The sequence below is a fragment of the Undibacterium sp. Dicai25W genome (assembly GCF_049340505.1).
Lineage (GTDB): Bacteria > Pseudomonadota > Gammaproteobacteria > Burkholderiales > Burkholderiaceae_D > Undibacterium > Undibacterium jejuense.
In genome coordinates this window covers 115,344-173,014 of the sequence record NZ_JBMPOQ010000006.1, presented here as the reverse complement: position 1 = coordinate 173,014, position 57,671 = coordinate 115,344, and the positions used below count along the sequence as shown (strand labels likewise).

50 protein-coding genes (1 of these 50 only partly in view) are annotated in these 57,671 nt (G+C 46.3%); 26 read left to right on the top strand and 24 right to left on the bottom strand.

Annotated elements, in window-relative coordinates; translation table 11 throughout:
• From ACO0KY_RS09490 to ACO0KY_RS09445, 10 genes are all read right to left on the bottom strand, one after another.
• On the bottom strand, nucleotides 1-332 hold the 5' portion of the coding sequence (locus ACO0KY_RS09490) for a PspC domain-containing protein (RefSeq protein WP_186910715.1). It extends 37 nt beyond the left edge of the window; 332 of the gene's 369 nt are visible here — the first part of the coding sequence; its start codon is at nucleotides 330-332; its stop codon lies off the left edge, out of view.
• 22 nt (nucleotides 333-354) lie between these two features.
• Nucleotides 355-1,608 carry a 2-oxoglutarate dehydrogenase complex dihydrolipoyllysine-residue succinyltransferase gene (gene odhB, locus ACO0KY_RS09485; RefSeq protein WP_422989075.1) on the bottom strand — a complete coding sequence of 418 codons (1,254 nt, stop codon included), beginning with the start codon at nucleotides 1,606-1,608 and terminating at the stop codon, nucleotides 355-357.
• Between the two features lie 62 nt (nucleotides 1,609-1,670).
• Nucleotides 1,671-4,526 (bottom strand): 2-oxoglutarate dehydrogenase E1 component, encoded by a 2,856-nt coding sequence (locus tag ACO0KY_RS09480; RefSeq protein WP_423045541.1) that lies wholly within the window; start codon nucleotides 4,524-4,526, stop codon nucleotides 1,671-1,673.
• Between the two features lie 318 nt (nucleotides 4,527-4,844).
• On the bottom strand, nucleotides 4,845-6,149 hold the full coding sequence (gltA, locus tag ACO0KY_RS09475; protein ID WP_186910712.1) for a citrate synthase: 1,305 nt from the start codon (nucleotides 6,147-6,149) through the stop codon (nucleotides 4,845-4,847).
• Between the two features lie 63 nt (nucleotides 6,150-6,212).
• Nucleotides 6,213-6,494, bottom strand: a complete 282-nt coding sequence (locus ACO0KY_RS09470; protein ID WP_186910711.1) for a succinate dehydrogenase assembly factor 2 — start codon at nucleotides 6,492-6,494, stop codon at nucleotides 6,213-6,215.
• Nucleotides 6,495-6,597: 103 nt separating this feature from the next.
• Nucleotides 6,598-7,308 carry a succinate dehydrogenase iron-sulfur subunit gene (locus ACO0KY_RS09465; protein WP_186910710.1) on the bottom strand — a complete coding sequence of 237 codons (711 nt, stop codon included), beginning with the start codon at nucleotides 7,306-7,308 and terminating at the stop codon, nucleotides 6,598-6,600.
• A 77-nt stretch (nucleotides 7,309-7,385) separates the two neighbouring features.
• Complete coding sequence (gene sdhA / locus ACO0KY_RS09460) at nucleotides 7,386-9,161, bottom strand: succinate dehydrogenase flavoprotein subunit (protein WP_186910709.1); 1,776 nt, start codon at nucleotides 9,159-9,161, stop codon at nucleotides 7,386-7,388.
• Between the two features lie 2 nt (nucleotides 9,162-9,163).
• Nucleotides 9,164-9,532, bottom strand: coding sequence for a succinate dehydrogenase, hydrophobic membrane anchor protein (gene sdhD / locus ACO0KY_RS09455; RefSeq protein ID WP_186910708.1), 369 nt, complete (start codon nucleotides 9,530-9,532; stop codon nucleotides 9,164-9,166).
• A complete protein-coding gene (gene sdhC / locus ACO0KY_RS09450) occupies nucleotides 9,533-9,940 on the bottom strand; it encodes a succinate dehydrogenase, cytochrome b556 subunit (protein ID WP_186910707.1) in 408 nt (135 codons plus the stop codon).
• A gap of 232 nt (nucleotides 9,941-10,172) precedes the next feature.
• Nucleotides 10,173-10,976: a GntR family transcriptional regulator gene (locus ACO0KY_RS09445; RefSeq protein WP_423045537.1), complete on the bottom strand. Its 804-nt coding sequence runs from the start codon at nucleotides 10,974-10,976 to the stop codon at nucleotides 10,173-10,175.
• A 369-nt stretch (nucleotides 10,977-11,345) separates the two neighbouring features.
• Between ACO0KY_RS09445 and ACO0KY_RS09440 the strand changes: the two genes are divergently transcribed.
• The 5 genes from ACO0KY_RS09440 (at nucleotide 11,346) to ACO0KY_RS09420 (ending at nucleotide 17,773) form a co-directional block, all read left to right on the top strand.
• Nucleotides 11,346-12,335, top strand: coding sequence for a malate dehydrogenase (locus ACO0KY_RS09440; RefSeq protein WP_186910705.1), 990 nt, complete (start codon nucleotides 11,346-11,348; stop codon nucleotides 12,333-12,335).
• A 66-nt stretch (nucleotides 12,336-12,401) separates the two neighbouring features.
• A complete protein-coding gene (locus ACO0KY_RS09435) occupies nucleotides 12,402-13,388 on the top strand; it encodes an HpcH/HpaI aldolase/citrate lyase family protein (RefSeq protein ID WP_423045534.1) in 987 nt (328 codons plus the stop codon).
• Complete coding sequence (locus ACO0KY_RS09430; protein ID WP_423045532.1) at nucleotides 13,385-13,888, top strand: hypothetical protein; 504 nt, start codon at nucleotides 13,385-13,387, stop codon at nucleotides 13,886-13,888. The genes ACO0KY_RS09435 and ACO0KY_RS09430 overlap by 4 nt, the downstream gene beginning before the upstream one ends.
• Before the next feature lie 125 nt (nucleotides 13,889-14,013).
• Nucleotides 14,014-16,749: an aconitate hydratase AcnA gene (gene acnA, locus ACO0KY_RS09425; protein ID WP_423045530.1), complete on the top strand. Its 2,736-nt coding sequence runs from the start codon at nucleotides 14,014-14,016 to the stop codon at nucleotides 16,747-16,749.
• 268 nt (nucleotides 16,750-17,017) lie between these two features.
• The gene (locus tag ACO0KY_RS09420; RefSeq protein WP_423045528.1) at nucleotides 17,018-17,773 is read left to right on the top strand and encodes a substrate-binding periplasmic protein; all 756 of its coding nucleotides are present in this window, start codon (nucleotides 17,018-17,020) and stop codon (nucleotides 17,771-17,773) included.
• A 31-nt stretch (nucleotides 17,774-17,804) separates the two neighbouring features.
• On the opposite strand, the gene ACO0KY_RS09415 is transcribed toward ACO0KY_RS09420, so the two are convergent.
• Nucleotides 17,805-18,983 (bottom strand): cystathionine beta-lyase, encoded by a 1,179-nt coding sequence (locus ACO0KY_RS09415; protein WP_423045526.1) that lies wholly within the window; start codon nucleotides 18,981-18,983, stop codon nucleotides 17,805-17,807.
• A 289-nt stretch (nucleotides 18,984-19,272) separates the two neighbouring features.
• Here ACO0KY_RS09415 and ACO0KY_RS09410 point away from each other — a divergent pair, with 289 nt between their 5' ends.
• Entirely contained in the window at nucleotides 19,273-20,160 is an 888-nt protein-coding gene (locus ACO0KY_RS09410) for an amino acid ABC transporter substrate-binding protein (protein WP_423045524.1), read from the top strand.
• Nucleotides 20,161-20,201: 41 nt separating this feature from the next.
• Here the strand turns inward: ACO0KY_RS09410 and ACO0KY_RS09405 are convergent, their stop codons facing one another.
• Entirely contained in the window at nucleotides 20,202-22,337 is a 2,136-nt protein-coding gene (locus ACO0KY_RS09405) for a DUF5710 domain-containing protein (protein WP_423045522.1), read from the bottom strand.
• A 445-nt stretch (nucleotides 22,338-22,782) separates the two neighbouring features.
• Here ACO0KY_RS09405 and ACO0KY_RS09400 point away from each other — a divergent pair, with 445 nt between their 5' ends.
• The 5 genes from ACO0KY_RS09400 to ACO0KY_RS09380 are packed head-to-tail and all read left to right on the top strand — an operon-like array spanning nucleotide 22,783 to nucleotide 29,505.
• Entirely contained in the window at nucleotides 22,783-23,976 is a 1,194-nt protein-coding gene (locus ACO0KY_RS09400; RefSeq protein WP_423045520.1) for an efflux RND transporter periplasmic adaptor subunit, read from the top strand.
• Entirely contained in the window at nucleotides 23,969-27,061 is a 3,093-nt protein-coding gene (locus ACO0KY_RS09395) for an efflux RND transporter permease subunit (protein ID WP_423045518.1), read from the top strand. The genes ACO0KY_RS09400 and ACO0KY_RS09395 overlap by 8 nt, the downstream gene beginning before the upstream one ends.
• A 29-nt stretch (nucleotides 27,062-27,090) precedes the next feature.
• Entirely contained in the window at nucleotides 27,091-28,605 is a 1,515-nt protein-coding gene (locus tag ACO0KY_RS09390) for an efflux transporter outer membrane subunit (protein ID WP_423045516.1), read from the top strand.
• Nucleotides 28,606-28,629: 24 nt separating this feature from the next.
• Complete coding sequence (locus tag ACO0KY_RS09385) at nucleotides 28,630-29,019, top strand: RidA family protein (RefSeq protein ID WP_423045514.1); 390 nt, start codon at nucleotides 28,630-28,632, stop codon at nucleotides 29,017-29,019.
• Nucleotides 29,020-29,505 carry an acyl-CoA thioesterase gene (locus ACO0KY_RS09380; RefSeq protein WP_423045512.1) on the top strand — a complete coding sequence of 162 codons (486 nt, stop codon included), beginning with the start codon at nucleotides 29,020-29,022 and terminating at the stop codon, nucleotides 29,503-29,505.
• A gap of 54 nt (nucleotides 29,506-29,559) precedes the next feature.
• Here the strand turns inward: ACO0KY_RS09380 and ACO0KY_RS09375 are convergent, their stop codons facing one another.
• Nucleotides 29,560-29,910: a DUF3147 family protein gene (locus ACO0KY_RS09375; RefSeq protein WP_423045510.1), complete on the bottom strand. Its 351-nt coding sequence runs from the start codon at nucleotides 29,908-29,910 to the stop codon at nucleotides 29,560-29,562.
• Nucleotides 29,911-30,313: 403 nt separating this feature from the next.
• Between ACO0KY_RS09375 and ACO0KY_RS09370 the strand changes: the two genes are divergently transcribed.
• Both ACO0KY_RS09370 and ACO0KY_RS09365 read left to right on the top strand, forming a co-directional pair.
• Complete coding sequence (locus ACO0KY_RS09370; protein WP_423045508.1) at nucleotides 30,314-30,814, top strand: arsenate reductase ArsC; 501 nt, start codon at nucleotides 30,314-30,316, stop codon at nucleotides 30,812-30,814.
• Nucleotides 30,815-30,922: 108 nt separating this feature from the next.
• Nucleotides 30,923-31,609, top strand: coding sequence for a VIT1/CCC1 transporter family protein (locus ACO0KY_RS09365; RefSeq protein WP_423045506.1), 687 nt, complete (start codon nucleotides 30,923-30,925; stop codon nucleotides 31,607-31,609).
• 5 nt (nucleotides 31,610-31,614) lie between these two features.
• Here ACO0KY_RS09365 and ACO0KY_RS09360 read toward each other — a convergent pair whose 3' ends face one another.
• Complete coding sequence (locus tag ACO0KY_RS09360) at nucleotides 31,615-33,540, bottom strand: PAS domain S-box protein (RefSeq protein ID WP_423045504.1); 1,926 nt, start codon at nucleotides 33,538-33,540, stop codon at nucleotides 31,615-31,617.
• Nucleotides 33,541-33,558: 18 nt separating this feature from the next.
• Entirely contained in the window at nucleotides 33,559-34,869 is a 1,311-nt protein-coding gene (locus ACO0KY_RS09355; RefSeq protein ID WP_423045502.1) for an HD-GYP domain-containing protein, read from the bottom strand.
• A 169-nt stretch (nucleotides 34,870-35,038) separates the two neighbouring features.
• On the opposite strand from ACO0KY_RS09355, the gene ACO0KY_RS09350 reads away from it, so the two are divergent.
• A complete protein-coding gene (locus tag ACO0KY_RS09350; protein WP_423045500.1) occupies nucleotides 35,039-35,662 on the top strand; it encodes an ABC transporter ATP-binding protein in 624 nt (207 codons plus the stop codon).
• Between the two features lie 100 nt (nucleotides 35,663-35,762).
• On the opposite strand, the gene ACO0KY_RS09345 is transcribed toward ACO0KY_RS09350, so the two are convergent.
• Both ACO0KY_RS09345 and ACO0KY_RS09340 read right to left on the bottom strand, forming a co-directional pair.
• On the bottom strand, nucleotides 35,763-37,064 hold the full coding sequence (locus tag ACO0KY_RS09345) for an MFS transporter (protein ID WP_423045498.1): 1,302 nt from the start codon (nucleotides 37,062-37,064) through the stop codon (nucleotides 35,763-35,765).
• A gap of 209 nt (nucleotides 37,065-37,273) precedes the next feature.
• The gene (locus ACO0KY_RS09340; protein WP_423045496.1) at nucleotides 37,274-37,573 is read right to left on the bottom strand and encodes a hypothetical protein; all 300 of its coding nucleotides are present in this window, start codon (nucleotides 37,571-37,573) and stop codon (nucleotides 37,274-37,276) included.
• 175 nt (nucleotides 37,574-37,748) lie between these two features.
• Between ACO0KY_RS09340 and ACO0KY_RS09335 the strand changes: the two genes are divergently transcribed.
• Nucleotides 37,749-37,952 (top strand): hypothetical protein, encoded by a 204-nt coding sequence (locus ACO0KY_RS09335; RefSeq protein WP_423045494.1) that lies wholly within the window; start codon nucleotides 37,749-37,751, stop codon nucleotides 37,950-37,952.
• Between the two features lie 202 nt (nucleotides 37,953-38,154).
• A complete protein-coding gene (locus ACO0KY_RS09330) occupies nucleotides 38,155-39,267 on the top strand; it encodes an NADH:flavin oxidoreductase/NADH oxidase (RefSeq protein WP_423045492.1) in 1,113 nt (370 codons plus the stop codon).
• Nucleotides 39,268-39,565: 298 nt separating this feature from the next.
• Here the strand turns inward: ACO0KY_RS09330 and ACO0KY_RS09325 are convergent, their stop codons facing one another.
• From ACO0KY_RS09325 to ACO0KY_RS09310, 4 genes are all read right to left on the bottom strand, one after another.
• Nucleotides 39,566-40,516 carry an SPFH domain-containing protein gene (locus tag ACO0KY_RS09325; RefSeq protein WP_186910683.1) on the bottom strand — a complete coding sequence of 317 codons (951 nt, stop codon included), beginning with the start codon at nucleotides 40,514-40,516 and terminating at the stop codon, nucleotides 39,566-39,568.
• Between the two features lie 66 nt (nucleotides 40,517-40,582).
• Entirely contained in the window at nucleotides 40,583-41,023 is a 441-nt protein-coding gene (locus tag ACO0KY_RS09320) for an NfeD family protein (protein WP_186910682.1), read from the bottom strand.
• Between the two features lie 283 nt (nucleotides 41,024-41,306).
• The gene (locus ACO0KY_RS09315) at nucleotides 41,307-42,008 is read right to left on the bottom strand and encodes a hypothetical protein (RefSeq protein ID WP_423045489.1); all 702 of its coding nucleotides are present in this window, start codon (nucleotides 42,006-42,008) and stop codon (nucleotides 41,307-41,309) included.
• Nucleotides 42,009-42,174: 166 nt separating this feature from the next.
• Nucleotides 42,175-43,128 carry an alpha/beta fold hydrolase gene (locus ACO0KY_RS09310; protein ID WP_423045487.1) on the bottom strand — a complete coding sequence of 318 codons (954 nt, stop codon included), beginning with the start codon at nucleotides 43,126-43,128 and terminating at the stop codon, nucleotides 42,175-42,177.
• A gap of 155 nt (nucleotides 43,129-43,283) precedes the next feature.
• Between ACO0KY_RS09310 and ACO0KY_RS09305 the strand changes: the two genes are divergently transcribed.
• From ACO0KY_RS09305 to ACO0KY_RS09275, 7 genes are all read left to right on the top strand, one after another.
• Nucleotides 43,284-43,733 (top strand): ribonuclease HI family protein, encoded by a 450-nt coding sequence (locus ACO0KY_RS09305; RefSeq protein ID WP_423045485.1) that lies wholly within the window; start codon nucleotides 43,284-43,286, stop codon nucleotides 43,731-43,733.
• Nucleotides 43,734-43,954: 221 nt separating this feature from the next.
• Nucleotides 43,955-46,171 (top strand): YgiQ family radical SAM protein, encoded by a 2,217-nt coding sequence (locus tag ACO0KY_RS09300; protein WP_423045655.1) that lies wholly within the window; start codon nucleotides 43,955-43,957, stop codon nucleotides 46,169-46,171.
• A gap of 160 nt (nucleotides 46,172-46,331) precedes the next feature.
• Nucleotides 46,332-46,622 (top strand): hypothetical protein, encoded by a 291-nt coding sequence (locus ACO0KY_RS09295; protein WP_186910677.1) that lies wholly within the window; start codon nucleotides 46,332-46,334, stop codon nucleotides 46,620-46,622.
• 126 nt (nucleotides 46,623-46,748) lie between these two features.
• Nucleotides 46,749-47,853, top strand: a protein-coding gene (gene prfB, locus ACO0KY_RS09290) for a peptide chain release factor 2 (protein ID WP_186910676.1) whose coding sequence is annotated in 2 segments (ribosomal slippage) — nucleotides 46,749-46,829 and nucleotides 46,831-47,853 — 1,104 coding nt in all. Because the reading frame shifts where the segments join, the coding sequence is not laid out codon by codon here.
• A gap of 127 nt (nucleotides 47,854-47,980) precedes the next feature.
• A complete protein-coding gene (gene lysS / locus ACO0KY_RS09285; RefSeq protein WP_423045482.1) occupies nucleotides 47,981-49,519 on the top strand; it encodes a lysine--tRNA ligase in 1,539 nt (512 codons plus the stop codon).
• Between the two features lie 262 nt (nucleotides 49,520-49,781).
• Nucleotides 49,782-51,563 (top strand): ABC transporter ATP-binding protein, encoded by a 1,782-nt coding sequence (locus ACO0KY_RS09280; RefSeq protein ID WP_423045480.1) that lies wholly within the window; start codon nucleotides 49,782-49,784, stop codon nucleotides 51,561-51,563.
• A 56-nt stretch (nucleotides 51,564-51,619) separates the two neighbouring features.
• Nucleotides 51,620-52,090, top strand: a complete 471-nt coding sequence (locus ACO0KY_RS09275; protein WP_423045478.1) for a cupin domain-containing protein — start codon at nucleotides 51,620-51,622, stop codon at nucleotides 52,088-52,090.
• Nucleotides 52,091-52,109: 19 nt separating this feature from the next.
• On the opposite strand, the gene ACO0KY_RS09270 is transcribed toward ACO0KY_RS09275, so the two are convergent.
• Entirely contained in the window at nucleotides 52,110-53,102 is a 993-nt protein-coding gene (locus ACO0KY_RS09270) for an NAD(P)/FAD-dependent oxidoreductase (protein ID WP_423045476.1), read from the bottom strand.
• Between the two features lie 84 nt (nucleotides 53,103-53,186).
• Nucleotides 53,187-53,636 carry a CBS domain-containing protein gene (locus tag ACO0KY_RS09265; RefSeq protein ID WP_422989148.1) on the bottom strand — a complete coding sequence of 150 codons (450 nt, stop codon included), beginning with the start codon at nucleotides 53,634-53,636 and terminating at the stop codon, nucleotides 53,187-53,189.
• A 163-nt stretch (nucleotides 53,637-53,799) separates the two neighbouring features.
• Between ACO0KY_RS09265 and ACO0KY_RS09260 the strand changes: the two genes are divergently transcribed.
• Genes ACO0KY_RS09260 through ACO0KY_RS09250 form a run of 3 tightly spaced genes read left to right on the top strand, consistent with a single transcriptional unit; the run spans nucleotide 53,800 to nucleotide 56,546 of the window.
• Nucleotides 53,800-55,110 carry an O-acetylhomoserine aminocarboxypropyltransferase gene (locus tag ACO0KY_RS09260; RefSeq protein ID WP_423045474.1) on the top strand — a complete coding sequence of 437 codons (1,311 nt, stop codon included), beginning with the start codon at nucleotides 53,800-53,802 and terminating at the stop codon, nucleotides 55,108-55,110.
• A 1-nt stretch (nucleotide 55,111) separates the two neighbouring features.
• A complete protein-coding gene (locus ACO0KY_RS09255; RefSeq protein WP_423045472.1) occupies nucleotides 55,112-55,918 on the top strand; it encodes an alpha/beta fold hydrolase in 807 nt (268 codons plus the stop codon).
• 4 nt (nucleotides 55,919-55,922) lie between these two features.
• On the top strand, nucleotides 55,923-56,546 hold the full coding sequence (locus ACO0KY_RS09250) for a LysE family translocator (RefSeq protein ID WP_422989154.1): 624 nt from the start codon (nucleotides 55,923-55,925) through the stop codon (nucleotides 56,544-56,546).
• A gap of 55 nt (nucleotides 56,547-56,601) precedes the next feature.
• On the opposite strand, the gene ACO0KY_RS09245 is transcribed toward ACO0KY_RS09250, so the two are convergent.
• Nucleotides 56,602-57,663 carry a sulfotransferase family protein gene (locus tag ACO0KY_RS09245; RefSeq protein WP_423045470.1) on the bottom strand — a complete coding sequence of 354 codons (1,062 nt, stop codon included), beginning with the start codon at nucleotides 57,661-57,663 and terminating at the stop codon, nucleotides 56,602-56,604.
• Nucleotides 57,664-57,671: the final 8 nt, after the last annotated feature.

The following is a 57,671-nucleotide window of genomic DNA, read 5'->3' as shown; positions in this document are numbered from 1 at the left end:
TAAGCAAGAACACCTGAGCCTACAAACATCGCGAAGAAAACAAAAATCAAACGCCAGATCCAGGAATCAAGACCCGTGAATTTCCCCAGACCGCCACAAATACCACCTAACCATTTATCGCTCGTAGAACGCCGAAAACGATTCAATTGATTCAGCGCATCATCTGCGCCAGAGAAAGAAGCAGATTTAAAAGAAGATTCGGATTGATTGGAAGAAGTGCCCGACCCTACTTTCTCGAGCAGCTTCGCCTTGGCTTGCGCAAACTCTGCATCAGACAGAGCGCCTGACTGATGCAGTTCGTGCAAACGTTGAATTTCGTCAGCGATATTCACGTTGATAGCCGTTGTTCAATGATTACAGATCTAACAACAGACGTGAAGGATCTTCCAACGCATCTTTCATCGCAACCAGAGCTAACACAGCCTCGCGGCCATCAATGATACGGTGATCGTAAGACATTGCCAGGTAGTTCATTGGACGAATAACGATCTGACCATTTTCAACTACTGCGCGATCTTTGGTTGCGTGTACGCCAAGAATTGCTGATTGTGGTGGGTTGATGATCGGTGTCGACAACATAGAACCGAAAGTACCGCCGTTAGAGATAGAGAATGTACCACCGGACAAATCGTCCAGAGTCAATTTACCGTCTTTCGCTTTAGCACCGAATTCGCCGATTTTCTTTTCGATATCTGCGATAGACATTTGATCCGCGTTGCGCAAAATAGGCACGACCAGACCACGTGGCGAACCAACAGCGATACCGATATCAAAGTAACCGTGGTAGACGATGTCATTACCATCAACTGATGCATTAACGATTGGGTATTTCTTCAATGCAGCAACGGCAGCCTTAACGAAGAAAGACATGAAGCCCAGTTTAACGCCATGCTCTTTCTCAAATTTATCTTTGTACTTGTTGCGCAATTCCATGACTGGCGCCATGTTGACTTCATTAAATGTCGTCAAGATCGCGTTAGTAGACTGAGATTGAACCAGACGTTCGGCGATACGTGCACGCAAACGGCTCATAGGAACACGTTCTTCAGGACGATCACCGAGGCTCGCCAAGGTTGGTGCTGCCACTTGTTGTAATGCTGGTTTAGACGCGACTGGCGCTGCCAATGGTGCCACGACCGGCGCTGCTTTACCAGCAACTGCTGCCAGTGCATCGCCCTTAGTAACACGGCCATCTTTGCCAGAACCATCTACCTGACCAGCGGACAAACCGTTCTCAGCCAAAATTTTGGCAGCGGCTGGCATGGCAATGCCAGCGGAAGATTTTGCATCAGCCACTGCTGGTGCTGCTGTGGCTGCAACAGCTACTGGTGCAGCAGAAACTTCCATTGGGCTTACTTTCGCGCTGGCATCCGTGTCGATGATGGCGATGATTTCACCAGCCACGACGGTGCTTCCATCGCCTTTAATAATTTGTGTGATCACACCAGCTTCAGGTGCTGGCAATTCCAGCACAACTTTGTCTGTTTCGACGTCGATCATATTTTCGTCACGAGTGACAGATTGACCAACTTTTTTATGCCAGGCCAACAAGGTCGCTTCTGCAACGGACTCAGATAACTGAGGAACTTTTACTTCGATAATTGCCATTTTTTACTCTCCGATTCGGGTAGCCAAATGCTGCATCAGTTTCTGATGCAGCATCGCGTCATTTATTTAGTGAGGACAAAGCCTTTGAGTTTGGAAAATGCAGTTTCCAACAATGCTTTTTGTTGTGCATAGTGCTTGTCGTAGTAACCGACAGCTGGTGACGCACTTGCTGGACGACCTGCGTAAGCCAATTTCTGGCCTTCTTCCAGGCTTTCAAAAATATTGTGCTGGATCTGGAACCATGGACCCTGATTTTGCGGCTCATCTTGCGCCCAAACCAATTCAACCATGTTAGGGAATTTTTTCAGCTCCGCAATAAAGCTCTTATGTGGGAATGGGTACAACTGTTCCACACGGATAATCGCTGTATCGGACTGAGCACGTTCTTTACGTGCATTCACTAAATCGTAGTAGACCTTACCGGAGCAAGCAATAACACGTTTCACTTTCTTCGCGTCGATTTTCTCATCAACTTCACCGATCACTGTGTGGAAGCTGCCTTTAGACAATTCCGACAATGGTGAGCCAGCATCTTTATTACGCAGCAAAGATTTTGGTGTCATGATGACCAAAGGCTTACGGAACTGACGAATCATCTGACGACGCAACAGATGGAAAATCTGCGACGCAGTTGTCGGCTGAACCACTTGCATATTGTTGTCTGCACACAATTGCAGGAAGCGTTCTGGACGAGCGGATGAGTGCTCTGGACCTTGACCTTCATAGCCGTGCGGCAACATCATTACCAGACCAGAAGCGCGACCCCACTTCACTTCGCCGGAGCTGATGAATTGGTCGATAACCACTTGCGCACCGTTAGCGAAATCGCCGAACTGAGCTTCCCAGATTGTCAGTGTGTTTGGTTCTGCTGTTGAGTAACCGTATTCAAAACCCAATACCGCTTCTTCAGACAAAACAGAGTCAATCACCGTGAACGGTGCTTGGTTGTCGGAGATGTTTTGCAGAGGAATATAAGTACCAGAATCCCAACGTTCGCGGTTTTGATCATGCAATACTGCGTGACGGTGAACGAAAGTACCACGACCAGCATCTTGACCGGTCAGACGAATTGCATAGCCTGAAGAAACCAGAGATGCATAGGCCAGATGTTCGCCCATACCCCAGTCCAGATTCATTTCACCACGGCCCATGGTTGCGCGGTCACCCAGAACTTTTTCGACCAGGCTATGTGGCTTAAATCCGGCAGGCACTGTGGTAATACGTTCAGCCAGACGCTTCAATTCTGTCGCTGGAACTGCGGTATCTGCTGCATCAGTCCATTTACGGTTGAGGAAAGGAATCCAATCAACAGCGTATTTGTTTTTGAAATTAGAGATAACCGGATCGTGTGTATGCTTACCTGCATCCATCGCATCACGGAACTCTTTCACCATTGCATCGCCGCCATCGACTGGGATCGTACCTTGTGCAGACAACTTGTCTGCATACATCTTACGAGTACCAGGATGTTGCGCAATTTTTTTGTACATCAACGGTTGCGTCAATGCTGGCGTATCTTGCTCGTTGTGACCCAATTTACGGTAGCAAATGATGTCAACGACGACGTCTTTCTTGAATTCCATACGGTAGTCAAGCGCGATCTGCGTCGCCAAAACAACCGCTTCTGGATCATCTGCATTGACGTGCAGCACTGGCGCTTCGATCATCTTCACAACGTCGGAGCAATACAAAGTGGAACGTGAATCGCGTGGATCAGAGGTAGTGAATCCAATCTGATTATTGATCACGATATGCATCGTACCGCCAGTACCGTAACCGCGGGTTTGCGCCAAGTTCAGCGTTTCCATGACCACGCCTTGGCCTGCAAACGCGGCATCACCGTGTACCAAAATAGGTAATACTTGAGAGCCATCCTTGTCGCCACGACGATCCATACGGGCTTTAACGGAGCCTTCAACCACTGGATTCACAATTTCCAGATGAGATGGGTTAAATGCGAGTGACAAATGAACTGGGCCGCCAGGAGTCGATACGTCAGAAGAGAAACCTTGGTGGTATTTAACGTCACCTGCTGGCAAATCATCGCCGTGTTTGCCTTCAAACTCAGCAAACAAATCTTGCGGCATTTTGCCCAGGGTATTGACCAACACGTTCAAGCGGCCACGATGGGCCATACCGATTACGATTTCTTGCACGCCGCGCTCACCAGCACGTTGGATAGTCTCATCCATCGAAGCGATAAAGCTTTCGCCACCTTCGAGTGAGAAACGCTTCTGACCCACGTAACGTGTATGCAGATAACGCTCCAAGCCTTCCGCCGCTGTCAAGCGGTCAAGAATGTGCTTTTTCTTTTCTGGTGTGAAGTTTGGTGTAGAACGGATAGATTCGAGCTTTTGTTGCAACCAACGCTTCTCAGTAGGATCGCTGATGTACATGAACTCTGCACCGATAGAACGGCAATAGGTATCACGCAAAGAATTGACTAAATCGCGCAGAGAGGCGGTTTCCGCACCAAAATAAGTGTTACTGATATTAAATTGAATATCCATATCAGCATCAGTAAAGCCGTAGAAACTTGGCTCCAACTCTGGCAAGCTCGGGCGTTCCTGGCGTTGCAATGGATCCAAATTGGCCCAATGGCTACCGAGGAAGCGATATGCGGCGATTAACTGCTGAGCAGCGACTCGCTTACGACCCATTTCCGCATCAGCAGTGGCGCTGACTGTACGGATTGGACCTTGTTTTGCGCGTTCAGCAAACGAAGCGATCACTGGTGCATGAGCGACGTCTGGCTTAGAAGAACCATCGACTGCTGGCACATGCTGCATCGCGTCGAAATAGGCGCGCCAGTTTTCAGGTACGGAACCAGGATTATTGAGGTAGGCTTCGTAAAGTTCTTCTACGTACGGCGCATTGCCGCCGAACAAGTACGAGTTAGCGTTATATTGTTGCATCATCTTGCTCACCTTTCTTCGCGTTTCGCGAGATTAGCGGGTTAATCTAACCTTCCGCGACACGGCCTGACCGGTTAGCGGATTGCACATCAAGTTGTGGGGAAGGGCTTGTTTCAAACTATTCTCGCATCAGAATCAAAACACACATCAGAAACAATATACTTTTTGAATCTAAAACGAAAAAACATCTAAAATTTACTATCGAGCCGAAGCATAGCATATTTACTGAAGAAAAAAAAAGCGAGTCGCAATGACTCGCCTTTTTTCAATGCTGCAGTGCGCACATAAATTCCAGCATATACAACGGCTGCAGCATTATTTTTAACGCTTGTCGATAGCAACAACGTCACGTTTCGCTGCGCCAACGAACAATTGACGTGGACGGCCAATTTTTTGCTCAGGATCAGAAATCATTTCTTTCCATTGAGCAATCCAACCCACTGTACGCGCCAGCGCGAAAATGCCAGTGAACAAGGAAGTTGGAATACCCAGAGCACGTTGTACGATACCAGAGTAGAAATCAACGTTCGGATACAGCTTGCGGCTAACGAAGTATTCGTCTTCCAGAGCGATTTTTTCCAGAGCCATTGCCAACTTGAACAATGGATCATCTTGCAAACCGAGTTCTTGCAGAACTTCGTAGCAAGTTTCACGCATCAATTTAGCGCGTGGATCGTAGTTTTTGTAAACGCGGTGACCAAAGCCCATCAGCTTCACACCAGAGTTTTTGTCTTTTACTTGAGCGATAAACTCAGGAATGTTATCAACACTACCAATTTCTTCCAACATGCTCAATGCAGCTTCGTTTGCACCACCGTGCGCAGGACCCCACAAACATGCAATACCAGCAGCGATACACGCGAACGGATTGGCACCTGAAGAACCAGCCAGACGAACAGTTGATGTAGACGCATTTTGCTCGTGATCGGCGTGCAAAATCAAAATACGATCCAAAGCACGTACCAATACTTCATTCACTTTGTACTCTTCGCATGGCGTAGAGAACATCATGTGCATGAAGTTTGCACTGTAGGACAAGTCGTTACGTGGGTACACGAAAGGCTGACCAATGGAATATTTGTATGCCATCGCAACCAGCGTAGGCATTTTAGCGATCAGGCGAATTGCTGACACTTCGCGGTGATGCGGATCGTTAATGTCCAGAGAATCGTGGTAGAACGAAGACAACGCACCTACAGTACCAACCAGCACAGACATCGGATGTGCATCACGACGGAATCCACGGAAGAAGAATTGCATCTGCTCATGAACCATTGTGTGTTTAGTCACGGTGGAAACAAATTCAGCTTTTTCAGTTGCATTTGGCAATTCGCCATTCAACAACAAGTAACATGTTTCGAGAAAGTCGCCGCCATTCACAGCCAATTGCTCGATAGGATAACCACGATACAGCAACTCGCCTTTATCGCCATCAATGTAAGTAATTGAAGAATTACATGCCGCGGTCGACATAAAACCCGGATCGTAAGTGAACATGCCAGTCGCACCGTACAATTTACGAATATCAATCACATCAGGACCGATAGATCCCTTGTAAATTGGCATCTCTAAGGATTGGGAACCATCAGAGAATGAGAGGGTTGCTTTTATTTCAGAATTAGTCATGGCTCTTCCTTCAGATAAGAGGTGAGTCGTTAATCAAAAAAACACAAAAAAAAACGTTTATTGTCAGGCTACGCGCAGACGGGTAAGCAAAGCGTGCACATGAGGTAAATCCACCTCCCCCTCAGGCTCTTTCTTTGCCATAATCAAATCCATCAGGATATTGTCAGACAACTCCATCAGGCGACTAAAAGCATCCACTTCTTCGTCAGTCAGGATCTCTTCATTGGCATCCAGAAACCGCGTTAATATCAGATCATTTTCCAACAAGCCGCGACGCGCGCGCCAGCGCAAACGAGCACGCTTGACCGGATCACTTTGATGAGACTCTTCTACCAGCTTAGACATATTACTTTCTCTTTTAATGCTTTCTATTTCATGCAGCTCTTCAACACCGACGAAGAACTGCATGAAATAGAAACGGTGCTTACCAGTACCGTTTCTATTTTAATTACACTGCGCGGCGAACCATGAGTTCTTTGATTTTGCCGATTGCACGGGTTGGATTCAAACCCTTCGGACATACATCAACGCAATTCATGATGGTATGGCAGCGGAACAAGCGATATGGATCTTCCAGGTTATCCAAACGTGCGCCAGTTGCCTGATCGCGAGAATCGGCAATAAAACGATACGCTTGCAACAAACCCGCAGGGCCGACGAACTTGTCTGGATTCCACCAGAATGATGGGCATGATGTAGAGCAGCAAGCGCACAAAATACACTCATACAAACCATCCAACTCTTCTCGTTCCGCAGGGGATTGCAGGCGCTCTTTTTCCGGAGGAATGGAATCATTCATCAGGTATGGCTTGATCGAGTCATATTGCTTAAAGAACTGCGTCATATCGACGATCAGATCACGAATGACTGGCAAACCAGGCAAAGGACGCAATACGATAGGTTCTGTCAACTCATTTAAATTCGTTGTACATGCAAGACCATTTTTACCATTGATGTTCATCGCATCTGAGCCGCAAACACCTTCACGGCAGGAACGGCGCAACGCCAGAGAGTCATCAACGTCTGCTTTGATACGCTGCAACGCGTCCAGCAACATTTTATCCGTATCCTTAAGCTCAACCGTCAGGTCTTGCATGTAAGGCTTGGCATCCTTGTCCGGATCATATCGATAAATTTTAAATTTCAGTGTACGTGCCATGATATCTTCCTTGTGCACCACCCGGGGCGCACGATAAATTGACTGCCCAGCCTTGCCAGGCAGTACATCTTCTCAATTTAGAATGTACGAGCTTTAGGCTTGAACGTTTCAACTGTCAGCGGTTTAGTGACAACAGGTTTGTAGTCAAGTCGATTACCTTCGGAATACCACAGAGTGTGCTTCATCCAGTTTTCATCATCACGTTTTTCATAGTCGCGATGAGCATGCGCACCACGTGATTCTTTACGTGCCGCTGCAGAAGTAATGGTCGCCTTTGCTGTTTCGATCAAGTTATCCAATTCCAATGCCTCGACGCGGGCAGTGTTAAACACTTTAGACTTATCTTTGAAAGAAACATGCTTACGACGCTCATCGAGCTCCATAATTTCTTTGACGCCCTCTTGCAGCAATTCATCAGTACGGAACACGCCGCAGTGATGTTGCATCGTTTTACGAATCGCATTAGCCACATCTTGAACACGTTCAGAGCCTGTGCTTGTTTCGAGTTTAGACAAGCGAGACAAGGCCAGATCAGCTGCATCGGCAGGCAGATCTTTATTACTACGTGCTTTGAGATTACTTGCAACGATATGATTACCAGCAGCGCGACCAAACACCAACAAGTCCAGCAACGAATTAGTACCCAGACGATTAGCACCGTGAACTGATACGCAAGCACACTCACCGATCGCATACAAGCCATTCACGATTTCGCTACTACCATTTTTCGGAGCAACTACCTGACCATAGATATTGGTCGGAATACCACCCATCTGGTAGTGAATTGTCGGAACGACTGGAATTGGCTCTTTAGTCGCGTCAACGTTCGCGAATTTATGGGCAATTTCCAGAATCGACGGCAAACGTTTTTGAATTGTATCAGCACCGATATGACGCAAATCGAGCATCACGTGATCTTTATTTGGACCGCAACCGCGACCTTCTTTAATTTCCTGATCCATAGAGCGGGAAACAAAATCACGTGGCGCCAAATCTTTCAAAGTAGGCGCGTAGCGCTCCATGAAACGCTCACCCTGGCTATTGACCAGAATACCACCTTCACCGCGCACACCTTCGGTAATCAACACGCCAGCACCAGCCACGCCGGTTGGGTGGAACTGCCAGAATTCCATATCTTCCAATGGCAAACCAGCACGTGCAGCCATACCCATACCGTCACCAGTATTGATAAATGCATTTGTGGAAGCTGCCCAGATACGACCAGCACCACCGGTCGCGAAAATCGTCTGCTTCGCTTCCAGCATCATCACTTCGCCGGTTTCCATTTCCAGGGCAACGACACCCAAAACATCACCTTCGGCATCACGAATCAGATCGATCGCCATCCATTCAACGAAGAAGTGCGTGCGAGCACGAACGTTACGCTGATAAAGGGTGTGCAACAACGCATGACCAGTACGGTCAGCAGCAGCACAAGCGCGCTGAACTGGTTTTTCACCAAAGTTCGCAGTGTGGCCACCGAACGGACGCTGGTAAATCGTACCATCCGCATTACGATCAAACGGCATACCAAAATGCTCTAATTCATAGACCACTTTTGGTGCTTCGCGACACATAAATTCAATTGCATCCTGATCACCGAGGTAATCAGAACCCTTGACCGTGTCAAACATATGCCAGTACCAGTTATCCTCGGACATATTACCGAGAGAAGCACCAATACCACCTTGAGCGGCAACAGTGTGTGAACGGGTAGGGAAAACTTTAGACAGTACAGCGACGTTCAAGCCAGCTTCAGCCAATTGCAGCGAAGCACGCATACCAGAACCACCTGCACCAACGATTACCGCATCAAAACGACGGGTAGGAATTGTGGATTTAATTGCGGCCACTTTTACACTCTCCACAAAATCTGTGCGGCATAGCCAGCACTAGCAACCAGCCACAAAATGGTGGCAACCTGAAATACCAAACGCAAAACTACGCTGTGCGTTACATAATCCATCCAGACATCGCGCATACCAACCCATGCGTGATACAACAAACAAACCACCACTGAGAAAGTGGCCAATTTAAACCACTGGTGAGAAAAAATACCCGCCCAACCCTCGTAGTTAAAATTATGTCCAGTTAAAAACATAACCAGTAACAAGACAGTGTAGAGCGCCATCACAATTGCGGTGACGCGCTGCGCTAACCAATCACGCAAACCATATTGCGCACCGACGACCAGGCGCTTAGGTCCAATATTGTTATTTGCCATTTAAAATACTCCGAACAATTTCAAACCTACCAGCGCTGCCAGAGCAACGCTGACAGTCAAAACACTTGCCGCAGATTTACGTGCAGTATGTTTATCAAGACCATAGTGAAGATCCATAATTAAGTGACGAACGCCAGCGCAAAAGTGATGCAAAAATGCCCAAACCAATGCAAGGATAACCAATTTAACAAATACCCCTGACGTGAATGCTTGCAATTCGGCAAACGAAACTTCTGATGTCAGGCTCTTGTCCAACAAAAACAAAATGAAGGGCAACAACAAAAACATCAACATCCCACTTATACGGTGCAAGATAGAAACGACGCCAGCCAACGGCAATCGGTATCCAGTTGCATCAATCAGGCGCATCACACCGTAGCGTGGCCTGTTTTTCACTACTTCAGACATAAATAATCTCCCCATTAACTAGTCTGTACACAAAATCATGCAATTTTCGCTCATTTTGGTGCATTGCACCAACATTATTGAGCCTGTATTTTCAAAATACCGTCATCTTAATACCAAAAATGAATATGTGCTGAGCATCAAGATACAAAAGCCAGATTGCGTCAGGGGAAAAGACCCAAAACGCCAAATTAATAGACATCACCATGTGCACACGCACATAGAGCGTCAAAAATCAACTCAATTCATTACGATAATGATGATGCGACGTGAGATATAAACCGCGACGCAATTCCACTGGCTTATCACCGTAGGTAAAAGAAACTCGTTCAACATTTAACAAAGGCGTACCGGACGCAATACTCAACAATTCCGACACCACATCATCCGCACAGACAGCCCTGATCTGCTCGGAGGCACGTATCATATGCGTACCAAATTCTGTTTCAAACAAACCATACATAGGCCCTTTATATTCATTCAGACGCTCAGCAGTCAGTCCCTTAAAGATCGCACCAGGCAACCACAAATCATCCAGAATAGTCGGAACACCTGAAAACGATTGCACCCTGCGGATAAAAACCACGGAATCACCAGATTTAATTTCTAGTAGTCGCGCCACCTCAGCAGGCGCACGTAAGCGCCGCACTTCAATAATTTTATTTTCCGGATAATGAGGAACACCCTCATCTGGCGCCAATCGCAAAAAACGAAATTGAGAACGCGCTTCATGATGGGTCGCAACAAATGTCCCCTTCCCTTGGCGACGCACCACCAAATTCTCAGCCGACAATTCATCAATCGCCTTACGCACCGTACCTTGACTCACCTTAAAACGTGCTGCCAATTCCATTTCACTAGGAATAAGCTCGCCTGGCTTCCACTCACCTGACTGTAAACTTTGCGTAATCAAGGATTTTATCTGTTGATACAGGGGACTAAATGTGGGCGATGAATTAACGACGGCACCAGCAACACCGGCGCCAGAACTCGCAGAGTTCGCGGATGAGATATTTGCATTTGGCGTGTTTGAAGTCATAGTTCGCAATTTCACCACAAAAACACCTGCGCCGTCTACAACAAACTGCTAAGTAATATGTCTTATATAAGACATAAGATAGTCATTGACACTTCACATTACAGCACCTAAACTTCCGGAAAATTATTCTTGCGCATACAAATGGAGTGACGCACATTGCCACACTTACACAAGCAATATAGCGTGAACGCATGCAATGTAAAGTTGAAATCGCGACTTAATGCGATTTAAGCTAAAAATGCCCGCAAATTTGGCTGACGAGCGCTGAGTTAGGCGGTATCATTGAATATTCGTAAGCTGATGTACAGACAACACCTCGTAAATCAGCAAGTTTGAACATCGTTTTTTACCTCACTTCGGAGATGCATCATGGCGAAATCCCCTATGCGCGTAGCTGTTACCGGCGCCGCTGGCCAAATCGGTTACTCACTGTTGTTCCGCATTGCTAATGGCGACATGCTTGGCAAAGATCAACCAGTGATTTTGCAATTACTTGAAATTCCAGACGAAAAAGCACAAAAAGCGCTCAAAGGCGTGATGATGGAAATCGACGATTGCGCATTCCCATTGCTGGCTGGCATGACAGCACATAGCGACCCGATGACTGCATTCAAAGACATCGATGTAGCGTTGCTGGTTGGTGCACGTCCACGCGGCCCAGGCATGGAACGTAAAGATTTGCTGGAAGCCAATGCGCAGATTTTCACTGTCCAAGGTAAAGCATTGGATGCAGTGGCATCTCGCAATGTTAAAGTATTGGTGGTTGGTAATCCAGCGAATACCAACGCGTATATCGCAATGAAATCCGCACCATCCCTGCCAGCGAAAAATTTCACTGCGATGTTGCGTCTCGATCATAACCGCGCTCTGTCTCAAGTTTCTGCGAAAATCGGCAAGCCAGTTTCTGCTATCGAAAAACTGTGCGTTTGGGGCAATCACTCTCCAACCATGTATGCTGATTACCGTTTCGCAACAGCTGACGGCGCAGCAGTAAAAGATCTCATCAACGATCAGGTATGGAATAAAGACGTATTCCTGCCAACAGTTGGCAAACGTGGTGCAGCAATCATTGAAGCGCGCGGTCTTTCTTCTGCAGCTTCTGCAGCAAATGCAGCGATTGATCACGTACGTGACTGGGTTCTGGGCACTAACGGCAAATGGACAACAATGGGCGTTCCTTCCGATGGCTCTTATGGCATCCCAGAAGGCACTATGTTTGGCTTCCCGGTAACAACTGAAAACGGCGAATACACGATCGTTCAAGGCTTGGAAATCGACGAATTCTCACGTGAACGCATTAATATCACTCTCAAAGAATTACAAGAAGAGCGTGATGGCGTAAAACACCTGGTAGGCTAAGCAATATCAGGCCGGGGCGGCATTGATCAACGATACCGCCCTTCCCACCCCGCAAAAAAAGAACTGATGCATCCATCCCGCGCCTTATTTCAGGATCAGTTAACACCGGTGTTTTTACCGGTTTGCGATCACTATGCAGGCTCAGAAAAGTTAATGCGCAAATCCATGGCACTCCAGCAAAAACTGGGGCCAATTTTTGACATTACTTTTGACTGTGAAGATGGCGCAGCAACTGGTGACGAAGCAAATCACGCCAAATTAGTTTGCACATTGCTTAATAGCAGTGACAATCAGCACCAACGCATTGGCGTCAGAGTGCATGATATTAACCATGAAGCTTTCGATCAGGATTTATCCCTCATCATCCCATTGGCCGCCGAAAAGATTGCCTATATAGTTTTGCCCAAAGTCAGCTCAGCAAGTCAGGTAGCAAATGCGATAGAACAGATCAATAACTATGCATTTACTGCAGGCCGAAGCCATTTGCCAATTCACGTATTAATTGAGACACACGAAGCACTTGCCGACGTCATGGCAATTGCCGCCCTTCCACAGGTCGAATGCTTATCGTTCGGCATCATGGATTTTGTATCATCTCATTTCGGCGCAATTTCATCGACCGCGATGCATTCGCCGGGGCAATTTGAGCATCCGCTCGTTGCCCGCGCAAAAACTGAAATTGCAGCAGCATGTCACCGCTTTGGCAAAGTGCCATCGCATAGCGTTACAACCGAAATTAAGGATTTGTCGGTGGTAGAAAATGACGCATTTCGTGCAAAACATGAATTTGCTTACACACGGATGTGGAGCATACATCCAGACCAGATTGCACCCATTGTGCAAACGATGGCGCCGCAGCACAAAGAAATATGCGAAGCTACTGACATTTTGCTATCAGCGCAAAATAATCAGTGGGCACCAATTCAATATGCCGGAAAATTACATGATCGCGCCAGTTACCGCTATTTCTGGTCGATATTGAAACGCGCAAAATCAAGCGCAATAACACTGCCAGAAATGGCATATGCTTTACTTGAAGGAGACTCCGAATGAACCAACTTTTATCCCGCATCGCAGGCTTGATGATCGCTAGCAGCTTTGTTTTTGCCCCCCTCTCCGCGCAAGCAGAAAATGCTCCTGCTAAAACTAAGGTAAGCAGCAAAGCAAAAAAAGCTGTACCAACCCCAGTTGAACAAGATCCAGATGAGATTGAACCTGACGTGAAGGAGGATAAAAACTACGAGTACACGTGCGAGCTTGGTAACTCTCTGACAATGTACACTCACGGCGACAACATCGATAACATCGCAATGCGCTGGAAAAAGCGCCTTTACGTATTGCACCGTGTAGACACAACCACTGGTGCTTATCGCTTTGAAAACACCAAAGCAGGATTTGTCTGGATTGGTATTCCGGCAAAAGGTTTGTTGCTCGATTCACGTAAGGGTCAGCAACTCGCCAATGAATGTCATAGCACAGTACCAATGGTGGCAGACGCAACGCCAGCAGTTGCACCAGCCGATGCGGCAGCCGCACCAGCAGTAACGAAATAAGTCTCACCGGGCAAAGGAACTCGCTTCACATCAGGAGTTGTTTGAATCGGTGGAGTGACACATTGCTCAATATAATAGCAGTAAGCATATTTTTGATCATTGATTTTTGTAAATAAGGAACAGCCATGAGCCAAAATGCGTATCAAGATGCATTCAAAACCCTGAAAGACTTTAAAATTTCAGAAACAAAGAAAGGTAAATTCTTTTCGTTGCCAGCACTGGAAAAAAATCTGGGCGTAAAAATTTCTCGCTTGCCAGTATCTATTCGCGTAGTTCTGGAATCAGTTCTGCGTAACTGCGACGGTAAAAAAGTTACTGAAGAACACGTAAAACAATTGGCTAACTGGGGCGCAACGGCAACCCGTACTGACGAAATCCCTTTCGTTGTTTCCCGCGTTGTTCTGCAAGATTTTACTGGTGTTCCACTTCTGGCTGATCTGGCTGCAATGCGTAACGTTGCTGCGAAACAAGGCAAAAACCCAAAAAACATCGAGCCATTGGTTCCTGTTGATCTGGTTGTTGATCACTCAGTACAAATCGATCATTTCCGCGAAAAGAAAGCCCTCGATTTGAACATGAAGCTGGAATTTGAACGCAATAACGAGCGCTACCAGTTTATGAAATGGGGTATGCAAGCGTTCGATACATTCGGCGTTGTTCCTCCAGGCTTTGGTATCGTTCACCAGGTCAATCTGGAATACCTGGCACGCGGCGTTCACAAAGTAAAAGACGCGAAGAAAAACGAAGTTTACTATCCAGACACACTGGTAGGTACTGACTCCCACACCACCATGATCAACGGTATTGGCGTTGTAGGCTGGGGTGTTGGCGGTATCGAAGCAGAAGCTGGCATGCTCGGTCAACCAGTTTACTTCCTGACACCTGACGTCGTTGGTGTGAACCTGACTGGCGCACTGCGCGAAGGTTGTACAGCAACGGATCTGGTTCTGACGATTACTGAATTGCTGCGTAAAGCGAAAGTCGTTGGTAAGTTTGTTGAATTCTTCGGCGAAGGCACACGCTCCTTGTCTCTGACAGATCGCGCAACGATCGCCAACATGGCGCCAGAATACGGCGCAACAATGGGCTTCTTCCCAGTTGACGAAGCAACCATCGACTATTTCAAAGGCACTGGCCGTACTAAAGCAGAAATCGACGCATTCGAAGGCTACTTCAAAGCCCAAAAAATGTTCGGTATTCCGAAAAAAGGCGACATCGACTACACCACAGAAATCTCTCTGGATCTGTCCACTGTTGCTCCATCTTTAGCTGGTCCTAAACGTCCACAAGATCGCATCGAAATCGGCCACGTTAAATCAACTTTTGCTGATCTGTTCTCCAAACCAACATCCGAAAACGGCTTCAACAAAAAAGCTGAAGATCTGGAAGCGGTCTACGTCAACAGCGACAACGTTAAAGTTAAAAATGGCGACGTGCTGATCGCTGCAATTACTTCTTGCACCAACACTTCTAACCCTAGCGTACTGCTGGCAGCTGGTTTGCTGGCGAAAAAAGCGGTTGAAGCTGGTCTGAAAGTAGCACCGCACATCAAAACATCCCTGGCTCCTGGCTCCCGCGTTGTAACCAAGTACCTGGAAGCAGCTGGTCTCTTGCCATACCTGGAAAAACTGGGCTTTGGCGTGACTGCCTACGGTTGCACCACTTGTATCGGTAATGCTGGTGACTTGACTCCAGCAATGAACGAAGCAATCGTTGCAAACGACATCGTGGCATCTGCAGTCTTGTCTGGTAACCGTAACTTTGAAGCGCGTATTCACCCGAACATTCGCTCTAACTTCCTGGCGTCTCCTCCGTTGGTCGTTGCTTATGCTATCGCTGGCAACATGACTAAAGACCTGATGACAGAACCAGTTGGTCGCGTTAAAGGTAAAGACATTTTCCTGGGCGACATCTGGCCAACCAGCGCAGAAATCCAAAAACTGATGAAGTTCGCGATGAACTCCAAAACGTTCAAAGACAACTACGCAGACGTTAAAGGCGCACCAGGCAAACTGTGGGAAAACATCAAAGGCGTAGCGGAAGGCGAAGTCTACAACTGGCCAACATCTACTTACATTGCTGAACCACCGTTCTTTGCAGACTTCACAATGGAGCCAAAAGCAGCGGCGACTGGCATCACTGGCGCACGCGCATTGGGTGTGTTCGGTGACTCCATCACAACTGACCATATTTCTCCAGCTGGTTCAATCAAAGAATCCAGCCCAGCAGGTAAATGGTTGAAAGAAAATGGCGTTTTGAAAGCAGATTTCAACTCCTACGGCTCACGTCGTGGTAACCACGAAATCATGATGCGCGGTACTTTCGCGAACGTACGTATCAAAAACCTGATGATCCCAGCGAAGGAAGATGGTTCCCGTGTTGAAGGCGGCGAAACATTGTTCCAACCAACTGGCGAACAAATGGCAATCTACGACGCAGCGATGAAATACGTTGCTGAAGGTACACCAACCATGATCTTCGGTGGCGAAGAATATGGTACTGGTTCTTCACGTGACTGGGCTGCTAAAGGTACACAACTGTTGGGCGTAAAAGCAGTCATCGCTGAGTCCTTCGAGCGTATCCACCGTTCCAACCTGGTTGGCATGGGTGTGTTGCCACTGCAATTCATCGGCACAGACAGCGTTGACTCTTTAGGTATCACAGGTAATGAATCTTTCGACCTGAAAGGTATCGAAAACGAAATCAAACCACAACAAGAAGTCACACTGGTGATTCACCGTGCAAACGGCGAATCACAAGACGTTAAAGTTCTGTTGCGTATCGATACACCAATCGAAGTTGATTACTACAAACATGGCGGTATCCTGCCATTCGTATTGCGTCAATTGTTGTCAGCTTAATCGAGTGTTTGCTGCGCGATATTTCGAGCGGCAAACAGTTGAGCAGTTGTTAGGCTAAAACATGCAAAAAAAAGGGGGAACTGATCAAACAGTTCCCCCTTTTTTCATTCTGGTGACAATGAGCTTAATACGATTACCTCATCTCAAAAACAGAAATACATTTTCAGTACCTCGTTCTTGCTCTATCATTAAATCGCACACTAAATAAATAACAAAGTGCTCACCTGAAATTTCACTCGACCCGTAATATCTGATCACATACTTTCAAATGAGAATCATCGCAATCTTTGTCAGCCTGCTTTTGACATGCACATGTGGAGTGACGAACGCTGCGGTTTTGAATGCCTGTGGAGGAGACAATAACTGGCCTCCAATGTCGTACGTGACAAATCAAACTCAGTTCGTGAAAGGAATTTCTGCAGAAATATTAAGAAATATTTTTCCGAATAAAATTAATATTAAACTTCTTCCATGGGCGCGTTGCCTCTATCAGGCGCAGTCGCAACTTGATGTCGACATTGTGATGTCGGTATTCAGGACGCCTGATCGTGAACAAACTTTCTTGTTCTCGAAACCCTATATGAGCCTGACCCCATCCTATTTATACTCAAAAAAACGCTTTTCGTCCCCGCCATTGAAAATCTTGAGCGACTTAAATAATTACAAAATATGCGCCTTGCATGGTGCCTCAACCCTCTACACCAACCTCCCTCCCCAAAAGATTGACAGCGGCGCCACAAATTACACAAGCCTGCTCAAAAAAATTGACAGGACCTACTGTGATATTGTGGTCGACATGCGAGAAGTTTTTGCTGGTTTTTCAGCGCTAGAACTATTGCAAATTGATGAGCGGCAGTATCAAATACTACGTATCCCTGAAACCAACAAATACGCTCTGCAATTTGCTGTGAGCAAAACGCACCCGCAAGCAGAAGAAATCATCGATCGCCTTAATCAATGCTTAAACCAGCTAATAAAAAGCGGGGTCCTCAACAACCTCATTGAAAGTGAGGGAATTCAATAAAATTCCCTCACTTTTTGAAAATATCGCTGACCTACAATTGCATCAGTGCCTGCTCGATATCCGCAATCAAATCATCAGCATCTTCGAGTCCGATATTAAATCGCACCAAAACGCCTTTGTGAGTCCAGTTACCGCGCATTTTCTCTATGCGATAAGGAACACACAAACTATGCGCCCCACCCCAGCTAAAACCAATCTTAAACAACTTCAGATGATCGACAAAACGATCTGTTTGCTGTTCCGAATAACGGGCATCAAACAGCACAGAAAATAAACCGCCAGCGCCAGTAAAATCACGTTTCCACACATCGTGCCCCGGGCAATCAGGCAAAGCCGGATGTAAGACCTTCGCAATTTCAGGGCGTTGCGACAACCATCTCGCCACCTTACGTGCGGAACTATCATGTGCATCAAAACGTAATTTCAGCGTTGGCAGATTTCGCAGAACCAGATAAGCATCGTCCATCCCCACGCCCAAACCCAAAAGCATATGTGCTGTCAACAATCGCGCATTTAACTCTTTACTCCTGGTGATGACCGCGCCCATCAAAACGTCCGATCCGCCGCTTTGATATTTGGTCAAGGCTTGCATCACAATATCTACGCCATGATCAAACGCAGAAAATGCGACGCCTGCCGCCCACGTATTATCCAGAGCGACTAACACGCCTTTTTCACGGGCGGCAGCACAGATGGCAGGAATATCTGGTACCTCCATTGAGACAGAGCCAGGTGCTTCAGTCCAGATCAATTTGGTATTACTCTGAATCAGATCCGTGATGCCAGCGCCTATCAGCGGATCATAAAATCTGGCACTGACGCCAAAACTGCCACTGAGCCAATTTGCCAATTCACGATTCGGGCCATAGGCGTTATCTGGGATTAAAACATCATCACCACTTTGCAAAAAAGTCAGATCAATTAAAGTAATCGCTGCCAGACCGCTTGGCGCCAACAAGCAATGATTGCCACCTTCAATCTGAGCTAGTCGCGCTTCCAAGGTAAAGCTGGTTGGCGTACCGTGCAGCCCATATGTATATGAGGATTTTTCTAACCAGGTTCTTGCGCGCATCGCTGCAACGTTGTCAAACAGCACCGTCGATGCATGATGAATAGGCACTGTAAATGCCGCGAACCCAGCTGGAGCCTGATATTCATCATGAATAATTTGCGTATTGAAACCAGATGCTTTTTTACCATTACATTCCATGATCATGTCCCATTGTTTAACAGTGTTTACGCATATTTCAGGTAAGATACCAGCAGGCTATCATACAGAGTTGAACAGCATTGTTTAACAAACCTTGTCTTTCGTCATCAACATGACATAAGTTACAGGCAGGATGCCGCACTAGACGAACTGTCTATGCGAATAAATAATGACTAAACATCAGCGGAATAAAGCCGCTTGATGATAATTGAGATATAGCAGGTAAATTATTAGCTCAAAAATATCCAGGATATTTTTATCAAAAATAAATCTATGGATATGTTTTAACATGATTGCATTAAGCAGATTTCTAAAGATAACCTTGATCTTGCTGGTGTTCGCCAACCCATCGCTTGTGTTGGCTACGACGACCAGAGTTACCTATCCTGCTGGCGAAATAGAAAACGATACGCGCTTCAATGACGTCATCGAGATTCTGCGCACAGCTCTGGAAAAAACACGCGCAAAATACGGTGACTTTGAGTGTGGCCCAAGCAGCAGTTTCGTCCCTAAAAAGCGCTCAGTAGAAGATTTAGAACGTGACGATCACAGCGTCAATGTCATATGGAATCCTACCTCTGAAGAATTAGAGCGAAAATTTTTGGTTATTCGTATCCCGTTACGTAAAGGCTTACTCGGATACAGGATTCCTCTAATTCGAAAAGAAGATCAAAGCAAATTTGACCAGATCAAGACTGAAGAAGACTTAAAAAAATTCACGGTCGGTCAAGGCATCGATTGGAATGATATCCCTGTCTATAGGGCACATGGTATTGAGGTTATTCAGGCTCCTTACGCCCAACTAATCAAAATGCTCGCTGGTCGTCGCTTTGATATGTTCCCCAGAGGCGTTGGCGAGCTTTTGGGTGAATATGAGCGCTACCACGAAATCTATCCAGAAATCGCAATAGAAAAAAATTTAGCTTTTTATTACCAATTTCCGGTTTATTTCTTTTTCAATCTCAAAGATCAACAACTTAAAGAGCGCATTGAGACAGGTTTGCAAATCATGCGAAAAGATGGCAGCTTTGACAGCATTTTCAATAAATACAATATGAATGCAATTGAAAAGCTGAACTTAAAAGGTAGGCGATTGATAAGACTAAGCAATCCGGTTCTACCCAAAAATACGCCATTAAACGACGCCAGCCTTTGGTATAGCCCGCCAAAACAATGAGCAGTTATTTGATGAGCTAATACAGCTAAATCAATTCAGCTTCATTTCATCCATGCAGAAAATGGCTTGATGTCGGTACCAGCTTCAACATACCACGCCTTTCTCGCCATATCAAATCGAGCCCCAAGCCCTTTAGCAATATCTTTTTCGTGAAAAGGCACTTTCAGATACTGTCGCCCGGCAGGTGTTGAAGTTTCTCGCGATGCATTTCTGGCCACCGCTTTATTTGCCTCAGCTTTAAAGGAATCCAGATTCATCGCTGCAATGAAAGGACTGCGCAAAGACTCCTGTTCAGGCATAAGCAAGCTAAGGCGCGACTTAGTACGAGTTGCAGCGACATAGAAGAGATGTCTTTCATCCTTCGCATCCGATAATAGGTGAGGAAAAACTTTGCTTTCCATGCGAGGAATAATCACGTGTTCAAATTCACGCCCCTTCACATTCGCCACCGTATCAAGCATGACAAAATCTTTCTCTCGTTTGCGAGTCGCAAAGGTCTCAGCTTCATTCAACAACTGCGCGAAATCCTTGAGATTCAAACCTGATTGTTTAGCCACATCAATAAAGCCGGCAATGGATTTTTCAACGACACTCGCATCATAGGCGCGGATAAATAAGCGCCGCGCAATCCCCTGCAGATTCAAGCGAATCACAATATCATTTAAGACGTCTGCAGCATTCGTATCGGGACCTGATTGCTTCATATCTGCAATTATGCTTGCCAAAAGTTTAATATGTAGCGCATTCGCATCCTGTATAAATTTTTTGAAAAAATCAAAAATTAATTCGGGATTTTTTGCGACCGTATATTTACCGCTTTCCAATTCAGACGCAGGAATTCTCAAATCACCAAAGGTTGCCAATGCGTCCAACACACCGCTACGCACTTCATAACTTTTTATCGATGAAAGATCATTGAGCACAATTGCCATGATTCCACGCAAAAAAAGTACCTCTTCCCATTGCAAATAACTCGCCATGGCTGGGGTTTTATAATCAATCTTTGCAATTCGCAGCGCATTTTCGATCTCAATTGATTGATCGCGATTGCGCAATAATATCGCGCATCCCTCCAGGGAGTTTCCATCCTTCTCCCATTTTTTTAGCGCAACAATCAACGTTTTACTGGCTGATTCGGAAAGTTCGCCGTAATTTAAAAGCTGTATTTCTGTGCGCTTAGTGACAAAAGACTCAATAGGTTTTCCCGCAAATTCACGCATTGCATACGCCAGGTGCGGGCCGTGGCGATAGGTGATCGTAAGCGGAAGATGTTTTAGAGCTGGAAATGCCGCTTTGAAACGGGTCTCCAAAAATTCACGGCTCGCTCCCAGCGTCGCATGAATAACCTGATGTTCATCCCCCGCACCGACAAAATAACACCGTCTCTCTGTTGCGATCAGCTTACTTAATATGCAAAAAGCAGCTTCATTTAAATCATGCAATTCATCGCAAATTACCAAACGATAATCAGGTAAATGCTGCTCTATACCTGGATACGCAAGCAGGTATTGAGCCAAATCGTAGGTGGCATCAAATTCTGCCCGGAAATGCGGACTGTCTTTTTTTCCGCGGCGGATGCGCTCATATTCGATGGCGGTCAGATACTCGGTCGGGGTGACGCCCCAAAGGCTGAACACATTTTCAATTTCATCCAGATCAAAATATGGATCCAGAACCATCATCGCTTTTAATCTAAGTTGCGCCTCCAGAAACTGGGCGATTGCGATGTTGTGGGTTTCTATCTGCAAAAAATCGAATTTTTGTCCATATTGTTGTGCTACGTGATCCAAGGCCTGCAACGCAAACAACTTGAGATTCCTTGTCTGAGCGATCTGTTTTACCTCCTCGCCTTCTATGCTAAGCAAGACCTTTTGAGAAAATTCTTCAAATGTTAATATTTGAATCTCATTGACTATCTTATAGTTTACCCCGAGCTCAATAAGTCGTGAACGCATCACTTCACGCGCAGCATCAGTAAAGGTCAAGGCCAGAATTTTTTCAGGTGACACATTATTCGCTAAAGCTTCACCGATCCGTAGTGCCAACGTGGTTGTTTTTGCTGCCCCGGCATTTGCCTGCACTAAAATGACACGATGTTTTGCTATCTGTATGTCGATCTGTTCTTGGTTTCTGACTATTTTTTTTGGAAAAAACTTAGAAACTACGTTATCGCTCATAGCTGACCGTTAATTGCGTTGGGAAAATGCGACAAGTCTACCTTAGACGATCAAATCAAGGCGCTATTTGAGCAAAGTAATTTGATAATTAATTTAAAAGAATCTTCATTGGTTCGCCTATAATGTGCGCCAAAAATGAATAGAACAAATACGTTTATTTCAATATCAATTGAATCAGTCAGAAATCATCTTATTTGTTGTTTTGGATTGTCCGTGAATGATAAAGGTGGCAATTTTCTCCGTTACTTCAGATTTTTACCCACTTACATCTTACGATTTATGTCATCACCAAGTAAATTAAGTCACTTACATTAACGACAAAATGTAATTTTTTACCATCTCGCCCCGCCCGTGGCAGATAGCCGATTTCAGCAACTCAATGTCATTTTGTCCTGATGCGACAGAGAATGACAATGAAGTTAAGTACTCAACCAGGAGCAATTGCATGCGCAATACTGCAATCAAAACCATAAAAACAACCATATCCTTACTCCGCGCGCATCCCCGTCAAACCTACCTAAAAGTTGTCACCCTCGCAGCTTTACCAGTATTAGCAATGTGTGCGATATTCGCGGTCTCATCGGCAAATGCGGATAACAATAAAGGTAGTACCCCTGAGCCCATGTTGGTACGCTCTGGTGAAAAGCTGATCGTTCCAGAAAAATCTCCTTTTCGCACCCGTCTAAAAGTGGCGACGGTAACAATGACTGACATCCCTCACATATTAAATTTTCCCGCTGTAGTAGAAGCCAACCCAAGTAAAACAGTCAATGTATTGCCGCCTTTGACTGGGCGCCTGTTGGAACTCAAGGTGAAATTGGGCGACTCCGTCAAACAAGGGCAATTACTTGCCGTTATCAGTTCAGGCGATTTGGCGCAAGCTTATTCTGACTACGATAAAGCCAAAGATGCTTTAGAACTGGCACGCCAGGCGTTGACCCGTGGTAAGGGCGTGAACGCTGCCGGCGCGAACGCAGCCAAAGATTTAGAACAATTACAAAGTAACTACTCCCAAGCGGCCGCGGAAGAAAAGCGCGCTGGTAACAGATTAAACACGCTAGGCGTTGATAAAACAGGTGAAAAGTCCCGCGCATTAAATATTGCAGCACCTGTTTCAGGCACAATCACCGCGCTTAACAATGCACCCGGCGCTTACATCAACGATGCAACCGCCGTCATTATGACGATCTCTAACCTTGAGACGGTTTGGGTGACTGCCAGCGTTCCAGAGTCACAATTGCAATCGATTTCAAAAGGTCAGGCGACTGATATTCGACTCGCTGCCTACCCTAACAAAGTCATTAAGGGCAAAGTAGATGTTGTCAGTTCCATTCTAGAGCCGGATACGCGCCGCAATAAGACACGTATTGAAGCCAACAATAAAGACGGAATGTTAAAACCAAATATGTTTGCAACTGTCTCGGTTTCCATACCTCAGGCTAAGCAAATCCGCGTTCCTACATCTGCGCTGTTAATGAACAACGATAGCATCACGGTATTTGTTGAAGTGGCACCATGGACCTTCGTTCGCAAAACCGTCACGCTCGGCAATGAAGAATCAGACTCAGCGGCAATTTTAAGTGGACTAAATCAAGGCGATAAAGTTGTCGTCAGTGGCGGAGTGCTGCTCAATGATTAATCAGTTAATCGCTTTATGTTTCAGACGGCGTCATCTGGCATGGGTTATCGCCATATTGGTGAGTATCTACGGCTATTTGTCCTGGACAAAAATGGCCGTTGAAGCCTATCCGGACATTAGTGACGTCACCGTACAGGTCACGACACAAGTGCCGGGATTAGCAGCGGAAGAAATTGAACAGCAAATTACAATACCGCTAGAACGAGCATTGAGCAATACGCCGGGAGTAACTGCCACACGCTCGAGCAGCACTTTCGCCCTCTCACTCATTACCTTAGTTTTTCAGGATGGCGTTGAAGATTATTTTGCCCGACAACGTGTAAATGAGAGAATTGGTCAGGTAACTTTACCTCCTGGCGTCCAAGCCTCTCTCGCTCCTGTATCAAGTCCAGCAGGCGAAATATTTCGCTATACATTAGAATCCGATACAAAAAACCTGATGGAACTATCCGAGGTGCAAAAATGGATAGTCACACCTGCATTTAAACAAGTTCCTGGCATTGCAGATGTGAACAATTTTGGTGGTTTCACCAAAGAATTTCAGCTTGAACTTGATCCTCGCCAACTACAGCGATATAACGTCGTTCTCAATGATGTCGTGACTGCGATCAACGCAAACACCTCTAATGCCGGTGGCGGACGCATTGCACGTGGCGAGCAGAGTTATGTCGTTCGCGGCATTGGTCAAGTGCATTCTCTGGATGATTTAGGCTCCGTCGTCGTCACGCAAAGTAACGGCGTGCCGGTCTCAATTCGTGACTTAGGCAAACTCCAATTTGGACATCAAGAGCGGGAAGGTATTTTAGGAAAAGATACTAACCCAGACACGATCGAAGGCATCGTTTTGATGCTCAAGTATGAGAACCCTTCCAAGGTTCTGGAAAAGGTTCATGCCAAATTCGAAGAATTGCAAAAGCGTCTAACGCCAATGGGCATCAAAATTGTGCCGTACATTGATCGCGATGATCTGGTTAAATTAACGGTACACAAAGTCTCGCATACAGTGATTGAAGGGATAGGCTTAGTTTGCATCGTCTTGATTCTCTTCCTTGGCAGCCCTCGCAGCGCCATCGTTGCTGCCGTGGCAATTCCAATTGCGTTGGTGACCGTATTCATCATCATGTACGCAACCAAAATGCCAGCTAATTTGTTCTCATTAGGCGCAATCGACTTCGGTATTATTGTCGATGGTGCGATTGTTGTGATGGAAGCTATTTTGCGGCGTCGTGAGGAAGCACCCGACGTAGAACTCAATGAAGAAGATATTTTAGAAACCGTGAGTCAGGTTGCCAGCCCGATTTTTTTTGCAACACTGATTATCATCACCGCATATTTGCCGTTGTTTGCATTCCAACGTGCTGAGGGTAAGTTATTTACGCCGATGGCATACACAGTTGGTTATGCGCTATTAGGTGCTTTAATATGCTCTCTCGTACTCATCCCGGGTTTGGCTTTTGCTGCACTACGCAAACCGCAAAAAATTTTCCATAATCGTCCATTGGTCTGGCTCACAGATAAATATAGTTCGATACTGGATCATCTATTACATCACCCTTTTATTGCGTACAGTGCTGCCGCTATTGCGCTGGTAGCAGTCGTCATTTTGGGTGCAAGTGCAGGTCGCGAATTTTTACCTGAATTGGATGAAGGTGCCTTATGGTTACAAGTTCAACTTCCTTCTGGCATTTCATTGGACAAAGCCAATGAAATGGCAACTGAATTGCGGCGCACCATACATGAATTTCCGGAAGTTTCGTATGTCGTGACTCAGCTAGGTCGAAGTGACGGAGGCACAGACCCTTGGACACCTTCACATATTGAAGTTCCGGTGGGATTGAAGCCCTATGACGAATGGCCTGATCATGAAAGTAAGGCAGAGTTAATCGAAAGACTCACCAAACGATTTGAACAGATGCCCGGCTTTTCTATCGGTATTAGCCAACCTATTATTGATGGCGTCAACGACGCCATCGGTGGTGCTCATAGCCCATTGGTACTGCGGGTTTATGGAACAGATCTCAAAGAGAATCGTCGAATTGGCAACCAGATTGTCGATATTTTGCAATCAATCAGGGGTACCGCTTCTGCTTCTTTGTTCCAGGAGCCACCAATTCCGCAGTTAGCAATCAAGGTCAATCGCGAAGCTGCCGCTCGATTTGGTATCAATGTACAAGACATTTCTGCGCTGATTCAAACTGGCATTGGAGGAGCACCTGTTACGCCAGTATTTGTGGAAGATCGAACATATAACGTCACAGTCAGATTCCCCAAAGAGAGCAAAGCGAATATTGAGTCTCTGGGTAATTTGTTTTTGAATAGTTCCAGCGGAGCAAAAATTCCACTTTCACAATTAGCAACGATACAAATGCAAACTGGTGAAAGTACGATTTCGCATGAATTTAACGAACGACAAGTGACCGTCCGCATTGACAATCGTGGTCGAGATTTAACTTCTTATTTAGCAGAAGCGCAAAAACGGATCGATGCTGAGGTGAAATTCAATAAGGAAAAAGTCCACCTTGAGTGGGCAGGTCAATTCGAAAACCAACGACGTGCACAGGAAAGACTGACCGTCATTCTAGGGATCGTTTTACTGGTGATGGGTGTACTGTTGTTCTTCCAGTTTGGCAAATTGCGCCAAGCGATCCTGGTGCTAGGCGTAGTTCCACTCGCTGCTCTCGGTGGTCTGATTGCGATTCACCTGACCGGAGAAACACTAAACGTTGCAACTGCGGTTGGCTTCATTGCCCTGTTTGGTGTCTCTGTTCAAAACGGTATTATCATGGTAGCTAACTTCCGCCGCGTTCGTGGCAGTGGTCTCAACTTGCATAACACCGTCATCAAAGGTGCCGCTGAACGTTTGCGCCCTGTGTTAATGACAGCCACGGTCGCATCCTTTGGTATGTTGCCAGCAGCCTTAGCAACGGGCGTTGGTACTGACGTGCAACGTGATCTGGCAACTGTCGTTGTTGGCGGCTTGATTATCTCCACCCTATTGACCTTATTCATTTTGCCAACGTTTTATTTTGCGCTAGAGCGCTTTGTCGAAAGCAGAGAACATAAAAACTTAAGGCAGAGCCGATAATGAAGACGAGATCCTTATCTTTTATAAAATTGAAACGCACCCCACTCGACCTGGCTTTGGTCGGAACAATTGTGGCTGGCTTGAGTAGCTTAGGTGGATGCACCGTCGGGCCGGACTACCAACGTCCGTCTCAAGCACTACCAGAGACCTACCTCGTAAAAACCGCGAACTCAGATGCGAAAGGCACTAGTGAGGTCAATCGCAACTATATCGTGGAAAGCCAAAAACTTGTTGAAGGACGGGACATTCCTGCTGAATGGTGGGAGTTATTCCACAATCAGTCCCTTAATGATTTGGTAGCTGCGAGTTTAAAAAACAACCCTACAATAGATGCAGCGCAAGCTGCTTTGCGTGCCGCAAAAGAATCAACTGCAGCGCAAGAGGCGGCGTTTTTTCCGAGCGTTTCAGCATCGTACTCCCCCACTCGTCAACGGGTAGCAAAGCCACTGGCAAGTCCAGCAGCATCCGGTGCAAGCTATTATGATGTACAAACCGCTTCGCTTTCAGTTTCGTACACGATAGACGCGTTCGGCGGCACCAGGCGTCAAGTGGAATCAGGCACTGCTCAAGAGCAAAACCAACGTTTCCAATTGGAAGCGGCTTATTTGACACTGGCTAGCAACGTAACAAACGCAGCGATTCAAGAAGCGATGTTGCGTGGTCAAATACGTTCAACGCAGGAAGTCATTCGCAACCAAAAGCAATTACTACAAATGTTTGAACGCCAACTGGCATTAGGTCAGGTTGGACAAGCAGACGTCGCTGCACAAGAAGCAGCACTGGCTGCCAGCGAAGCATTACTTCCGCCGTTAGAAAAACAACTGTCGGTTCAACGCGATCTGATCCTCGCGCTTGCGGGACGCTATCCTAATGACACTGGCGTCGCAACATTTGAGTTAAATGACCTGCAATTGCCATCTGAGTTGCCGCTGAGTTTGCCGTCTAAACTCGTTGAGCAACGCCCTGACGTCCGCGCTGCAGAAGAGCAAATGCATGCAGCCAGTGCAGCGATTGGGGTAGCGACTGCCAATCGTTTGCCGAACTTTACTATTGGTGCAACCAGCTATGGTACGGCTGCTGAGAACTTCTCTGATCTGTTCAAGGCTAGTGGTGCATTTTGGAATCTGGCCGCCAACATTACCCAGCCAATTTTTGACGGCGGTGCGCTTAAACATAAACAAGCTGCTGCGCAGGCCGCCTACGATCAGGCAGCAGCGCAATACCGCTCTACTGTCTTGGGGGCATTTCAAAACGTTGCAGATTCACTTCAAGCAATACAACATGACACTAATGCCTATGCAGCGGCGTATAAGTCGGAACAAGCCAGCTTAAAGAGCGTCACCATTGCACGCAAACAGTTTGCGCTGGGCGACATTAGTACAGCAACCTTATTGGTCGCTGAACAAGCCTATCAACAAGCCAAATCAACTTTGGTACAGGCACAAGCAAATCGCTTATCTGATACCGTAGCACTGATTCAATCGCTTGGCGGTGGATGGATGAGTAAAAATGAGACGCCCGAAAAATCAAAGACAGCATCCTGATATACTCAGAATAACGGAGAGCAAATGAAAATCGTCAGACATGACATTGGACCACGTTTCAGCGAGATGACTGCCGTCCATCTGGGCCAAGCAAAGTTACTCTATTTATCGGGACAAGTCGCTGAAAATACCTCGCTGGATATTACTGGCCAGACACGGGAAATTTTAATGTTCATCGATCGTTTATTAGAAAAAGAAGGTGCTGACAAGACTGCAATTGTCTCTGCCAGAATTTTTTTAGCTTCTGTCGGTGACTATGCCGCAATGAATTCTGTTTGGGATGACTGGGTTCCACAAGGTCATACCCCGTCAAGAACAACGGTGGGTGCGAAATTGATCAGGCCAGAATACAAAATTGAAATTGAAATACAAGCAATCGTTAATCAGCCTGCAAACACATCAGCGAACACGTGAATGGATGCAACAGATATCAATAGTAAATCCAAGATAAATTGGGATTTCCCGCAACCGTTCACGCTGCAACGCATTCCAGCTCTACACGACATCGATGGACTGAATCACACCAACAATGCGGTTTATGTGCAGTGGTGTGAAACCATAGGATGGGCGCATTCTGAATCTTTAGGATTAAGCCTGACTGACTACAAACGTCTGGACAGAGCGATGGCGATACGTCAGGCCGAATATGACTATTTACTACCCTCCACGCTCGGTGAAAAACTCATTTTGGCGACGTGGCTGACAGATAGCGATGAGAAACTGAGTATGCAACGGCGTTTTCAATTAGTCAGAGAATCTGACCACGCTGTGATTTTCCGCGCAAAGTGGCATTTGGTATGCATCGAAGTAAGCACCGGCAAAGCGCGTCGTATGCCACCTGAATTCTGTCAAAAATATGGTTCAGCATTGGCCGTAGTGCCATCAGTAATCAAGACTTAGCACTCCCTTTCTACGTTTCATTCGAAAGCGCCAGCTCGACATTGCTCAAATGGACTACATGAGTTCAATCCCAAAGCGTCTGACGATCACGGCAAACACAACAAAACACACGATAGTAATGGCGATACAAGAGAGCAAAGTTGCCCAAAACCCTATGCGTGGAAGCAGAACAGGAAATGCCAAAAACATCGGCAATGTGGGAACTACGTACCAAAACGTGTACCAGGCGTGATTAGCAATTTTTGCTTGCGATTGATTTTCTAATTGCAACCAGATCAAAGCCAGCAGAGTCACCAAAGGCAAAGCCGCGACCAGGCCACCTATTTTATCGCTCCGTTTTGCCAATTCTGAAACCGCAACGACAATAGCTGAGGTGAGTAAATATTTAATAATAAGCCAAACCATTTCCACTCCGGATTAGATGTAAAGAATGCAGTCGCATTGCAAACCTTATCTTTTTAAATTTACGAACTACAATAAAAGCGTAATTCTTTATTGTTTTTCACTTTAATTATGTAAATAATATAAAAATAATCTTTTAATATTATTCTGACAAATATAATGCTGATTCGTATTGGCCAGCCAGTAATGCTAAATTGGGTTGGGATTATAGAAGAAAACATGCCGGGAAGCCGACTAATCGATTTACTTGTAAACGAATGATATAAACAATTTCTCGACTCCATCACTGAATAGCAAGCAAAAAAAACACACTGATAATGTAAAAAATATAACGGCATTAACAAAATTAATGCATTTAAAGCTCGACAAATGAATAACAATTTTATTTTCTAACAAAGAGCTCATCATGAACGATAAAGTTTATAACGTTTTATTTTTATGTACTGGCAACACTGCACGTAGTCTCATGGCAGAAGCACTGTTGAGCACCATGGGACATGGTAAATTTCGCGCCTACTCTGCTGGTAGTGCACCCACCGGTAAAATCCATCCGCTTGCCGTTGAACAAATCAAGACGACTGACTATCCAATTGCACAACTGCGTAGCAAAAGTTGGGACGAATTTGCAAATCCTGACGCGCCACATATGGATTTCATTATTACCGTTTGCGCTGATACAGCTGAGGAAGCATGCCCGTACTGGCCCGGTCACCCGCTAACCGCACATTGGACATTTGAAGACCCGAGCAAGGCAGGCGGAACAGAAGAAGAACAAAAAAAAATATTTCACAAGATATTTCGAGACATTATGGCGAACATGCATTACTTCGTTAACCTGCCAACCCATTTGCTGGAAAAGAATGCTTTGCACGATGAAATCAAAGCATTAGGCGAACCAAATGCGTAATAAAAAGTCTCGTGAGCTTGTGTAATAACAAGTTGCAAAGTTTCAAATAAAGTTAAAGTATGACATCTCGCCATCCTGGCCGACATTTCTTTGCCTAACCCAATCACGATGACAACACATACCCATCGAACACACAGATCAGGCTGGTTAAGGGCTGCAGTGTTAGGGGCTAATGATGGTCTGTTATCAATATCAAGTTTACTACTAGGTGTTGCCGCTGCCCATATCAGTCCTGACAGCTTGATAGTCGCCGGGTTTGCTGGACTCATTGGTGGCGCGCTGTCGATGGGAGCTGGAGAGTATGTGTCAGTGAGTTCACAAGCAGATGTTGAACAAGCTGATCTCGATATTGAACGTCATGCTTTAAGACACGAATATGACGCCGAACATGCAGAGCTACGTGATATTTACATTGATCGCGGCGTGGATCATGAAATCGCAAGCCTGGTTGCGCAGCAACTCATGGAAAAAGATGCCTTGGGCGCATATGCACGCGACGAAATTGGGATTACCGATGCCTTATCAGCGCGACCATCACAAGCCGCAGTTGCTTCGAGCTTGAGTTTTATGGCTGGCGGCATCATCCCGCTAGGTGCATCATTATTGGCACCAACAGGTTATTTAATTTTGACTATTGCAGCCGTATCACTATTTTTTCTCGCGTTACTTGGCGGGTTAGCAGCTTACAGCGGAGGCGCATCTCTGTTGCGCGGTGCAGGACGAGTTTTATTCTGGGGAGCGCTAGTGTTAACGTTTACTGCTATGGCAGGTAAAATTTTTGGCACTACAATATAAAATCCTTATCCCTCACCGCGGCGCCTGACCCCAGCTGTTAAGGTGAACCAAAATGTGCTTCCCTGCCCTTCAATGCTGTCAAAACCAATATTGCCACCCATCTTTTCTACAAATGTCTTGGATATATTCAGACCAAGACCGGTGCCTCCTTGCTTTCTGGTATTGCCACCGTCGGCCTGTGCAAATTTCATAAATACGCGATCATGAAACTCTTTTGGAATACCTTGCCCCTTATCTTCCACTTCAATTCTGAACATATCGGACTGGTCAATAATGCGAATAAATACCACACCTTTGGAATGAGAAAATTTGGCTGCATTTGACATCAGATTGGCATACACCTGCATCACTCTATCTGCATCACAAACAGCCCACGCGCTTTCAGGAAACGCAGAAAATTCGTATTTCACGTCGAACTGTTGTGCATAAGGAGCGTTCGCTTCTATCGCTTGCTGCGTCAATTTGATTAAATCTATTCTGTCCATGCTGATATCCATTTTTCCGGAAACCAGTTTTTCTATATCCAACAGGTCATTAACCAGAGTACCAAGGCGTTGGCTATTTTTATGGGCAATTTTTAATAGCTGCATCAATTTGGGTGGGAAATCAGACCCGACACTATGCTCCAGTAAGCCAAGTGCACCACGAATCGACGTCAAAGGTGTTCGCAATTCGTGACTAACTACCGCAATAAATTCCGACTTGATTTTGTCAGCTTTTTTTTGCTCGGTTAAATCAAGTACAAAGCCTACCCACTCGTCGTCCGATCCTTCAAGACGGGACATGCCGAGCCTCACGGGAATCAGTCCGCCTTCACTATTTATCAACTCAATTTCAAAAGGCTGCGCCTGTGAATGCAATTCAATCTCATCTAAAGCCGAACAATAATCGTGATGATAAATATTGGGTATCATGGAATAAAGATTCAACGCCCCTGACTCAAGCGCCTCACGATCATATCCAAGTAAGTGCAAGAGTACATCATTGGCTTCGACCAATTGTCCTGAATTATCGCCCTCGATAATGCCAACCAGACTTGAATTTACCAGGCGTCGCAAACGTGACTCACTGATGCGTACCGCGTCCAGCATCCGGGTTTTTTCCTGATTGGCGAGTTCTGCCACGTCGCGCATCTGCATTAAATTATTTTCTACCGTCTTCATGTCCGTAATATCCCGCACACTAAATACACGGCCAATTAATTGATCACGATAAAATTCAGGCTTGGAAACCACATCAAAATATCGCCCATCGAGCAGGCATACCTGATCTGCAGTTTCAGTCTCAGATTCCGCTTTATAGCGCAGTAAATTAGTTGAAAAATGAATTGAGTCATCACAGCGCGCCTGCATGCAAGCAACAATGTTGTCTACTCGTCGCCCCATTAAAACTTCTTCGGGTATATTCCACATTGAAATGAATCGGCGGTTCAGGCTGATCACATTTCCGCGGAGGTCAATCGATAAGATCCCTTCTGCCGTCGCTTCTAATGAACTCTGCAACTGCGAGGCAAGATGAATTTGCTCTTCGTATACCTGACGCTTATTAGTAATATCTTCGGCATGAATAACCCAGAAAATGTCACCATGACTATTAAAACTGCTGACACGTTTTTCGATAGGAATTACGCGACCATCACTGGTGAGCCATTCGCTTTCCGCAATTCTGGCGTCAATAAACTCCGGTGTTTGTCGAATGTCGTCCCAGAAAAAAAGATCCTGTAGCGAACACTCAACGGTCGACAGATGTGTGCCGATTAAATCTTCGCGCGTGCGGCCAAGCATGGAACAGGTTTTTTGCGCTACCTCACAAATAGCCAAATCTTCGGATGATATGACGATCACTGCTTCACGCGAATAATTAATAATGTGTTGGAGCAATCCAGCTCCCAATAGCCCCTCAGATTCCGGATATAGCAGATTCTCAGACATAACGGGCTCTCATCGTTTTCATTGTGGTTTCGATGGCAAAGCGCCGCCAGCGGCAGGCTTGTTTTTAGACTCAAAATAATAATTTACATGCTTACGCGGATTCAGATACTCAAATATGGTTCGCGGCAATAAACCAGGACGGATGCTACCACTGATATTGACATCTTTCGCTTCATCGGACAAATCGAGAATAATTGCTGACTCCTTTGGAATTTCGGAGTCGTATACCAGCACACAAGGACGCAAAGGCTTGCCGATATTCACATTCATCACCAAGCCAATTACCTCATTCGATAATTTTACAATGGTACCAGGTGGATATACGCCCAGACTTTTCACCATCGTTGCCATTACAGCAGGATCGAATTGACCGCGTTTATGCGCGTACATCACTGATAACGCCTCATGCGGTGTGAGGGCAGTGCGGAGGTCAACCGGATTACATAGGTTGTCGTAGACATTGGCGACAGTGATAATGCGCGTTGCCAAGCTTAAGGCATTACCATTGAGCCTTTGCGGATAGCCGCTACCATCCATTAATTCATGATGATTAGCAATGACTTCAAGCGTAGAAGGTGATAGACCGGCTTTTCGGCCAACTTCGATACCGTATTGCGGATGTAACTCAAAAAAGTTCTGTTCTGGTTTAGTCAGCGGCTCTGTTTTGGTCAGAATCTTATCCGGCACATTCACTTTACCTATGTCGTGAAACAAAGCAGCAATGCCAATCTCTTTGATTTGACTTTCGTTGCATTTCATTTCGCTGGCGAGCATCATTGCGAGCACGGACACATTGAGCGTATGAAAATAAACGTCTTCATTATTGCCCGCCTGCTGTATCAAATGCATGACGGTATCGTTGGCGTTTAGAAAAATCTCAGCGATGCTATCGACCAGTTTATTGGCTTCCGCAAGCGTTTCTTTTGGGCGAGAAAAAATTAACTTATTGATGCCTTTAACGACGGTTGCCGCGTGCACAAATTTTTCTTCGCACATGGCAATTTCGGCACGTTGTTTCATTAACTTTTCATAACGCGCATGCTTGGCTTCGATAATACTGTCATAGACTTTAATCTGCTGTTCTTTAGCCTCTGCGGTTTCTGGAACTGGGGGTGACGTTAGCTCTTTTGCAGACTGCGCCATATCTGATTTTGACGGGATATACCGGACATGCTTGAGTTTTAAAGCCAATAAATCATTTATTTGTTGCTGATTGGTGATCTTGAACGAGCTCATTGGGAATGAGTGCTCAAACCAGCTCAGGTCAAGCTTCACAAACATCCCTATCCGGACTTTGTCGATTGCGATTAACTGGATATCATCTGACATAGTCGATCAATTCATTAAAAGGACAAGCGATAAGAATGAGTAGCAATATGAAAACAGACCAATCCAATAATGTAGTATTTACTTTATCGGTCTGGCGATGACAACGCAAGCTTTTACTTATTTCATTATCAACCAAGGTAACACTGTACTTCAATAAAAAACCACTCTTATGTCACAAGAACCACTATTGACCATCAACAAACTAAGCTTTCATTATCCTGAAAAAAAATTATTTACGGATTTATCTGCAACAATTTGCCCAGGAATAACGCTAATCCAAGGCGACGACGGATGCGGCAAAACCACCCTCCTCAAATTATTGACAGGAAGATTGCCGATATCAAATGGTGCGTTGTGTATTGCTGAGACAGATTCGATTCAACATGCGGTAGATTACCGAAAACAAGCGTTTTGGGTTGATGCGCATAGCCACGAATTCGATAATGCGATCGTAGAAACTTACCTCTCAACTCTGGCAGAAAGCTATCCAGACTTTCATGAAAAAAATCTCCAGCATGCGATCGAAGGATTAAGCCTTGCACCACATCTGGAAAAACAGTTTTTTATGTTATCAACGGGCACCAGGCGCAAAGTTTGGTTGGCTGCCGCATTGTCTGTCGGCTGTCCGGTCATCGCGCTTGACGACCCCTTTTCCGGAGTTGATAAACTCTCTATGCAATTCTTTACCAAGACCCTAGATCAACGCCTGGAGAAGCCACAACAAGCATGGATTATCGCCAGCCACATTGTGCTTGATATGGTGTGCCAAGCGAAGATCATAGAATTAAGCTAGAACGATGCTCGCCGCCAATGCATGAAACCTTGAGCGCCTTGGCGACAGAAAAAAACCGAGTGCTATTTTGAAAAATGTCAGCACATCTTAAATTTGGCTTTTATCCAACGGCCGCTGTTTGCATAGCGTCATCACTATCCTGTTTGCGACCGTGTATCCGCAACACCATGACAGCAGCTACAATGCAAGCAATACCCATCATGATAGACGACGCGGTGTAGCTTCCCAGACTATTGCGCATATAGCCTGCCAGTAAAGCAGCACTTGCAGCACCCAATTGGTGCCCGACCACTACCCATCCAAAAATGATGGGCGCTGCAGCTCTTCCAAACACGTCATTAGCCAATCTGACGGTCGGCGGCACAGTTGCAATCCAATCCAAGCCATAGATAATGGCAAAAATTGGCAAGCCAAAATAGCTCAGGCCAAACGCCTGAGGCAGAAAAATCAAGGCCACACCACGTAAGCCGTAATACCAGAACAAAAGTACACGCGCGTTGTAGCGATCTGATAACCAGCCCGACATAGTTGTCCCAACCAAATCCAATACACCCATTGTGGCCAGAATACTCGCCCCGCCGACAGCCAATATGCCGTAGTCACTGCACATAGCGATAAAATGCGCGCCGATGTACCCATTGGTACTCATACCGCAAACAAAAAAACTGAAAAACAACAGCCAAAAATCACGAATACCGACCGCGCGCTTCAATGCCTGGAAAGCCGCCTTGAATGGATTACCGCCAGTCATTGCACTTTGCGTCGTGTCGTCAACTTGGCCGTAACGCTTCATACCGACATCCTCAGGACGCTCAGGCAATAGCAATGCCACCATAGGAATCGCGAGTGCCGCCACAGCAGACACCATCAATGCCACTGCACGCCAGCCGACGTGATCAACCATATACGCCATCAAGGGCAAAAATACCATTTGTCCAGTCGCTGCACTGGCAGTCAAAAGCCCCATCGCCAGACCACGCCTCGTTTCAAACCAACGCCCGACGATAGTTGCGGCTAAGGTATTTGCAACGACACCACTACCGGCACCAACCACCACACCCCACGCGAGCATCATATGCCACGGCAATGTCATGAACGTACTAAAAAAGGTTCCAATGGCGAGCAACCCTAATGCCCCCAGAATCATGCGCCGAATACCATAGCTTTGCATGGCGGCAGCAGAAAAAGGACCGATTAATCCATACAAGGCAATATTGATCGAAATGACCAAAGAAATCGTTGTACGGCTCCAGCCAAATTCATGCTCCAAAGGAAGGATCATGATCGCTGGTGTCGCCCTGATACCAGCCCCGGAAAGCAAAACCAGAAAAATAATCCCAACAATAATCCACACATAACTAAATCGGAAACGAGCAGCAATGACCTTCACTATTTCATTCATACCAATATTTCCATATCTTAAAATTCATCAAGGAGACAGTGTAGGCCACACTAGCCTAGATCTTTATTGTCTCTATTGGCTTTATTGCAAATAAACACCATTTGCGTCAAACGAACACTAAAGAACTAAATTTCCGTTAATTTTCGTAAATTAACACAGTTAAAAAATAACAGCAGAACACAAATTTTTCAATTTCGGCTTTTTGCCAGTTACTTAAAAAGCCGATACAAATCTTTTTTTAGATTTTCAGAAAAAAACGCATAAAAAGCTAAAGTCGGACAATAAGTTGCCGATAATTTAGGCAGACAAGGGGGATTGTATATGTCAATTTCATCCATACCCACAACGCCACTCGCCAGCGCCAGCACGGGTACTTCGGGTGCGCCTACGGCGACGACACCCAGCACGACGACGAGTACTGTCACCAATAATGCGCCTGCGGCAATCTCGTCGACGGCAAATGCGGGCTTAGTGAATTCCGCAGTCACGTTGGCTTCAGAGTCGAGCATTGTCTCCCTTCTTAACGGAAATCAGTCGTCCAATGACACCTACAGTGCATCAGGATTATTGAGCTCATTTGTGAATGCAGGCATAAACACCTCAAAATCAAGCTCGAACTCAACGAACACAAATAGCAATTCTTCAACCCAAACATCTCTTCAAGCGGCACAAAATCAGACAATTTTGGCAAGTATCAGTACTCCAGTAAATACGAGCAACCCAAATGCCGCCTTATATGCCGCCATTGGACAATCGCAAAACAATAGTTCGATTGACACAACGACCAGTTGGGCAAATGCCCTTAAAAATAATCCTGCCGCGGCAGTCACTTTGACACAGGACAACCTCAACCTCTCCATCGTCAGCAATATCTCAACAACTGCCTGACAAAGGGAAAAAGGGGTTTGATTTAATCCACTGTTATCTGAGTCGTGTTTTTTGTGTCATTCTTGTTGCCTGTCAAAAAACTCAAGCACACTCCAAATTGACGCTCTTCAGCACGTAAAAATAATTTATCTTATGATGCGTGAGAACCTTGCAATGTTTGTTAAGCATCTGCATTGACCTCACCATGATAGGAAAATGAACGATGAGTGCCCTTTTCTCCCCAATTTCACTGGGAAATCTTAAATTAAAAAACCGCATCGTGATTGCCCCGATGTGCCAATATTCAGCGGTCGATGGCCAAGCCACCGATTGGCATTTGATCCATCTCGGCGGTCTGGCTCTTTCAGGCGCTGGCTTATTAATCATAGAAGCAACAGCCGTGGAACCGATAGGCAGAATTTCTCCCGCAGATTTAGGTTTGTGGTCTGATGAAACCGAAGCAGCATTTGCTAAAGTATTGACGTCAATACGCCAATATTCCACGATGCCAATCGCGATTCAACTCGCCCATGCAGGTCGCAAGGCATCAAGCCAGGCACCATGGGATGGTGGACAATTAATCTCTCCCGATCATGGCGGCTGGGAAACCGTAGCTCCTTCGCCAATTCCGCATGGGCCAACTGAAACGCCACCCTTGGCCCTAAATAAAACAGGGTTGGAACGGGTCAAGCAAGCATTTGTCGATGCTGCAATTCGTGCACATCGCCTTGGTATCGACGCCATAGAGCTGCACGCTGCACATGGCTACCTGATGCATGAATTTTTATCTCCATTATCCAACCAACGTGACGATGAATACGGCGGCAGCTTAGAAAATCGCCTGCGTTTTCCGTTAGAAGTTTTTGATGCTGTAAAAGCTGTACTGCCAGAAAATTACACGCTAGGCATACGCATTTCTGCCAGCGACTGGGTCACAGGTGGCTGGGATGTTGAGCAAAGTATCGTGCTGACGAAAGCATTAGAACAACGTGGATGCTCGTTCATCCACGTATCAAGTGGTGGCGTATCGCCTTTACAGCAAATTCCTTTAGTACCTGGCTACCAGGTTGAATTTGCCGACAAGATCAAACAAACCACCTCCATGCCGGTCATCGCTGTCGGATTGATTACCGAAGCCGAACAAGCCGAAAGCATTGTCGCCAATGGTCAGGCAGATATGATAGGCATTGCCCGTGGAATTTTGTACGATCCGCACTGGCCTTGGCATGCTGCCGCCAAACTTGGCGCATCAGTAGACGCACCAAAACAATACTGGCGCTCTCAACCGCGTGATCAAAAAGCCTTATTTGGCGAAACGAAAATCGGCGCGCGATAAACTGAATTAGTTAGATACGTCCGCACATAACATGTACGACGCTATCTAACTGAGTGCTTAAAAACTGGATAAGAATACTTTTCTTCCTGATTTTTGCGCTATAAAGTTGCAAGAAAAATTCTCCGATAAATCGTCAATTTGATATGCTACTGTGTCGCAATTTCAAGCGTCGATCTATAACTGCCACTACTGCTAAGTACTTCTAAAACACTCGTAGTGAATACAAAAAAACGGCGCCAGAAATTTCTGGCGCCGCTTTTCTTACATCAAAATCAGATCAACTGAATATTTGAAGGCGTTAGCTAACTCGCTTTGGTGCCTCAACGACACCACCTTTCTGAGACTTAGCGACTTGCATTGCCGTTGCGATTAATCCGCTCATATCACCCAGATTTGCAGGAACGATGATCGAATTATTGGTCTTCGCTAAATTCGCAAAAGCAGCAACATATTGTTCAGCCACCTTCAAATTCACTGCATCTTCACCGCCGGGAGATTGAATCGCTGCTGCTGTTTTACGTATCGCTTCAGCGCTTGCTTCAGCAATCGATAAAATTGCCGCTGCCTGACCTTGAGCACGATTAATCGAGGCTTGTTTTTCACCTTCTGATTTAGCAATCGAAGCTTCGCGCTCACCGGTGGCGATATTAATTTGTTCCTGCTTTCGGCCTTCAGACGCTGCAATCAAAGCACGTTTTTCGCGTTCAGCCGTAATTTGCGCCTGCATCGCATGCAAAATTTCTTTTGGTGGCGTCAGATCTTTGATTTCATAACGCAAAACTTTGACGCCCCAGTTTGCTGCTGACTCATCAATTGCACTAACAATCGTGGTATTAATGTGATCGCGCTCTTCAAAAGTTTTATCCAATTCCATTTTACCGATCACAGAACGCAACGTCGTCTGTGCTAATTGCGTAATCGCCGCGATGTAATTCGATGAGCCGTAAGAGGCACGCATCGCATCGGTTATCTGGAAATATAAAATACCATCGACCTGCAATTGCGTATTATCTCGGGTGATACACACTTGCGGTGGCACATCAAGAGGGATCTCTTTCAAGATATGTTTGTAAGCAATACGATCAATAAACGGCACCACGATATTCAAACCAGGACCTAAGGTGCTGTGATATTTACCCAATCGTTCAACTACCCAGGCGTGCTGTTGCGGCACGACGTTAATCGTTTTAAAGACAAAAACGACGGCCAAAACAAACAGCACCAGAGCAACGCTACCAATACTTTCCATATATCCACCTTATTGTTATTTGAAATTTATACCAAGCACGACCAAATTCTTACTTCAAAAAAGAACCTATCTTGTTGATAGCTTGACGATCAACTTACTACCTTGCACTTCCTGAATCACATATTGTCCAGGTTCACCACTTCCATGATGCATTTCCACGTCCCACATTGCTCCGCGGTAGGAAGCCCGCGCCGTAAAATTCCCATTTCCTTGTTCATTCCATTGCGGCACTTCGATAATCTGACCTATATCCATATTCACATTCGGATCTCGCGCCGCATCGACATTCCCTTTCCAGCCATATTTACTAGAGTGCAAAGCTATCGTCGCCACTGATCCTACAATGCCAGCCACGATCAGTTGAACTGAAGTGCCAAAACCAATCAGGGCAGATAATGCCCCAGCAATCATGCCTAATGAAATCATTAACAGATAAAAAGTTCCGCTAAATAATTCCAAGATAACGACCACACCAGCCAGCACCGCCCAGGTCATCCATGCGCTCATACCCTGCCCCTTATCATTATATTTAATGCATTACATTATGATCCCTAACGGGACTGAAGTCATCGGTTATATTTTGAAAATTTAGCCGTGATCGTCAGATTATCAGGACTAAGCAGTAGTGAGCATTTCAATGCAAACATGCCCGCTGTGCACGACCACGCGATCAAAAATAGGCGGCTGAAAACAAAAAAAGCCTGCAAATTCAGATTTGCAGGCTTATCTCATTTAAGAAAGAACAATGAAGAATCTAAAGCTAACCCAACGCCACAATCAACACTTTCAGTCAGGCGCTCGTACTAAAAAGACTTCCTATCGAAACACTTCCTTCAACATTGGCGGCAACCAATTTCAAAAAGGACTGAAGGTCAGCTTGATGAGGATTGCCACCACTGCTCTTCACAAGACTATTGAAAGAGCTTTGTAATGCTGATGCTGAGGAGCCAGATGAATCATTGCTTGTTCCAAACAAGCTATCAGAAGAACTGCCGCCATTTCCTAAATTCGTAATCAATTGCTGAATGCTTGATTGCAGACTAAAAGTCGGACTGGACTTATCTAACTTGACCGGTGCTGGCGCCGAAGAAGACTGTCCTGAAGAGAAACCAAGTAACTGTGCGAGATTGGCCCCACTGGCGCTATCAGTACTACCCGGCGAAGTACCAAGCAAAGCCGACAGATCAGTATTACCTGAATTTTGTTTAGTTAACCCCGGTAGAGCGTTCAGTAGGCTGCTGGTAAAGTTAGACGAAGACTGCTGGCCGCTCGATGACAATAAAGTCGTCAAATCAATATTTGGATTAATTTGTGATAAAGCTTGCGCAATTGCCGCAGACAAAGCACTGCCGTTTGCAGTTGACGTTGCCGACGTCGAGGCTGCGCTATCAGAGGACGCGGGCGAGACAGGGGCAGTCGATACAGTGTTGGTTGCTGTCCCTAAAGCCCCGACGGTCTGGTAATTTCCGGTACCCAATGAAGAAATTGACACTTTGTACTCCTAATTTGTAAGGCAATAATATGACGCTATTCTTCATTTTCTATGTAGTACGTCGAAAATGAAATGGCATATTGCCTATTTTTTACACAGTTATACAAAATTCAGAAAAAATAGCAAAAAAAGTGCCGTTAACGACGAAACTACAAGTGTTACCGAATTAAAGCGCAAGATGCTCTAAAAAATATTTTGCATGGAGCGCGGTTTGGCGCGGATCCTCCATTATTGGCACGTGCCCTATTCCCGGCAATATAATTTTATGACTTCCTGTTAAATGTCGATTTAAATAATCTGCGTCGGCAACATTCAAAATCTGATCCTGATCACCCCAAATAATGAGCGATGGCACCTTGATAATATCAAGATGTCCACTCTGGTCAATATCTGCTGTGATATCGGCAAATATTTTTTTATCGATTTCAAAACGTGCGATTTTTTTATCTGCAAGCAAATTAAAAAATGGCCTGGGCACATACGGCGGCTTACTCATACAAAATTCTATTAAGCGTTGAAAATCTTCCTTATTTTTAACATCCACCAAAGGATTCAGATCGCGGCTATCAACGATGTTTTCCAAGACACCAGGCTTGATTTCAGCGCCAGCGGCACTGATTAAGACCAAGGAAGAGACGATCTCTGGATATAGATGAGCAAGGCGCAAAGCGATTGCTCCACCCATAGAATGACCAACAATATGAACCTTACTCACATTTAGAGCCTGCAGTAACTTATGCACACGATTGGTCTGGCTATGAACCGAATAATCGACCTCAAAATCCTGATTATTTTCACCATGACCGGGCAAATCTGGAATCAATATCGGCAGTGAGGTCGCCAAATGTCGGGCAAAACCAGACCAGATTTCTTTTTCCGCGCCAAACCCGTGTAACATCAACAGCACGCCACCAGATTGATTTACGAGAGAGACAGTATTACTACATAAGTAAGATATATCACCACCTTCAAGCGCAATGTTTTTCTTTATCAGACCAGCTTTTTGATATTCAATACGAATAGCATCATCAAAAATCTTTGTCAGAAATCGCCTAAATGCTTGTTTAATGAGAGTAAACATAGAATATATTTCCACTAAAAATAAAACGTGAATATCCACTTTGAGATAAAAGCTTCAGACTTATACAAGCTACTATGCACTGATTGGTGCAAAAAATATAGCTAATATGGCATCTTCTATCAGTTGGGTTAAAATTTGCGCCCACCAACAGCCAATGACAGCCAATTAAAACGGCGCACAAGTAATAAGTATTCATGTCAAAACAATTAAAAAACGCCGATTTATTTGCAGACGCAGATTGGCTAGCCTGGTTCGATGGATCAGCAAAACCCAATCCAGGTACATGCCACCTGGCTTGTATCTTAAAAGGAAAAAACGGCGAACATTTTAGCCGCTCCCAACACATAGGCTACGGTGACAGCAGTGATGCAGAATACCAAGCCCTGATTGCCGCCTTGACACTCATTAAGCAACATGTCAACCCGTCGCAAGCAGAAAGCGTGTTATTGAGAGGTGATAGCCAAGTTGTAATCCATGATGTTTTAGGATCAGAAGCAAAAGCTTCGGCACGACTCGTTGAATACAGGCAGAAGGCGCAGGCATTGCTCTCGCTGCTTCCGGCAGTGCGGCTCAAATGGATACCGCGCCATAAAAACACGGAGGTTGACGCACTCATGCGTAACAATATTGATATCAAAAACTGAAAAGCATTCACGTATTGCGAAATAAATTAGGTTTTTCATCACAGCTGTGAGCAAATTCTTACGCAAGCGTTTGATTATTCAGCATAAATTCTTCATACACCAAGCAAGGCTAGCGGCTTTCCGGTAAAATCGCGCCCATGAATCCTTTGCCAAAAAATCTTTTCTCTTTCCCGCGCTTCCGCTCTGATGTCGGCGGGAGCAACACAGCCCCATTTTTACCTATGTCACGCGCCGAAATGGACAAGCTGGGCTGGGATAGTTGCGACGTTATTTTAGTCACGGGTGACGCCTACATCGATCACCCTAGCTTCGGTATGGCCTTGATCGGTCGCTTGCTTGAACATCATGGCTTTAGAGTTGGTATTATCAGCCAACCTGACTGGCAATCTGCCGATGCCTTCCGCGTTCTTGGTAAGCCAAATTTATATTTTGGCGTCACGGCGGGCAATATGGATTCCATGGTAAATCGCTATACGGCTGACCGCAAAATCCGCTCCGAAGACGCCTACACTCCCGATGGTGATCGCACCAAGCGCCCCGACCGTGCGTTGGTGGTTTACGCACAACGCGCACGTGAGGCATTCCCTGATGCAAATGTCGTCATAGGTAGTATTGAAGCGAGCCTGCGTCGTATTGCGCACTACGATTATTGGTCAGACAAAGTTCGCCGTTCTGTGCTGCCTGATTCTAAAGCGGACATTCTGTTATTCGGCAATGCAGAACGTGCTTTGATTGATCTGACGCATCGTCTTGCCCAAGGCGAAGCAATCAAAGACATCCGCGATTTACGTGGCACTGCATTCATGGTACCGCGTGGCTGGTTGCCAGATGACGATTGGACTGAAATCAATTCGGTCAAAATCGATACGCCAGGCAAACTCGAAGCGCATACCGACCCCTATGCAATGACGCCAGAAAAAGACGCGAAGTGCGCAACTGGTGATGATGCCAAAATAGTAGCGTCTGAAGCCCCGGCGGTCAACGTAGTGCAACAGCAAGCCATTCGCATCATGAGCCGTGAAGAACGACAACTGATGCTCAAGAACAAGCAACATAAGTCAGTGATCCGCCTGCCTTCGTTTGATGAAGTCAAAGACGACGCAGTGATGTATGCCCACGCCTCCAGAGTATTCCATCTGGAAGCCAATCCGGGCAATGCCAAGGCGCTGGTGCAAGGACACGGCGACCGTGACGTCTGGCTCAACCCGCCGCCGCTGCCATTAGCAATGGATGAAATGGATGGCGTCTATGACCGCGCCTATGCACGTGCACCACATCCGGCGTATGGCAAAGCCCGCATTCCTGCGTGGGAAATGATCCGCTTCTCAATCAACATCATGCGTGGCTGCTTTGGTGGATGTACGTTTTGCTCGATTACTGAGCACGAAGGTCGCATTATTCAAAGCCGCTCTGAACCGTCAATTTTGCGTGAGATTGAAGAAATCCGCGATAAAGTCAAAGGCTTTACCGGCACCATTTCGGATCTGGGCGGCCCAACAGCCAACATGTACCGTCTGGCCTGCAAAGACAAAAAAATCGAAGAATCATGCCGTCGTTTGTCTTGCGTGTATCCATCAATTTGCTCCAATCTGGGTACTGATCACAGTAAATTGATTTCGATTTACCGCAAAGCGCGCGCCATTCCTGGTGTGAAGAAAATCCTGATCAGCTCAGGTTTACGCTACGACCTCGCCGTCAGATCGCCAGAATACGTGAAAGAACTAGTGACTCACCACGTCGGTGGATTACTGAAAATCGCACCTGAACATACTGAATCCGATACTTTGTCGAAAATGATGAAGCCAGGCATCGGCAGCTACGATGAATTCAAACAAATGTTTGAGAAGTACTCCAAAGAAGCGAACAAAGAACAGTATCTAATCCCATACTTCATTGCCGCTCATCCTGGTTCGACCGATGAAGATATGGTCAATCTGGCGATTTGGCTGAAGAAAAATGATTTCAAACTGGATCAGGTGCAAACCTTCATGCCAACCCCAATGGCATTGGCGACCACCATGTACCATACACGCAAAAATCCGCTCAAGAAAGTGACAGCAGATTCAGAGGTGGTAGAAACAGCACGTTCGGGCAAAATTCGTAAATTACACAAAGCCTTGCTACGTTATCATGCGCCAGAAAACTGGGAAATCATCCACGAAGCGCTGGTACGCATGGGGCGCCGCGATTTGATAGGCAGCGGCCCACGCCATTTGATTCCGGCACGTCAACCAGTGATTCCAATCACGATTGAAGAAAGTGGTGTTGCCAATGGCCGCAGGGTAGCTGCGCCAAAGATCAATACTTTTGGTAAAAAGCCGGTCACCCACGGCAAGACGCCAACGGCAGCAAAGTCAGTCACAGCGCCCGCCCGCCCAGGTCTGGCTTACAAATCAGCAAAGCCCAAAGCGGCACCAGCAAAATCCGGGCGTCGTTAATGATTCACTAACGCGTTCTGAGTAAAATGTAAAACACCATGAAAAGCTGCGCATTCGACGCAGCTTTTTTTATAAGCACAGATATTTCATCCGCTTTGCTGATGTAAAATCAACCGATCGGTTTATACGCATTTTTTTACACCTACCACCTGGAGGCAGTATGAAACACATGAAAACCGTTTTGATTTTAGAGCATACCGAAGAAGTTTTCGATAAGCTTACCTGCGATGTCTGTGGAGCCGAGTCCTTATGGGATGAAAACTGGAGCGACAAAGAACACGAAAAAATCAACACCACCATCTCAATGGAAGAGGAAGAATCCCTTCCCAGCGGCGGTTCCGCCAAAATCACGCAATACCATATCTGCCCTTCCTGCTTTAAAACGCATTTAGCAAAATGGCTAGAAAGTCATCGAAAAGCTCAACCAACCGTGGCCAGTTCGCTCTGGTAAAGCACAATCTCGCCCCTTTTTAAGAATAGGGCAGCGCGTATTGACAAAGTATAGGCAAAAGTATCGGCAACTACCTTGCGCCTGAGGTTATAATGCAAGGTTTTATTGCATTAGAAAAGCGACATTATGGAAGCCGAACGCCTCAATAGCCTGTCCTCCCTGCTTGCCGACCTGACGGTCCGCGAAGCCGAACTTCGGAGGTATCTTTGACTTCGATATCAAGTCAGAGAAACTAGAACAAGTTAACGCCGAATTAGAAGATCCTAAAGTTTGGGATGACCCTAAACGCGCCCAAGATCTTGGTAAAGAAAAAAAATCCTTAGAAGCGATTGTTGATACGCTCAACAAAGCCAATGCCGGCTTACGCGATGCCAACGATTTATTCGAGATGGCACGTGAAGAAGCGGATGACGATACTTTAGAAGCAATCGAAATCGACGCCCAAGATTTGCGCGGCTTGGTTGAAGGTATGGAATTCCGCCGGATGTTTAACAATCCTATGGATCCAAACAACTGCTTTATCGATATTCAAGCTGGTGCGGGCGGTACGGAAGCACAAGATTGGGCTTCAATGTTGTTGCGCCAATATCTGCGCTATTGCGAACGCAAAGGCTTTAAAGTTGAGATCCTGGAACAATCCGATGGCGACGTTGCCGGTATCAAAACCGCGACCTTAAAAGTAGAAGGCGAATACGCCTATGGCTTCCTGCGCACAGAAACTGGCGTTCATCGTCTGGTGCGTAAGTCACCATTTGACTCTAACAATGGTCGTCATACCTCATTCTCCAGCTTGTTTGTGTATCCAGAAGTGGATGACTCGTTCGAGATCGATATTAACCCTGCCGACGTGCGTACCGATACCTATCGCGCGTCCGGTGCTGGTGGTCAGCATATTAATAAGACCGACTCCGCAGTGCGTTTAACGCATGGTCCGTCCGGTATTGTTGTGCAATGTCAGAACGATCGCAGCCAACATCGCAACCGTGCAGAAGCATGGGAAATGTTGAAAGCTAAGCTGTTCGAGCTGGAATTGCGCAAACGCATGAGCGAAAAACAAAATCTGGAAGATTCCAAAACCGACGTCGGCTGGGGTCATCAGATTCGTTCTTATGTGCTCGATCAATCACGCATTAAAGATTTGCGTACTGGTTTTGAAACAGGCAATACCAAAGCGGTGCTCGACGGCGATATTGATGAATTTATTGCGGCATCTTTGAAGCAAGGCGTTTGATTTAAATATCCGTGAGCGCGTTCCTGCGTCATTCAACATGATAAACATCGTTGCGACAGGCGCACTTACCAGCACCAATAATCGATGGGCAAGCTGCCCAATAAACTGAGAAACTGAGAGAAATCTTATGTCAGAAATAAACAATCAAAGCACTGCCACCGAATTGCCGGTTGATGAAAACTCCATCATCGCGGAACGTCGTGCAAAGCTAGACGCCATTCGCGCCAAAGGCATTGCTTTCCCGAACGACTTCCGCCCTACGCATAAAGCTGCAGACTTGCAAGCGCAATACGGCGACATCGCTCGTGAAGAATTAGAAGCACTGAACGTGCAAGTCAGCGTTGGCGGCCGCATGATGCTCAAGCGTGAAGCAGGCAAAAAGGCCGCTTTCGCGACATTGCAAGACGCGTCCGGTATCCGTGCTGATGGCCGCATTCAGCTCTACGTCACGACCGACAAGACTGGCGAAGCAGAAATGGAAGCCTTCCGCCATTACGATCTGGGCGATATCCTCGGTATCGAAGGCGTTTTATTTAAAACTAAAACGGATGAACTGACGATCAAAGTCACGACTTTACGTTTGCTGACCAAATCCTTGCGCCCTCTGCCAGACAAATTCCACGGTCTGGCAAATCAGGAGACCAAATACCGCCAGCGTTACGTCGACCTGATCATGAGCGAAGACACCCGTCGCACATTCAAGGCACGTACTGCGGCGATGAGTTCCATCCGTAACTTCATGGCCATCCATGAATTTATGGAAGTAGAAACACCGATGTTGCACGTCATCCCTGGCGGCGCTGCTGCAAAACCATTCATCACGCACCACAATGCGTTAGACATGGAAATGTACCTGCGTATCGCACCAGAGTTGTATCTGAAGCGCCTGGTGGTCGGTGGCTTTAATCGTGTCTTTGAAGTCAATCGCAACTTCCGCAATGAAGGTGTATCGCCACGCCACAATCCTGAATTCACAATGATGGAATTCTATGCAGCCTATGTTGATTACAAATGGCTGATGGACTTCACTGAACAAGTCATTCGCAAAGCAGCGGAAGATGCGCACGGCACTGCGGTATTGACCTATCAAGGTAAAGAGCTGGATTTATCCAAGCCATTTGAACGCCTGACGATCGTTGGTGCGATCAATAAATATGCGCCACACTACACCAATGAACAATTGCATGATGCAGAATTCATCAAAACAGAATTGTTGAAATTTGGCGTCAAACCTTTCGCCACAGCAGGTCTGGGCGCATTGCAATTGGCCTTGTTTGAAGAAACCGCTGAAGCACAATTGTGGAACCCAACCTACATCATCGACTACCCTGTCGAAGTGTCACCACTGGCACGTGCATCTGACACGACACCTGGCATTACTGAGCGCTTTGAATTATTCATGACAGGCCGCGAAATTGCGAACGGCTTCTCAGAGTTGAACGATGCAGAAGATCAGGCAGCACGCTTTCAGGCACAAGTGGCCGCAAAAGAAGCAGGCGACGACGAAGCCATGTTCTACGACGCCGACTACATCCGCGCCCTCGAATACGGCCTGCCTCCAACCGGCGGTTGCGGTATCGGCATTGACCGTTTGATGATGTTGATTACCGACTCACCAAATATCCGTGACGTGATCCTGTTCCCACATCTGCGCCGCGAAGACTAAGCCAAATCCGCAGAAAATAAACAGGGTGACACATACTCCTACCCTGTATAAAAAAATGCCCACATGATCTCTATGACGTGTGGGTATTTTTTTTAAAATCAGGCGGAGTATGCATCAATTATCTGCAAGGCCAATCTGAAATACAAGCTCGTGGGCGCGCCTAACATCAAGACTTGGTTGCTGCATCAAAATATCAGTCACGGTAGAATCTATCCCTCAGCGCCCCTTCCAACATACCAATAAGAATCTTCATCTGCCCACTATGCCACCAACCCACCCACTGAAAAAACTTCTTCACTACGCGAAGCAATATCGTTCCGACTTTCGTCTTGCAGCACTGTATTCGGTGTTGAATAAATTTTTCGATATCCTGCCAGAAGTCCTGATTGGTATTGCGGTGGATATTGTCGTCAATGGCGATAAAAGTTTTTTAGCAAAACGTGTACTAGGCGGATTCGGCATAGTCGACACATGGCATCAATTGATTTTTTTGGGGCTCGTCAACGCTCTGATATGGGGTGGCGAATCGTGGTTTGAGTATCTACTGTCATTGAAATGGCGAAAACTCGCACAAAATCTACAGCACGACTTGCGACTAGACACTTACGACCATGTGCAGAAATTAGAAATGGCGTATTTTGAAAATCAACGTACCGGAAATTTAATGTCAGTGTTAAACGAAGACATCAACCAGATGGAACGTTTTTTAAATGGCGGCGCAAATCAAATCATTCAGGTCGTCTGTTCTTCCATTATGGTGAGTGCCGTATTCTTTGCACTGCAGCCGTCATTGGCAGTAATTTCCTTGTTGCCAGTACCAGCTATTTTGTTTGGTGCATTTTGGTTTCAAAGGAGCTTAGCACCTCGCTATGCGGAAGTGCGTGAAGCGGCGGGCGATGTCAGTGCCAGACTCAATAATAATTTGCTCGGTCTAGCTACGATCAAAGCATTTGCGACAGAGGATTTTGAGAAAAATCACATCGCCGAAGCCAGCAATAATTATCGTGAAGCAAACGCCAGAGCCATCGCCATCAGCTCGGCGATCACCCCTGTCATTCGCATGGCGATTCTCGCTGGCTTTACCGCTACGCTGGTCTACGGCGGCTGGCTGACGCTGCATGGCGATTTAGCAATCGGCGCTTACTCTGTGCTGGTGTACCTGACGCAACGTTTATTGTGGCCAATGACAGCCCTCGCAGATGTAGCGGATATGTATCAACGGTCCATGTCTGCGATAGATCGCGCTATGAATCTGCTCGATACCAAGATCAGCATCAGTTATGAAGGCCAACACCTGACTCCAGCAACGGTCAAAGGCGAACTGCAATTTGAACATGTTGGCTTTTCTTACGGTGACCAAATCACTTTGCAAGACATCAATTTGCGCATCCCTGCTGGTAAAACAGTTGCCTTTGTTGGCTCCACTGGCTCGGGTAAATCAACGCTGGTGAAGTTACTACTGCGGTTTTACACACCACAACATGGACGCATTTTGCTTGATGGCATACCGACAGATAGCTTGAACTTACAAGATTTACGGCGCGTGATTGGTTATGTCGCCCAAGATAGCTTTTTAACCGATGGGACGATTGCTGACAATATTGCTTACGGCATGCATCACGTCAGCGACGAAGCAATTGCCGCTGCGGCACAAGCTGCCGAAGCGAGCGAATTCATCAACAAATTGCCATTGGGTTTTGCGACCCGGATTGGAGAGCGTGGGCAAAAATTGTCTGGCGGTCAGCGTCAGCGTTTAGCGTTGGCGCGGGCCATACTCAAAAATCCGCCAATTCTGATATTGGATGAAGCAACCAGTGCGGTTGATAATGAAACAGAAGCAGCGATACAACGCAGTCTGGACGTAGTTAGTCGCAATCGCACAACGATCGTCATTGCGCACCGCCTATCGACAGTTCGTCAGGCCGATTGCATTCACTTACTAGAAGCAGGTCGCATCGTGGAAAGCGGCACACACGAAGAGTTATTGGCACTCAATACTGGCTATACAAGCTTATGGAGACTTCAAACTGGTGAGAAACAGTAGCAAAAAATCAAATCTTACGCTACCATGCACACTTTATACATTTCGTTACATTGTGCATGAAAACCAGAATCAAAGCGGCTATTGCAGGCGGCATCATTACTCTGACAGGATTTGTCGCCTACCAAGCAATCCGGCATGTTTCGAAAATGCCAGCCCCAAGTTCAGAAGCAGTCAAACTCCACCTGACGCCATTTCATGTTGATCCGACATGGGTAAAGTCTGGCACGCCAAATTTCCGGGCAAATGAATTTTTCAAATCTAGCGACGGCACAATCAGCTCTGGGATATTTGAGTGTGACGCTTCGACGTTTGAATGGCATTACCAGTTTGACGAGGCGGTCTACATTCTTGATGGTAGCGTTCGCCTCAACTACCAAGGCAAAGAATTTACAGTCAATGCCGGTGAAACTGTGCTATTCCGCGCCGGAACGGTTGCTGTTTGGAATGTCCCTGATCATGTTCGTAAAAGCTGGACTATTTACGATGCAGGCAAGCCCGCACGCGGGCTTGCCAAGATGTTGCAATGAAATGTATAAAAGTGACGATTTAGCTAAGCGATTTTGCTAAAGCTAAAGCACTAAGGAAGGCATTTTCAACCCGGCCACTGCCTTCCAGCCCTGCTGCGAACCAGTCGCCACAGACGCCGACTTTGCGCTTAGCATCCCACATGCAGTCTTGAGGCAATGGATGTTCAGCTTGCGCAAAACGCCAGCGATGTACGACAGCATGGATAGGCTGTATCCAGGAGCCAGTTGCCTCGTGAAAAGCTTTGAGCAATTTTTCTTTGGCACGTTCCGGCTCCTCTTCCAGATGCTCAATGCTCCAGGCTTGTGATGCATGAGCAACCCATCGCTCCCCTGCTCTGTGCTCAGGCTTTGACGTATCTCTGGCAATCCATGACAAACGAGATTGATTGACCCAAGCGCCGCCATAGGGCAAGTCTAGCGATGTCTGAAAACCCAACATCAGCGCCCAGCACGGTGCCAACTTCGCTTTATTTGCTTGCGCTTCAAACTTTGGAAACTCATGCAACAAAGCTGCGGCCTGATCAGCAGGAATTGCCAGAATTACTGCATCAAATGGACCTGCAGAAGCAGGAATGCAAACGGTATCGGCTTGCACTTTCAGAAGCCACTGATCGCCATAAGCTTCTAAAGCCATAACTTGCTGCTCTTTTCTGACATCCAGACCATGCGCAAGTTGTTTTCCCAACGCATTCATACCTGGTGTCGCAACGTAGCGTGTTGCTGATTTACCTGCAGGCTTTACAGTTCCATGATCAAGCGAAACTAATTTCTCATCCCAGGCTGTGACCCAGCCAGATTTTTTCCAATCGCTGATTTCTTTTTTAAATCGATCTGTACTTGCCGTGAAATATTGTGCGCCATGGTCAAATCCACCTAACTCAGTTTGGCGGGTACTCATACGACCACTTACTCCAGCGCTTTTTTCATAGACGGTCACATGGTGACCTTGCGATTGTAATTGACGTGCTGCGGTCAAGCCCGATAACCCTGCCCCTACGACGGCGATATGCATATGTAATTCCTCATTTGAGACAATAAAAAACGCCCGCGACAATCTCTGTGCGGGCGTTATGTTCAATTAAAAAACATTGTTTGCTTACTCTTCATTCTGTTCTGCTGGCCAATCACGAATGTAGGCTTTGAGCATTTTATTTTCGAAACTTTGCGCTTCAAGCACTGCTTTGGCGACGTCATAAAATGAAATCACGCCCAGCAAGGTTTTAGCATCCATGACTGGCAGATAACGTGAGTGCTTTTCCAGCATCATACGGCGTACTTCATTGACTTCGGTCTCGGGTGTGACGGTAATCGGATGATCATCCATATATTTACGCACAGTACCAGTCCCCAGCGCGCCATTATTGGAGTGAATCGCACGGATCACCTCACGGAAGGTCAAAATACCGGCGAGATCACCGTACTCCATGACAACCAGAGAGCCTATATCTTTTTCTTCCATCACACTCACGGCTTCAGTGATCGGCGTGTCCGGTGTAATAGTAAAAAGAATATTACCCTTTACCTGGAGTATTTCAGAAACTTTCATGGCATGCTCCTCCTGTTTTCTGTGTTTTATGAAACTGTATTCCAATGTATCGTAAGCGATGCAAAAAATCCAGCATGTTCACACTTTTTCCTACCGAAAACACAATTTCATTTTGTGACGTTAATGGTAGCATTGCGGCATCACAATTTGGAGATACCAGTTTATGAGCGGCCCACACTATCCCGGCTTTGATACCCTGTCCTTGCACGCAGGTGCAGCACCTGACCCGGCAACGGGCGCCCGGGCAACGCCGATTTACCTCACTTCATCTTACGTTTTTAAGGATTCAGATCAGGCGGCGTCTCTATTTAATATGGAACGTGCTGGCCATGTGTATTCGCGCATTTCCAATCCAACTAACGCCGTACTAGAAGAACGCATTGCAGCATTAGAAGGCGGTGTCGCCGGGATTGCAGTTGCGAGCGGACAGTCAGCCATGCATCTCGGTCTGTCAACCATAGCTGGAGCAGGCTCACATATTGTTGCCTCGCGTGCTTTGTACGGTGGCTCACAAAATTTGTTGGCTTACACCATGAAACGTTTCGGCATAGAAACTACCTTCGTCGATCCGCGTGATATGGACGCGTGGCGCAATGCAATTCGCCCGAATACCAAAGCATTGTTCGCCGAGACCTTAGGCAACCCAGGATTAGACGTGTTGAATATTCCTGCCGTTGCTGCCATCGCACATGAAAACTATCTGCCACTGATGGTTGACTCGACGTTTACGACACCGTATTTACTTCGTCCTTTTGATCTTGGTGCGGATCTGGTATTCCATTCAGCAACAAAATTTTTGTGCGGTCATGGTACGGCCATTGGTGGCTTGCTAGTCGACGGCGGCACCTTTGACTGGCAAGAAGCCTATGAAAAAACCGGCCGCTTTAGTGAGTTATGTGAACCCTATGACGGTTTCCATGGCATGGTATTTACTGAAGAATCAACCGTAGCAGCGTTTTCATTACGGGCACGCCGTGAAGGCTTGCGTGACTTTGGTGCGTGTATGAGCCCACACAATGCTTTTGCGATTTTGCAAGGCATAGAAACCTTAGGCTTGCGCATGGACAGACATGTCGCCAATACCCGTAAAGTGGTCGAGTTCCTAGCTTCCCACCCAGCAGTGGCGTCGGTATCCTATCCAGAATTGCCTTCACATCCTGATTACGAACTGGCGAAAACCTTGTTACCAAAAGGTTGTGGCGCGGTATTTTCATTTAATCTCAAAGGTGACCGCGCCGCAGGTCAGCGCTTTGTCGAATCACTCAATATCTTCTCGCATCTGGCGAATGTTGGCGATGCCAAATCACTGGTCATCCACCCGGCCTCTACCACCCATTTCCGTGTCCCAGCAGAGCAACTCAGTGCTTCAGGCATTACAGAAGGTACGATGCGATTATCCGTCGGTCTGGAAAATGTAGACGATTTGATTGAAGATTTGACCCGTGGCTTGAAAGCAGCCCAAAAAGGAGCCTGAGATGTTATTTCAAGTCAATCAGCAAGAAGCCTATTGCTATACCGGCGGCAAATCTCTGAACCCAGCACTACCAACTGTGGTCTTCATTCACGGCGCCCAAAATGACCACTCGGTCTGGGCACTGCAAAGCCGTTATTTTGCACACCATGGCTATAACGTCCTTGCAGTTGATCTGCCTGGACATGGCCGCAGCAAGGGCGCTGCGCTGACTTCCGTCGAGCAAATGGCTGACTGGTTGATCGCTTTATTAGATGCAGCGCACATCCCTGAGGCAACCTTGGTCGGGCATAGCATGGGATCATTGATTGCTCTGGAAACCTGCGCCAAAGCGAAAGATCGCGTAAAATGTTTGTGCTTGTTGGGAACAGCCTATCCAATGAAAGTCTCTGATACGCTACTCAATGCAGCGCGTGACGAGGAGCAGACAGCGATCGATATGGTCAACATCTGGTCACACACTTCTATTGCACACAAACCTTCATTTCCCGGCCCAGGTTTTTCTGTGCTCGGCGGCAGTCAGCGACTGATGCAAAGAATGTCCAAAATCAATCCTGACAAACTGTTTTATACCGATTTCTTCGCCTGCAACGCCTACAAAAATGGCGAAGCAGCAGCACAAACCGTGCAATGTCCGACCTTATTTTTGATCGGTAAAAAAGACATGATGACGCCACCCAAAGCAACAGGCACGCTGACCAAGATCATCACCCACGGCAAAACTGTGATACTGGATAACTGTGGACACTCAATGATGTCTGAGCAATCAGAAGCGGTACTCAATACCTTACTCCAATTTGTAAAGGCGTAAGCGGATGGCGATGACATTTGAAAGTTGGGCGCTATTCACCGTCACCGAAGCAGCGATGTCCTTATCACCAGGACCAGCGGTGATGATGGTGGTGGCGTATGGTATTGCGCGTGGATGGCAAAAGTCATTATTTGTGACGCTGGGCATTCTGGTCGGCAACGCAATTTTTTTCACTCTCTCGGCGACCGGTCTAGGTGGCGCGTTATTGGCATCTCCGTATATCTTCATGGGGATTAAATACCTTGGCGCGGCCTATCTGGTGTATCTGGGTTTATCGGCGATTTTTGGCAGGCCATCGCCAATCACCCTCTCTCGTATCGACGATCAGCCCGAATCGGGAAAGACGATTTTTGGCAAGGCCTTGATGCTGCAGCTGACCAATCCCAAAAGCATGCTGACGTTTGTCGCGATTTTGCCGCAATTTATCGATCCCTTAAAACCAATCGGCCTACAAATGCTGATCCTCGCTGCGTGTTCGATTATTCCAGAATTTTTTATCTTACTCGGATACGGCATGTTGGCAAGTAAGGCGAGTCATCTGGCGACGCAGGAAAAATACGCTTTAATCACCGAGCGTATCGCTGGCAGTTTAGTGCTGACAGCCGGAGTTCTTATCGCTGTAGTTTGATCTGCCGCGCCTCAGAACTATTTAATTCTGAGGCGAATTAAAGTAATAATGGTGATTAATTATTCCTTAAACGCAATTGTGTCAGATAATCAGCGCGGAATTGCCGCAACACAAAGTCTTTAAAATTATTTTCCTTCAGGCTAGCCCATGCTTGCAAACGTGTAGCGGCTGATTGTTCTTTTGCCGCTGAGACCATCCCCTCTGTCACTTGAATCTTAGCTTCGGTCATCATTTCGTATCCATACAAGTCCATAAAATCACGGCACAAGTATTCGATAATTTCGATCTCCTGCATGCTCAATTGTTGTTTGAATTTATCTTTATTCGCCATCACTGGTGGAAAACTATTGGTTTCCCATAATGCTGATAACTGCGAAATTTGTTGCGCTTCCATTGAATGTGATACATCGAGCATTTCTGGCAAAAAGTCGATACCGAAAAACAAACAAATCCGGCGTAGTACGATTTCCTGGTTATTTAAAAAATCCTCATAACGTATCGTTAGAACGCGATCAGGATAATGAACTACAAGTTGTCGCGCGATTGTATGTGCCTCCACCCATGTCAAAGCATTCAAGGTTGAATCATAATCATGAATAATGGCGCGATTCATCGACGCCACCTGTGCCCTTGGATCTCGTACCACGTTGAGAAATAGCATATCAGGAAAGAGACTGAGTAATTCATCGGCATAGCGGACACTGTCCAAAGACTTATCCATCACCACCGAAGCACCATGTTGCTCACCGGCTCTAAGCAACAACTCTCCCAATATGCGATGAACGCTACGTTGTTCATGTTGAATTTTTTCGAAAATTTCTACCGGATCGAAGACAATATCCTTCCACTTCACCATACTGACGGATTGCAAGCCGATGACATCGACAATAAGCTGAAAATATTGGCGATCAACGGAAAGATCGCCATACTTCGCCAGTAAAGGCATGAAATCAACAATATGCAAAGGATAGGGAGAATAAAATTGCGGGCTGTTATTGAGGCGCAAACGTAGAGCGTGGCTACCGCAGCGCCGCAACGGTATCATCAAAACTGGCCGTGGTCTTGTTTGTGGGTTCGCAATCTCTGGGCGCCGAGTAATAACTTCTGCATCAAGCATGACTAACT

Coding starts and splice junctions, on each gene's coding strand:
- ACO0KY_RS09400 (WP_423045520.1), top strand. CDS start 22,783: ATGCGCAATACTGCAATCAAAACCATAAAAACAACCATATCCTTACTC.
- ACO0KY_RS09365 (WP_423045506.1), top strand. CDS start 30,923: ATGACAACACATACCCATCGAACACACAGATCAGGCTGGTTAAGGGCT.
- ACO0KY_RS09340 (WP_423045496.1), bottom strand. CDS start 37,573: ATGCTCGACTCTGAAGCCAACGTGACTGCGGAATTCACTAAGCCCGCA.
- ACO0KY_RS09370 (WP_423045508.1), top strand. CDS start 30,314: ATGAACGATAAAGTTTATAACGTTTTATTTTTATGTACTGGCAACACT.
- ACO0KY_RS09320 (WP_186910682.1), bottom strand. CDS start 41,023: ATGAGCGCATGGATGACCTGGGCGGTGCTGGCTGGTGTGGTCGTTATC.
- ACO0KY_RS09465 (WP_186910710.1), bottom strand. CDS start 7,308: ATGGCACGTACACTGAAATTTAAAATTTATCGATATGATCCGGACAAG.
- ACO0KY_RS09275 (WP_423045478.1), top strand. CDS start 51,620: ATGAAAACCAGAATCAAAGCGGCTATTGCAGGCGGCATCATTACTCTG.
- ACO0KY_RS09295 (WP_186910677.1), top strand. CDS start 46,332: ATGAAACACATGAAAACCGTTTTGATTTTAGAGCATACCGAAGAAGTT.
- odhB (WP_422989075.1), bottom strand. CDS start 1,608: ATGGCAATTATCGAAGTAAAAGTTCCTCAGTTATCTGAGTCCGTTGCA.
- ACO0KY_RS09330 (WP_423045492.1), top strand. CDS start 38,155: ATGAGTGCCCTTTTCTCCCCAATTTCACTGGGAAATCTTAAATTAAAA.
- ACO0KY_RS09280 (WP_423045480.1), top strand. CDS start 49,782: ATGCCACCAACCCACCCACTGAAAAAACTTCTTCACTACGCGAAGCAA.
- ACO0KY_RS09435 (WP_423045534.1), top strand. CDS start 12,402: ATGCATCCATCCCGCGCCTTATTTCAGGATCAGTTAACACCGGTGTTT.
- ACO0KY_RS09375 (WP_423045510.1), bottom strand. CDS start 29,910: ATGGTTTGGCTTATTATTAAATATTTACTCACCTCAGCTATTGTCGTT.
- ACO0KY_RS09260 (WP_423045474.1), top strand. CDS start 53,800: ATGAGCGGCCCACACTATCCCGGCTTTGATACCCTGTCCTTGCACGCA.
- ACO0KY_RS09345 (WP_423045498.1), bottom strand. CDS start 37,064: ATGAATGAAATAGTGAAGGTCATTGCTGCTCGTTTCCGATTTAGTTAT.
- lysS (WP_423045482.1), top strand. CDS start 47,981: ATGTCAGAAATAAACAATCAAAGCACTGCCACCGAATTGCCGGTTGAT.
- ACO0KY_RS09350 (WP_423045500.1), top strand. CDS start 35,039: ATGTCACAAGAACCACTATTGACCATCAACAAACTAAGCTTTCATTAT.
- ACO0KY_RS09255 (WP_423045472.1), top strand. CDS start 55,112: ATGTTATTTCAAGTCAATCAGCAAGAAGCCTATTGCTATACCGGCGGC.
- ACO0KY_RS09250 (WP_422989154.1), top strand. CDS start 55,923: ATGGCGATGACATTTGAAAGTTGGGCGCTATTCACCGTCACCGAAGCA.
- ACO0KY_RS09385 (WP_423045514.1), top strand. CDS start 28,630: ATGAAAATCGTCAGACATGACATTGGACCACGTTTCAGCGAGATGACT.
- sdhD (WP_186910708.1), bottom strand. CDS start 9,532: ATGGCAAATAACAATATTGGACCTAAGCGCCTGGTCGTCGGTGCGCAA.
- ACO0KY_RS09300 (WP_423045655.1), top strand. CDS start 43,955: ATGTCACGCGCCGAAATGGACAAGCTGGGCTGGGATAGTTGCGACGTT.
- ACO0KY_RS09420 (WP_423045528.1), top strand. CDS start 17,018: ATGAGAATCATCGCAATCTTTGTCAGCCTGCTTTTGACATGCACATGT.
- ACO0KY_RS09430 (WP_423045532.1), top strand. CDS start 13,385: ATGAACCAACTTTTATCCCGCATCGCAGGCTTGATGATCGCTAGCAGC.
- gltA (WP_186910712.1), bottom strand. CDS start 6,149: ATGACTAATTCTGAAATAAAAGCAACCCTCTCATTCTCTGATGGTTCC.
- ACO0KY_RS09480 (WP_423045541.1), bottom strand. CDS start 4,526: ATGATGCAACAATATAACGCTAACTCGTACTTGTTCGGCGGCAATGCG.
- sdhC (WP_186910707.1), bottom strand. CDS start 9,940: ATGTCTGAAGTAGTGAAAAACAGGCCACGCTACGGTGTGATGCGCCTG.
- ACO0KY_RS09270 (WP_423045476.1), bottom strand. CDS start 53,102: ATGCATATCGCCGTCGTAGGGGCAGGGTTATCGGGCTTGACCGCAGCA.
- ACO0KY_RS09440 (WP_186910705.1), top strand. CDS start 11,346: ATGGCGAAATCCCCTATGCGCGTAGCTGTTACCGGCGCCGCTGGCCAA.
- acnA (WP_423045530.1), top strand. CDS start 14,014: ATGAGCCAAAATGCGTATCAAGATGCATTCAAAACCCTGAAAGACTTT.
- ACO0KY_RS09355 (WP_423045502.1), bottom strand. CDS start 34,869: ATGTCAGATGATATCCAGTTAATCGCAATCGACAAAGTCCGGATAGGG.
- ACO0KY_RS09360 (WP_423045504.1), bottom strand. CDS start 33,540: ATGTCTGAGAATCTGCTATATCCGGAATCTGAGGGGCTATTGGGAGCT.
- ACO0KY_RS09410 (WP_423045524.1), top strand. CDS start 19,273: ATGATTGCATTAAGCAGATTTCTAAAGATAACCTTGATCTTGCTGGTG.
- ACO0KY_RS09470 (WP_186910711.1), bottom strand. CDS start 6,494: ATGTCTAAGCTGGTAGAAGAGTCTCATCAAAGTGATCCGGTCAAGCGT.
- ACO0KY_RS09245 (WP_423045470.1), bottom strand. CDS start 57,663: ATGCTTGATGCAGAAGTTATTACTCGGCGCCCAGAGATTGCGAACCCA.
- ACO0KY_RS09395 (WP_423045518.1), top strand. CDS start 23,969: ATGATTAATCAGTTAATCGCTTTATGTTTCAGACGGCGTCATCTGGCA.
- ACO0KY_RS09325 (WP_186910683.1), bottom strand. CDS start 40,516: ATGGAAAGTATTGGTAGCGTTGCTCTGGTGCTGTTTGTTTTGGCCGTC.
- ACO0KY_RS09445 (WP_423045537.1), bottom strand. CDS start 10,976: ATGACTTCAAACACGCCAAATGCAAATATCTCATCCGCGAACTCTGCG.
- ACO0KY_RS09380 (WP_423045512.1), top strand. CDS start 29,020: ATGGATGCAACAGATATCAATAGTAAATCCAAGATAAATTGGGATTTC.
- ACO0KY_RS09265 (WP_422989148.1), bottom strand. CDS start 53,636: ATGAAAGTTTCTGAAATACTCCAGGTAAAGGGTAATATTCTTTTTACT.
- ACO0KY_RS09405 (WP_423045522.1), bottom strand. CDS start 22,337: ATGAGCGATAACGTAGTTTCTAAGTTTTTTCCAAAAAAAATAGTCAGA.
- ACO0KY_RS09415 (WP_423045526.1), bottom strand. CDS start 18,983: ATGGAATGTAATGGTAAAAAAGCATCTGGTTTCAATACGCAAATTATT.
- ACO0KY_RS09305 (WP_423045485.1), top strand. CDS start 43,284: ATGTCAAAACAATTAAAAAACGCCGATTTATTTGCAGACGCAGATTGG.